We start from the raw sequence: 56,304 nt of genomic DNA, 5'->3' as shown, positions 1-56,304 counted from the left end.
GTGATCCACTCCTCCTTGCCGAGCGCCTTGCAGATCGGCGCCCAGGCATGACCCTGGATGGTGAAGTAGATGTAGGCGTTCGGGTCGGTCTCCCAGCCCTTGCACTTGAGCACCCAGCCCGGCTGGCCGCCGCCGCCCGCGTTGCCGCCGCGCGGCACCACGTCCGAGAACTCGCCGTGCGGGTACTGCGGGTACTCCTCGAGGTAGCCCAGCGCATCGAGGCGCTGCTGGTCGCGCAGCTTCACCCGGCACAGGTTGATCACCGAGTCCTGCATCGACACGGCGACCTTCTGGCCCTTGCCGGTCTTGTTCTTCTGGTGGAGCGCCGTGAGGATGCCGATGGCAAGGTGCATGCCGGTGTTGGAATCGCCGAGCGCGGCGGCGCTGACGGTGGGCGGCCCGTCCCAGAAACCCGTGGTCGAGGCGGCGCCGCCGGCGCACTGCGCGACGTTCTCGTAGACCTTCAGGTCCTCGTAATGGTGACCGTCGGAGAACCCCTTCACCGAGGCGAGGATCATGCCCGGGTTCAGCTCCTGAATGCGCGCCCAGGAGAAGCCCATCCGGTCGAGCGCGCCGGGGCCGAAATTCTCGACCATGACGTCGGAGTTGCGGATCAGCTTCTCCAGAACCTCCTTGCCGGCCTGGGTCTTGGTGTCGAGGGTGAGGGAGCGCTTGTTGGAGTTCAGCATCGTGAAGTAGAGCGCGTCCGCGTCCTCGACGTGACGCAGCTGGGTGCGGGTCACGTCACCGGCGCCGGGGCGCTCGACCTTGATCACGTCGGCGCCGAACCACGCCAGCAGCTGCGTGCAGGCGGGCCCAGCCTGAACGTGCGTGAAGTCGATGATCTTGATCCCTTCCAGCGGCTTACTCATTGGGGCTTCCTCTGTTCGCTAACGGTGGCGAAAGTTTTCAATGCGGCATCGGAACCTACCGAATAGCCGGTCGACCGTCTCTTGGTATCTGGTATACCACATACACAATCTCGTCAATCCCGCACCGCGGATGCAGGCCCGGGGCCTGATCGATATGATGGGCTGGCGTCAGGTCGGACTGATCGAGAGCATCAGCCTAGCATTACAGTTGCGTTTTTGTGCGTGTTGGCTGACGGTTGGCCCGGCTTGGCTTCCGGCGCTGCCGCCGCCGTTTGGCGTCTGACGCGCGTTGTTTGAGATGGGCCTGGCGGGCGGCCGCCTGATGGGCCCGTCGCCAGAGCGACCATGCGATGACGTGAGCGGGCTGAATGCGCCGCTGCGCCAGCCGCACCGCGATGCGACGGATCTCCTGCACCGACCAGCGGATCAGTGGGCGCGCCGTCTCGGCCGGGCTCGGCTTTTTGGGGGCGGCGCGTTGGCGTGATGGCGGATCACCGCCAGCAGGGCGAAGGCCATCATGACCAAGCTGACGTGCCGGTGCCAACCGTGCCAGGAACGGGTCTCATTGTGAGCGAGCCCGAGTTCGGTCTTGGCCGTCTCGAACGCGTCCTCGATGCTCCAACGCCGTCCCTCGACGCTGACCAGGGTCTGGATCGGCGTGCCGGCCGGGCACCAGGTCGTGAAGTAGGCCCGCTCGCCATCGCTCAGGCTGCGGCGGATCAGGAGCCCCCGCGTCCACAGGCCGGTCTGGTCGTAGGCGGCCCCATCGAGGTTGGCCAGTTCACAATAGGCCCAGTCGTACAGCCGCGCGCCCTTCGTCCCGTCGCCCGCCGACAGGCGCGTCCAGGCCGAGGAAGCCAGGCCATCCGCGATCGTCTCGGCGGTGCCGGCCACCAGCGGCTTGCCGGCCCAGGAGTGGAACGGGTGATCGCTCTTAACCCCGAGCACGTAACCCTTGCCCGCCCGCCGCAGTGCCATCTCGATGTCGCCGACCCCGTAGACGGTGTCGGCCGCCACCCAGGAAAACGGCACGCCGGCGGCCATCGCCCGCTCGATCATCGCCAGAGCCAATCCCGGCTTGGTTGCGAAGGTCGTCCCCTTCGGCACGTGGGCGGCGGCCAGCCGGGCTGGATCCGAGGTCCAGGTCTGGGGCAGGTACAAGGCCCGATCGATGAAGGCATGACCGTGCCGTGAGACATAGGCCGCGAATACGCCGATCTGACAGTTCGTGATCTTGCCGGCCAAGCCGGTGTACTGGCGATGCACGCCGCACGAGGCCTTGCCCTGCTTCAGAAAGCCGGTCTCGTCGAGAACCAGAACCGCATCCGGGTCGGCCAGCGTCTCCAGAGCATAGTCACGCACCACGTCGCGCAGAGCGTCGGCGTCCCAGCGTCCGCGCCCAAGCACCGCCTGCTGGCGCCAGGGCCCCGGATCGCCCGCGGCTTCCGCCCGCATCCAACCCGTCTTGCGCCGCTCTGCACCGAGCAGTCCATCCAGGAACGCTCCGGCCGAGGCGGCGACCCGGTCCTGGGTGAACAGAGGCCGCATGCGCCCCTTCACCTCCCGGAGCGACGAGGCCCACAACTCCAGCGTCGCCTCGACCGAACTCTCCGACGTCCATGATGCGCGAATCATGGCCACGCAAAGAGTCAGAACCTCGCCCAAAACGCAACTGTAATGCTAGGTAGGGAACTCATACAACCATTTGCCACCGCTCGCGTTTTCTTCCTGAGTTTGGGGTTTCCGGCGCAGGAGGATGGCGATGGCACGACTGTTCTGGCTCTCAGGCCTGGGCGCGGATTGAGCCGCACTTGCCTCACGGTCGACCGGGCAAGCCTCGGGTCGATGACAGACGGGTGATCAGCGGCATCCTGCATGTGCTGAAGATCGGCTGCCGCTGGCAGGATACGCCCTGCGCCTACGGCCCGCACACGACGATCTACAACCGCTACAACAGGTGGTCGCAGCGTGGGGTCTGGCAGCGTCCGTTTGCCAAGATCGCAGCCGCAGGCCCTATCCCCGACGAGCTGATGCTCGACGCCTCGCACGTGAAGGCCCATCGTTCGGCCGCAGGCGGAAAGGGGGGGCCTGGAGCCAGGCCCTCGGGCGCTCGCGCGGCGGCTTCACGAGCAAAATCCATTGCTTGGCCGATGGTCGTGGCCGACCGGTTGCGTTCGCCCTGACACCGGGCAACGTGGCTGATATCAGCATGGCACTGCCTTCTGCTGCGGGCGGTCGTTCCCCCCAAGCGCCTGATCGCCGACAAGGCCTACGATGCGCAGAGCCTGAGGGATTGGCTGAAGAGCCATCGGGTGATCGCCACCCTCCCGTCCACGGCCACCCGGACGGTGCCCTACAAGCACAGCCGGATCGCATACCGTCGGCGTAATCGGATCGAGCGTCTGTTCGGCCATCTCAAAAACTGGCGGCGCGTCGCGACCCGCTATGATCGTCTGGCCTGCAACTATCTGGCCGCCGTCGCGCTCGCCGCCTGCGTTCTCGCATGGACCTGAATGAGTCCCCTACCTGCCGAGGTGCAGGCGCGCGGTGGCGACGCCGATCCGTTGCGCGTGATGCAGGAGCTCGGCCAAGCCATAGGCTTCGTCGCCGCCGGTATGATCTTCGTCGCCAGGGACAATCCGGAGCGTACGGTCAGAAATCTCCCCCCCACCATGAGCGTCTGACTGGCGGCCTCGGCCGGCATCGTGGCCGGGGCGGCCCAGTTCACGCTGCTCGCGGCGGCAATGGGGTTCGGGCTCGCCATCCTCATCCTGATCACCGCCCTGAAGCGTCCCGGGCTTGCCCGAACAGAGCAGGACGACCGAAGGGCGCGGTGGCGCTCACTGAGACGATCAACGCTCGCCCAACATGAGATCGTCCCACCGGCGTGGCCGACGTCGGTGCAATCGCATTCGCCGGGGGCGAATGGGCTGTCGGGAAAGTCCTGACAAAGAATAGGATCGATCAGTGATTCTCCCGACAAAAACTTGAGCTCTCCGGCAGATGCAAGCCGTCAAAAAGTAAATTCGCTGTCATGCTGGAACGGCGATTTCGGCGGCGCCTTTGATCGCTGTAGGCGCCGCCTCACCTTGCTCGGAACGGCGCAGCTCCGGATGAGATCGAGAGTTCTGGATGACGAAGCATATCGGCACGCTCACGGCCTCAGTTCTGCTTGCCTCAGCCGCGTTCACCCCGGCCTTTGCCCGTGCCGCCGATGCATCAGGCCAGGCCGATCCCTCGGCGGCCCCGGTGCCGGTCGCTCCCTCGGCCATGCAGGTGTTCTCGCACATGCAATTCGCTCAGGCGGATCGCCCTGCGCCGACAAAAGACCAGCAGGTGCCCGGTGGACAGACCACCACCATGCGCCAGTCCTCACAAACCCAGGTGACGAGCCAGCAGCCGCTCGGGCCTTTCCCGACGAACGAGGCAACCCGCCAGCCCGTGATCGACCTCGGGATCGGCGAGGACGGGATAAAGAAGGACGTCGCCGCGCTTCAGCAGACCCTCACCGAGCTGCAGCAGCTTCAACTCCAGACCAAGCAGGCGCACTGGAACGCGTCCGGCACCCTGTACTATCCGCTGCATCTGCTGCTGCAGGAACACTACGAAGGCCTGTCGAAATACGCCGACACCATTGCGGAGCGGTTGCTCGCCGTCGGTGCCTCGGCAGATGGCCGGGCCAACACCATCGTGAAGACATCCGGGGTGCCGGAAATTCCGGGCGGCTTCCTCGACGACGCCCAGATCCTGGCGTGGTTCACCAACGCCTACAAGCGCGTGGGCGAGGAGGTGAACGCCGCGATCAAGGCCACCGAGGCGGTCGACCCGACGACCTCGAACCTGCTCCAGGAGGTGGAGCATGGGATCGCCAAGTATCAGTGGCAGATGCGGGCCCAGCTTCAGCGCACCGGCACCGATCCGAACACCGGCTGGGACCTCAACGATAACAAGCCGATCGATCTGCAGGGCCAGCAGACACCAGGCAAAAGCCAGTCAAAGCCCTGAATCCAGCGCGGGCCTCAAGCCGCCGTCCGGTGCGGGGCCAGCAATGCGGCGGACAGGGATCGAGATCGAGGTGCCCTGGCCAGGCGCGAAAGATCCACATGATCAGCGGCTGCTCCATTCTTCAGGATCTCCGGAGGGACCCCGTGTGCCGACCTGCTGTTGCACTTCGCATGTAAGGCGTGTTCTGTGTTTCCCGACTGGCTGCATCTTCTCTCGATTACCAGCTTACTTCTTGGTGGGACCTGCGCCCTCATCGTCTCAGTCGACGTGATCCGCCGCCCGCAGCACATGACGGTGATGAACATCGTCTGGCCCGTCGCGGCCCTGTTCGGCACGCTTGCCGTCGTCTGGGCCTACTTCCGATACGGACGGCTCGCTACGATGGAAGCGCACCACCACGCTAAGGAACGGGGCGAGAAGCCGCCCAACATGACGCAGACGCCCTTCCCGGTGATGGTTGGCAAGGGGGCGCTCCATTGCGGCAGCGGTTGCATGCTGGGCGATGTCGCTGCCGAGTGGCTCGCTTTCCTCGCACCCGCCGTCGCGGTCTGGCTCGGCTGGCAGTCGCTGTTTGGCGAGAAGATGTACGCGGTCTGGCTGCTCGACTTCCTGTTCGCGTTCGGCCTGGGCATCGTCTTCCAGTACTTCGCCATCGTACCTATGCGTGGGCTCTCACCCGGTGAGGGGATAGTCGCAGCGCTTAAAGCTGACACGGCCTCGCTGATCTCATGGCAGGTCGGCATGTACGGCTTCATGGCCTTTGCGCAGTTCTACCTCTTTCAGCACCTGCTTGGGCATCGAGCCGAGGTGAATTCGACGGAATTCTGGTTTGCCATGCAGATCGCCATGGTGACTGGTTTCCTCACCGCCTATCCCGTGAACTGGTGGCTCGTGAGTTCCGGCATTAAGGAAAAGATGTAACCTCCAAAGCATAAATGTTCAATGCGCAATACAGGTGCAGCAAGTCTTGACTCCCCTTCGCAACCTGATTCTGGCTGCACTCCCGCCTGCTGACTGGGCGCAGATCGAGCCACTTCTGGAATTTGTGCCGTTGCGACGGCGGCAAGTGCTGGAGGAGCCCCGTGCGGACATCCCGTACATCTACTTCGTCGAGCACGGGCTTGCTGCCGTGCAGGCGCGGACGCACGCTGATGGCGCCCACGGCATAGGGCTTCTCAGTCGCTTCGGGATGACCGGCCTGCCGCTCGTGCTCGGAACCAGGCGCTCGCCCTTGCGCGTCATCGTCCAGACCGCGGGCGAGGCTTATCGGCTGAAGGCCGCGGATGCCGAGGTGCTCTTCAGCGCAGATACCGCGCTCCGTCGATTGGCGCTGGGCTATGTGCAGGTGCGCATGGTCCACGTCGCTCAGGTGGCGTTGTGCAACGCGCATCATGATGTTGAGCACCGGGTCCAGCGCTGGTTGCTGCTGGCTCAGGACCTGCTGGGTGAGGACGAGATTTGCGTCGGCCATGCCACCATCGCCGCTCACCTTGGGATGCGACGGCCGAGCGTGAGCGAGCACGTCAAGCGGCTGGAGCAGGCTGGCCTCGTGAGCCAGAAGTTTGCCTGCATTACGGTACGGGATCGTGCGGGGCTGGAGCGGGGCGCGTGCGAGTGCCATCGGCTGATCTGGGCCGAGTACCGGAGGCTGCAACAGACCTCAGACTGGCAGCCCGCGGGGTACCCCGATGCGGCATAGGTCGGGTCCGCAACGGGCCGTACGAGGAGCCGCTTTCCCCCCTACCGATGCCCAGAAGCGGTCAGGCCGTTTTCGGCGACCATCAGTCACTCAGGTCCATCCGATCTGATTGGACGGCTTGGAAGCGGACGCTCCCGAGGCCTGCTTTGGGTCAGGGATTCACCGTGGCTGTGTTCGGCCGCGCGCCATCAGAAAGCCCCGCACCGTTTCCGCACGGGATGCTTTTCGGCAAAAAAGGGAGGCCGCCTTTCGGCGGCCTCCTTCCTCGGCTGGACGGATGGCCTGGACTTAGAAGTCCATGCCGCCCATGCCGCCGCCCGGCATCGCCGGAGCAGGGCTGTCCTTCTTCGGCGCGTCGGCGATCATCGCCTCGGTGGTCACCAGCAGGCCGGCCACGGAAGCCGCACCCTGCAGGGCGGTGCGCACCACCTTGGCCGGGTCGACGATGCCGGCCTGGACCATGTCGACGTACTCCTCGGTCTGGGCGTTGAAGCCGAAGGTCTCCGAGGAGGTGTTGTCGGTGATCTTGCCGACCACGATCGAGCCCTCCACGCCCGCGTTTTGGGCGATCTGGCGGATCGGCGCCTCAAGCGCCTTCAGCACGATCTTGATGCCGGCCTGCACGTCCGGAACGTCGGACTTCAGCTCGGAAACCGCCTTCTTGGCCCGCAGCAGCGCGGTGCCGCCGCCCGGGACGATGCCTTCCTCGACCGCCGCGCGGGTGGCATGCAGGGCATCCTCCACCCGGTCCTTCTTCTCCTTCACCTCGACCTCGGTCGAGCCGCCAACACGAATGATCGCAACGCCGCCCGCGAGCTTGGCCAAGCGCTCCTGCAGCTTCTCCCGGTCGTAGTCCGAGGTGGTCTCCTCGATCTGCGCCTTGATCTGCGCGATGCGGCCCTCGATGTCGGACTTCTCGCCGGCGCCGTCGATGATCGTGGTGTTCTCCTTCTCGATGCGCACGCGCTTGGCGCGACCGAGCATGGGGAGCGTCACGTTCTCGAGCTTGATGCCGAGATCCTCGGCGATCATCTGGCCCTTGGTCAGGATCGCGATGTCCTCGAGCATCGCCTTGCGGCGGTCACCGAAGCCCGGCGCCTTGACGGCCGCGACCTTCAGGCCGCCGCGCAGCTTGTTGACCACCAGGGTGGCGAGCGCCTCGCCCTCGATGTCCTCGGCGATGATCAGCAGCGGCTTGCCGGTCTGAACAACGGCCTCGAGCACCGGCAGCATGGCCTGGAGCGAGGAGAGCTTCTTCTCGTGGATGAGGATGTAGGGATCCTCGAGCTCGGCGACCATCTTCTCCGCGTTCGTGATGAAGTACGGGGAGAGGTAGCCGCGGTCGAACTGCATGCCCTCGACGACGTCGAGCTCGGTCAAAGCTGTTTTGGCTTCTTCAGCCGTGATGACGCCCTCGTTGCCCACCTTCTGCATGGCGTGGGCGATCATCTCGCCGATCTCCTTGTCGCCGTTGGCGGAGATCGTGCCGACCTGGGCGATCTCCTCCGACGAAACGACCTTCCTGGCGCGCGAGGTGATGTCCTTCACGGCGGCCTGCGTGGCGAGGTCGATGCCGCGCTTCAGGTCCATCGGGTTGATGCCGGCGGCGACGTACTTGGCGCCCTCGCGGACGATGGCGGCGGCCAGCACGGTCGCGGTGGTGGTGCCGTCACCCGCGAGATCGCTCGATTTCGAGGCCACTTCGCGCACCATCTGGGCGCCCATGTTCTCGAACTTGTCGGCGAGCTCGATCTCCTTGGCGACCGTCACACCGTCCTTGGTGATGCGCGGGGCGCCGAAGCTCTTCTCGATCACGACGTTGCGGCCCTTCGGGCCCAGCGTCACCTTCACCGCGTTGGCGAGAAGCTCGACGCCGTGCAGCATCTTCTCGCGGGCATCTGACGAGAAACGTACGTCTTTCGCTGCCATTGTGTGTCACTCCTTAACTTGGACATGACTGCGGGAATGGGCCCCTGATCTCAGGCGGCCTGCTTGAGCGCCTCGGAGGCGTCGATGACGCCCATGATGTCGGATTCCTTCATGATCAGGAGATCCTGACCGTCGATCTTGACCTCGGTGCCGGACCACTTGCCGAACAGCACGCGGTCGCCGGCCTTCACGTCGAGCGCGTTGACGCGGCCCTGCTCGTCGCGGGCGCCGGGACCGACGGCGACGACCTCGCCCTCCTGCGGCTTCTCCTTGGCGGTGTCCGGGATGATGATGCCGCCCCTGGTCTTCTCCTCGCTCTCGATGCGACGGACGACCACGCGGTCGTGCAGCGGACGGAACTTCATAGCTGCCTCCAGTCTGAGTGCTACAGATCGAGAAGTTCGCCAGACCCCAGATGGGCGGCCTGGCCACGGTCAGGCCGCGCCACCACAGAGCCACGCGCCGGATCCGCGTCCAAAACTTAGCACTCGCCAGGCGAGAGTGCCAGCGGCGGCGCGCGAGTTTGGCAGCCGCCGTTGTCGGCGAGTGCTAAAAGCCTGAAGCCGTTCGCGATTTTCCTGTTGTTAACAGCCGAGCCGGCAACCTTCTTGCTTCGTCGCGAGTCACTATCGGGATGAATGCAGGAGGTGCCGCCATGAGCGTTTCGACAGCCTTCCGTCGTCAGCTGGAAGGCTACAGCCTGACGACAGCCGAGATCCTGTACCACCTGCCCGACCATCCGCATCTGCTGCAGACCTTCATCTGGCAACAGCACGATCTGTTCCCGGAATTTCCCGAGCTGAGGCGCTTCCTGGCGTTCTGGCAGGAAGCCCTCGATGGGCCGCTGCACTCGGTGAAGGTGGCCCACAGCCGCCTGATCAGGCCCGCAGAACTGAGAGCCATCGGCAGCGAGTTCAACCTGCACTGACGCAGACGGGAGGCCCGCGGCAGCGATGGGCGTGTCGTTCAGTGCAGGCGCATGGTCCACTGCATGGCGCCCGGCGTGAACGGAGGAACAGCGCCGCCCGAGGCCACGAGGCGATCGTTCTCCTCGCCGGTCTCGGCGTCGATCGTGCGCTCCAGGATCGCGACGCCGGTCGTACGCTGACCGAGAGCCTCAGCGTAGAACCGTGCCGCACCGGGGTCATCAAACACGAGCGCCTGCCGCGCGCCGACCACCGTGCCGGCACGCTCAAACGGAAGGACGATGTAGGTTCTGGTGAACTCCGCTCTCATCACACTGCACCCATCGACGCGACTGATTGCGTGCTGAGGTGGGGAGCCCATCGGTCACGCTTCAAGTCCCTGCAGACCGGCCGGGCCGCGGGAGGGCTTGAATTCGGCTGTCTACCCCACCCTGTACCCCGGACTGCGGGCGACAAAGGGTTTGGCGGCTCCTGGGCCGTCCGGGCCAGCTTGTTGGTCCACGGGCTGCCTCTTCGCGTCCGAGGGGCGCGCCGGCCGGAACCAGGTACCTCCTAGAACCCCTCGCCTGGGCGTGCCCCATCGGATGATAAGAGGAGGCGGCCGTGACCCGGCTCCGATCGGGCTGTTCATCGATCCGAAAAGGCAGTGGAGAGCCCGCCATCCCGGGCGCGCAACGGGGCTTGTCGACAGGGGTGATGGCGCGGGGGCGGGACCTTGGTTCGCGATCCGACGGTCTCGGTCCGACGCGCGGCCGAAAGGGTTATGCAGGCGGGGTCATCATCGGGGCCGAAGAGAGGGAGACGCGAATGACGGATGCGCTGCGCGACAACGTCGACCAGGGCCGCTTCGAGTTGGCGGTCGGCGGCGACGTCGCATTCGCAACCTATCGCCGGGAGGCGGGCCGTCTGATCATCAGCTACGTCTACGCGCCGCCCGTCCTGCGCGGCACCGGGGCGGCCGACCGGCTCATGGAAGGGGTGGCGGCGCGGGCCCGGGCAGGCGGCGAACGGATTGTGCCCCTGTGCGGCTACGCCAGGGCTTGGCTGCACAGGCACCGCGCGCATCATGATCTGCTCGCGTGAGGAGCGGCCAGGACCGGCCATTCGAGTCGATCCGAAGCGGGATCATCGGCAGAGCGACGCGGGCGGCCGGCCCTTCAGGTCCAGGAGGCCCTCAGCGGCGGCAGCCCGCTAAGCCGCCGCACGACCGGCCATGTAGCTGCGCCAGCCGCCGAACCGCGTGATGTCCGTCGCACCCGCGACGCCGGCCGCCTCGACCAGAAAGCCCTTCGGTGCGGTCCCGTCGGCGAGCCGCAGGGTGCCGATGCCGAGCGGCGCCGGGATGCCGGCCACGAAGGTCCCGAAGGCGGCGGGCGGCAGCGCCCACACCTCCGTCTCGATAGCGCCGCCTTCGCCCGGGGCCACCCGGAGCAGGCCGGGGCGCTGCGGGGGTCCGCCCGGCAGGGCGTAGAGGCGGTAGTCCGGCTCGGTCTTGATCGAACGCAGGTACCGGGCGCCGCGCCCGGCCAGTTCGCGGTTCAGGGGCAGCCCCGACAGATGCGCGCCGACGACCGCCAGCTCGATCTCGCCGGGCCTCGCCCAGGCCGGCCCCGGCTTCGCCGCCGGGACCGGCGCCGTGCCCGCGCCGATCCGGCCGGCGGAGGCCGCATGCAGGCGCGCGCCCAGAGCGGCGAGCAGCCCGTCGGACCCGCGCGGTGCGAGCAGGGTGATCCCGGCGGGGAAGCCGTCGGCGCGGGGCCGCCCCGGGACCGCGAGGGCGCACCAGTCGAGCAGATTGACGAAGTTGGTGTAGGTGCCGAGCTCGCTGTTCGGTCCGACCGGGTCGGCCTCCACGGCGGCGCGGGTCTGCGGGCGCGGGTAGGTCGGTACGGCGAGCACGTCGATGCGGTCCCAGACCGCGTCGGCTTCCTGGCGCAGCTCCGCCAAGCGGTAGAGGCCCGCAAAGGCATCCGCGGCGCTGTAGCGTTCGGCGGCTCCGATCACCGCCCGCGTCGTCGGGTGCAGGATCCCGGGGCGCGTCTCCATCACCAGGCGGATCGCCGCGTAGCGCTCGGCGACCCACGGCCCGTCGTAGAGCAGGCCCGCGACGGCGAACATCGGGCTCAGGTCGACCGAAACCGCCGCGCCGGTGAGCGCTTCGAGATCGACGGCCGTCGCCGCAAAGGCCACCTCCGAGAGCCCGTCACCGCCGAACCGGAGGCTCGCCGCGTCCGGGAGCCCCAAGCGCAGGCCCGGCGGAAGGCCGGCGGGCGCGGGCGGCACGGGCAGCGCCCGCGCCCAGGGATCGGTCTTGTCAGGACCCAGCATGACCCGGAAGGCCGCGTCGGCGTCGGCGACGGTGCCGGCGAAGACCGAGAGTGTATCGAGGGTGCGGCAGGCCGGCAGCATGCCGCGACTGGAGACAGCGCCGAGGGACGGCTTCAGCCCGACGACGTTGTTGAGCGCCGCCGGCACCCGCCCGGAGCCCGCCGTATCGGTCCCGAGGGCGAACGACACGATCCCGTGGGCCACCGCCACGGCCGAGCCGCTGCTGGAGCCCCCGGGCACGTAGGCCGGATCAATGGCGTTGCGCGGGACCGGGTAGGGGGTGCGCAGGCCCACGAGCCCGGTGGCGAACTGGTCGAGATTGGTCTTGCCGATCAGGACCGCCCCGGCTGCGAGCAGGCGTGTCACCGCGGGCGCGGTCTCGGCCGGCGTGTAGGCGAAGTCCCGACAGGCGGCGGTGGTCGGCAGGCCGGCCACGTCGATGTTGTCCTTGACGGCGAAGGGCACACCCCAGAGCGGCTGCGACGCGGGATCGAAGGGCGGGAGCGCCGCCGCTTCCGCCAGTGCTTCGCCCTCCGGCACGAGCGCGAGGAAGATGCCGGGATCGCCGACCGCGGCGAGCCGCCGGTAGGATTCGGCCACGACGGTGCGCGGGTCGAGACCCGCGGCGTAGGCCGCGTGCAGGAGCGGGATCGTCGGAAAGGGAGGCACGGCGGCTCCTCGTCTCAGGCCAGCTCGGGGGTCAGGACGCATCGCCGGTGGCGCGGTACCAGTCGAGGATCTCGGTCCCCTGCATAAGGACCGTGTCGCGGCGCGCCAGGATGGCGTCGAGCAGCCGCTCCAGCAGGCCGATCCGGTGCGGCACGCCGGTGATGTAGGGGTGGATCGCGAAGCTCATCACCTTGGCCCCGCCGAGGGGGCCGGAGCCGGCGGCCTCGGCGGCGAGCCGGTCGAGATGGGCGAGCGCCCGCTCCACGAACTCGTCGGCCCGGTGGTGCTGGATGGCCAGCAGCGGGATGTCGTTGAGCTCGACCGAGTAGGGGAGGGCGACGAGGTCGCCCGTGCGCGTCGCCACCCGGCAAGGGCGGTCGTCGAGCACGAAGTCGCCGACGTACTCGAGGCCGGCCGCGTGAAGGTGGTCGGGCGTGTCGAGAGTCTCGGTGAGGCCCGGCCCGAGCCAGCCGCGGGGCGGCCGCCCGGTCGCCTCGGTGATCGCCGCGACCGTGCGGGCGATCATCTCCGGCTGGTCCGCGACCCTGTGGGTCGGGACCTGGTGGAAGCCGTGGGCCATGAACTCCCAGCCGGCCGCGTGGGCCGCCTCGGCGATGCGGGGATAGGCCGTGCAGACCGAGCCGTTGATCGACAGGGTCGGGCGGATGCCCCGGCTGGCGAACGCCTCGAGGAAGCGCCAGAACCCGACCCGCATGCCGTATTCGTGCCACGCCCAGTTCGGGATGTCCGGCAGCAGGCTCGCGGCGGCCGGCGGCACCAGGATCTGGCGCGGCATCGGGTGGTCGATCAGCCAGTGCTCGACGTTGACCACCGGCCAGACGGCGACGTGCCGGCCCCCGGGCAGGGTCAGGCGCGGCCGGTCCACGGCGGCGCGGTAGGCGAGGCGGTTCTCGGGCCGGCGGGGATCGTCGGGGGTGGTGTCCATCAGGCAGCGGCCCGCAGGGCGTGGTGGCTGTGGAGCTGCGCCGCGAGCATCCGGCGCAGGTCGTTGAAGGCCGGGCTCGACACGTCGCGCCGCCGCGGCAGCTCGACCGGGTAGATCGCCTCGATCCGGCCGGGGCCGGGCGACATCATCACGATGCGGTCGGCCAGGAAGATCGCCTCCTCGATGGCGTGGGTGACGAACAGGATCGTCAGCCCCGTCCGCGACCAGAGGTTGAGCAGCTCGTCCTGCAGCCGCTCGCGGGTCATGGCGTCGAGCGCCCCGAAGGGCTCGTCCATCAGCACGACCTCGGCCTCGTTGGCGAGCACCCGCGCGATGGCGACGCGCTGCTTCATCCCGCCCGAGAGCTGGTGCGGGTAGGCGTCGGCGAAGGCCTGGAGGCCGACGAGGGCGATGTAGCGCCCGGCGATGTCGCGCACCTCGGCGGCAGGCCGCCCGCAGGCCTTCGGGCCGAAGCCGATATTGTCGCGCACGGTGAGCCACGGGAACAGGCCGTAATCCTGGAAGACCATGCCGCGACTCGGTCGCGGCCCGACGATGGGCTTGCCCCACATGAGGGCCTCCCCGGCGGTCGGGGCCTCGAAGCCGGCGGCGACCCGCAGCAGCGTCGACTTCCCGCAGCCCGAGGCGCCGAGCAGGCAGACGAACTCGCCCCGGGCGACGGTGAGGTTGGCCTCGCGCAGAGCCTCGGTCCGGCGCCCGCCGGCCGCGTAGGTCTTCGAGACCGCGCGCATGTCGAGGATCGGGATCGTGGGGTCAGCCATGATTCGGACTCCAGGCGAGCAGCCGGCGGCCGAGCTGCATGACCAGCCAGTCGGAGACGAAGCCCGCGACCCCGATCACCGCCATGCCGCAGATCACGATCTCGGTGCGCGAGAGCTGGCGCGCCTCCATGATGATCGCCCCGAGGCCGGTCTGGACGCCGGTCATCTCGCCGACCACGATCACCACCCAGGCGAAGCCGAGGCCCAGACGCAGGCCGGTGAAGATCGACGGCAGGGCCGCCGGCAGCACCACGCGGACGAACTGCGCCGGACCGGTGCAGCCCAGCATCGCGGCCGCCTCGAACAGGCGGGGCTCCACCGAGCGGACCCCGAACACGGTGTTGACCAGGATCGGGTAGAACGCCCCGAGGAACACGAGGAAGAAGGCCGAGCGCGGCCCGAGGCCGAACAGGATCATCGCCAGCGGCAGCCACGCGGTGACCGGAACGGGGCGCAGGACCTGAAGCACGGGGTCGAGGAGCGCCCGGATCAGCGGGACGCGGCCGATCAGCAGCCCGAGGGGCAGGGCGGCGGCCGCCGCCAGCGCGAAGCCGCCGTAGACCCGGCTCAGCGACGCCGCAAGATGGGTCCAGAGCGTGCCGCTGAACGCGTCGTCGTTGACGCCGCCGACGGCGAGATCCCGCAGCTCGGCCCAGACCTCCGCGGGGGGCGGGATCAGGCTGTAGGGCCGGCCCGCGGTGGTGACCTGCCAGACCGCGACGAGCGCGGCCGGCACCACGCAGGCGAGCGCCAGCCGGCGCAGGTGGGCGAGCCCGGGTCCGGCCCGGCCGGCCCCGCGGGCCGGGGTCGGCGTCGCCGGCGCCGCCACCGGCAGGGCGCCGGCCTCGATCCCGGTGCTCACGCCCGCCCCAGCGCGTCGACGAAGCGGGTGTCGATGAAGCCGGGCTCCGGCAGCCGCTTGATCTGCTTGAGCGTCAGCATGTGCTGCGCGTAGGCGTCGGCCTGCCGGACCTCGTTCGGACCGAGGCGCCAGGTCAGCTCGACGTTCGGGGCCGAGAGCTCGAGCGCTTCGCGCTTCTGCCCGAGCTTCGCCACCGCCATGGCGATCATCGCGTCACGGTCGCCGGCCGCGAAGTCCGTCGCCTTGCGGTGGATCTCCAGCATGGTCCGGACGAGGTCCGGCCGCTCGGCCAGCGTGTCGCGGTGGGCGCCGAACACCATGTTCAGCGCGCCCATCTCGGTGCCGTAGGGGTACTCGACGAGCTGGCCGACGCCCGAGGCAAGGCTGACGCCGGGGCCCGGCTCGGCGCCGACATAGGCGTCGACGTCGCCGCGGGCGAGCGCGATGTGCATCTCCGAGAAGGAGACCCGCACGGGGGTGATGTCCTTCACCGAGAGGCCCTCCATGCGCATCCGCTCCAGGACGAAGACCTCCTGGGTGCTGCCGGGCCAGATCGCGACGCGCTTGCCGCGCAGGTCCTTGATGGCGCGGATATCCGAGCCCTTCTTGGCGATCACCGCCATCCCGCGGTTGCAGGTAGAGGCGATGACCACGAGCGGCTCGCCGGCGGCCGCGCCCAGCGTCGCGGCGGCGATGCCGAACGTGCCGAAATCCACCGACTTGGTGACCACCGCATTCTTGCATTCGGTGGGACTCTCGAAGGGCACGACCTCTACCTTCACGCCCGCGGGGGTGAAGCGCTCATAGAAGCTCGGCGCGATCGAGTGGATCAGCTTGAGCGAGCCCATCCGGATCGTGACGGGGGCGCCCTGGGCGCGGGCTCGGGCCAGGGGGCCGAGGGCAAGGCCGGCCCCGAGACCGGCCAGGAGGGTGCGGCGGCGGATCATCGAACGGCTCCTGCAGGGTCCCGATATCCGGACGCTAGGGGCGACGCCTGTTGCGAGGAAGTGCTATTTTCTGAGCGATCCGTTGCCTCGCGGGCAACGGCTGGGTAGGATGCGGGCGTGAAGCACCTGCGGACCGTCACCTACGTCGCCGAGGTCGCCCGCGCCGGCTCGATCCGGCGCGCCGCGGAGCGCTTGAACCTGACGCCCTCGGCCCTGACCCGGCAGATCCAGGATCTCGAATACGAGCTCGGTACGCCGATCTTCGAGCGCCTGCCGCAGGGGATGCGGCTCAACGCGGCCGGCGAGCTCTTCGCCCGGCACATCCGCGACCAGGCGGCCGATCTCGATCGGGTCCGCTCGCAGATCGCCGACCTGTCGGGGGTGCGGCGGGGGCACGTGGCGCTCGCCTGCAGCCAGGCCTTCGTGACGCAGGTGGTGCCCGAGGAGGTCGAGGCCTACCGCGCCCGGTTTCCCCAGGTCGGCTTCACCGTACAGGTCCGCGACCACGCCCAGGCGGTGACCGCCCTGGCGGCCTTCGAGGCGGATCTCGCCCTGATCCTGCAGCCGCCGCCCTCGGCGGAGTTGCACCCGCTCTATTCCGGCCACCAGACCCTGTGCGCGCTGATGCGCCGGGGCCACGAACTGGCGGCGGAGACCGGGCCGGTGCGGCTGCGCGACTGCCTCGCCCATGCCCTGGCGCTGCCCGACCACTCGCTCGCCATCCGCCACCATATTGAGCACGCGCTGGCCCGCCGCGGCGTCGAGTTGCGGCCGGTCGTCGAATCGGGCTCGCTGGAATTCCTGCGCAACCTCACGCTGCGGGAGGATGTGGTCAGCCTGCAGATCCCCAGCGGCATCCCGGAGGATCCGCGCCTGCACAGCCGCCCGATCGACACCCGCGACCTCACCCCGATGACGCTGGTCCTTGCGCAGCTGCGTGGGCGATCGCTGTCCGTGGCGGCGGCCAAGTTCGCCGATCAGCTTGTCGTACGACTTAATCGGGACGCAGCTTGACGACGTGTTGAGTCTGGCAGGCGATCGGCTGGACGAGGAAGGCGGTCGCGCTCGGCGAGAATGAGAGCCGCCACTGAGACCACCTTGGTCATGGAACAGATGCGCCAGATCGCATCGGCCTTGTGGATCACCCGCGACGCTGCGGCGGAAGCCGGCGTTCTCCGGCAGGTGGCGCTGCCGGCACCGCCGATGAGCGGGTCGGCGTCTGCGATCGCGCCGGCGGTGACGTCAGCATCAAGGCGATCGCCAGGCGGCCGAGGCGGGCAGGGCAGTAGGCCGGCGTGCTCTGCATCGTGCCGATGGAGAGCACGCGCCAAAGACAGCACCGCCGAAGAGGCGGGCAGACGCGACGACCTCGACGCCGGTCCGCGCACCCGGACGGAGCATTGCCGGCGCGGACCCTCCGCTTTGTGCCTATGCCGGTCATTCAAGGGGCCTCTGACGCTTCCCCGCGGCGGACATTCGGCGTGACGGCCACGACATCGAGCCATTCGCAGTAGGGCTCATTTCTGGAACACGCTCGGGTAGTACCAAGGCCGCCAAAATTAACCTAGAGCTTAAGAACCGTAGGCCTTTGGCCTTGAAACGCACAGCCTCCGTCTGATCGCCAAGATCCTGCTTTTAGTATTTCTAATGAACGGTTGCATTTCAGCAACAATGTGAAGACTCTTTGCTCGCCATGGATGATGCTCGAATAAGTTCATGAGGCGAAAAATTTCGCACTCGCAGCGATTAAGCTCAAAAGATTGGATTTTTAGTTATATGAATTCCAAACTAAATGCCTGGGCGGACTCGCCGGCTCGCTTGCATCATCGATGAAGCTCGATAGACGCCTGACGCGATATCGCTCGCCGTGTTCGCCGGCATCTTTCACGCGTTTCGGCTGTGATGAGCGAGCACGAGGTCATTTATGCTTGCTCCCTCCTTGTCTTCGCGTGCCCTACTGTCGACTGCCTGCCTAACTGCCATCTTGCAGATGCAAGCTCGGGCGCACGAGGCAGTCGCGGGTGGCGCATCTGAGGCCGTGACGCTGGAGGAGCTCAGCGTGGCGGCGACCCCTATCGGAGAGCCGCAGGGGGGTGTCACGGTCGGCTACCTGACCAAGCAGACCCGCAGCGCGACCAAGACCAACACGCCGCTCCTCGACACGCCGCAATCCATCACCATCGTCACGCAGGAGCAGATCCGGGACCAGAACTTCCAAAATCTGACGGACCAGCTCCGCTACGTGCCGGGCGTCGTCCCGGCCCAGGGTGAGAGTAACCGCGACCAAGCGATCATCCGCGGCCAGAACACGAGCGCGGACTTCTTCGTCAACGGCATGCGTGACGATGTTCAATACTACCGCGACCTCTACAACGTCCAGCGCGTGGAGGTGCTCAAGGGCCCGGATTCCCTGATCTTCGGGCGCGGCGGCGGCGGAGGCATCATCAACCGGGTGCTCAAGGTGGCGGACGGCCTTCCGGTCCGCGAGATCGTGGCGGGCGGCGGCCAGTTCGGCGACAAGCGCGTGGCTGTCGACGTTGGCGACCGCTTCAGCGACAGCGCCTTCTTCCGCCTCAACGGCGTCTTCGAGGATTCGGGCACCTTCCGGCAGTTCGGCGACCTCACCCGCTACGGCATCAACCCGACGGCGACCTTCCTCATCGATCCGCAGACGACGCTGCAGCTCTCCTACGAGTACTTCCACGATAACCGCTTCCCCGATCGCGGCATTCCCTCGCAGTTCGGACGGGCGTACAATTACCGCAACAATATCAGGACTTTCTTCGGCAACCCGGACGTCAACTTCACCAAGGTGGACGCCAACATCGCCACCGCGACCCTCGACCATCTTTTCGATAACGGCGTGCAGATGCACAGCCAGCTCCGGTTCGCCGACTATGACCGCTACTACCAGAACACGCTTCCGGGCAGCGCGGTGAACAGTGCCGGCACAGCGGTCAGCATCACAGGCTACAGGAACGACACACCGCGGACGAACTACTTCAGTCAGAACGATTTCACCTACAGCTTCCTCACCGGCGACGTGAAGCACACCCTGCTCGGCGGCTTTGAGCTCGGCCTTCAGGAGGGGGCCACCTTCCGGCGAACGGCGTTCTTCGCCCCGAATTTCGCAACGAGCGTCGTGGCCAACCCGCTCTCGCCGATCACACGCGCGCCCGTGACCTTCCGCAACAACGGCACGACCGATGCCAACAGTCGTTACAACCTCAACACGGCAGCGGTCTATGCACAGGACCAGATCGATCTGAACCCTTACGTGCAGATCATCGGAGGTCTGCGTTATGACTACTTCAACTTCGCCTCGACGGATCAGCGGACCCTCGTCACGAACGATCGGATCGACAACCTCATGTCGCCGCGCGCCGGTCTCGTGATCAAGCCGCTGGCGAACCTCGCCTTCTACGGCAGCTACAGCGTCTCCTATCTACCGAGTTCGGGCGACCAGATCGGCGCCTTCACGCCGGGCCTCGTCATCTCGAAACCCGAGGAGTTCCAGAACCTTGAGGTCGGGGTGAAGTACGACGTCAACCCGGCCTTCCAGCTCACTTTCGCTGCCTACAACCTCGATCGCCGCAACCAGCGTCTGCCAGATCCGAACAATCCCGGCTTCTTCATCCTGTCAGGCCAGACAAATACGCAGGGCATCGAGATCGGCGCCAACGGCTACGTCACCGATTGGTGGCAGATCGCGGGCGGCTACGCGCTCACCGACGCTCGCATCGAGAGCGCGACGTCAGCCACGATCATTAAGGGCAACACGGTTGGCCTTGTGCCGTTCAACTCGATCTCGCTCTGGAACAAGTTCGCGGTCACAAAGGAGTTCTCGATCGGCCTCGGCTACATCTATCAGACGCATACATTCGCATCGTCGGACAACACCGTCCGGCTGCCGGGCTACAATCGCTTCGATCTGGGTCTGTTCTACCAGATCAACGAGTTCACCCGAGCACAGGTGAACATCGAGAACATCTTCGACCGGCGCTACATTTACACGGCCGACAACAACAACAACATCTCGCCGGGCGCACCCCGAACCATCCGTGCCCAGGTCATCGTCAAGTTCTGACCGTTCTCATCTGTGATAAAGCGCACATCGAAGCGCGCTTTATCACAGCAAAACCTCCGGGATGGGCGGATCTAATCTCGAGAATGCCACATAATTTTAGCCCAACAGATCGTATGGATCGAGCCAATTGCGAGGCCACTCTATTCCATAACCCGACCGGTATGTTGGACCGGGCTCATTGCGAGGCTCCTGCATGGCGGCGGGCATGGGTCGCTGGAAGGCCGGATCCGGGAACGTGACGGGCGCGGGCGGCCGATAATCCGCGGACGAGTGCGGCCCCACGCGGTTGTAGGTGGTTTGCCAGAGGCCGATCACGGCGTGCGCTTCTTTTGCTTCGCCGTGCTGACGCGCAGGTAACTCACGAAGCGGCCACTCGGCATGTCGCGCACTCCCTCTGCGGTTTCCCATCCGTTCGTTGGCTAAAACGTTACGGGAGGGAAGGGGGCAGCGGCCGGAGCGTTCGTCCATGCCCCGCGTTGCTATCGCAGACAGCTTCTACGCGGGTTCCGGCGATGATCTGGATGCGACTGCTCTATGCGAGCCCGAACGGCGGCCGATGGCTCTTGGTACACGACGAGGCGAAGGGACATCCCTTCATCCTGCACGAGCCGAACCCCGCATCCGGCGGGCCGTCGGTTGAGATCGAACTCGGATCCTTCCTGGTTGCCGGCGGAGGCGAACCAGAGCACCTGGAGCTTCTCCGGCTGATCGGAACGCTCGCCAGAGATGCTCCCGCCGCAGAGGATGTCTCCCGCTTGGCGAAGCCTGAGGAGCCCTTCCATTCGAAATGGGTTCCATCCGGCCGTGTGAACTGAGAAGCGTTACCCAGCGTCGCCGCGTAGCCCGCCTCGACCTCAGCGAGCAGGTACTTCGTCTTCGTGTTACCGCGTCGACCACTTTCCGCAGACGGCGGATACCAGCTTGGCGCCGGGGCCGTGCGGCCGCTCGATCGGCTATCCGCCAATCGCCAGGGCGTCGGTCGCTAGCCGGTTGACCAAGGCATCCCGCCTTGCCTGACGCAGCACAATACGGGCCGCTGCCCGGGCATTGGCCGCGCGTAGCACACCTTGTGGGCCGCCATCGCGCAGGGCGCGCCACGCCATCGCGCGGAACCACCGTATGTTGGCGATTGCCACAACATGGCGATGGGTCGCAGGGCCGCGCTGCCGCGAGCCGTCCAAGCTTATCGTCTTCATAAGAGCAATCCTGGACGGCAAAATACGCCCGCCCGCGAACTGCCTTCGTGTTCGCATGTCTTGAAAAGTTTAGCAATACTTAATTTAGGGGAGGCGATGGAAGGCTTAACGAAAGTTAATCGGTTTTGCCTCTGGCCGCTCACGTGATCCTCCAGGGCCGCGTATGGCCGGGAGACGGGAGCCGCCCGAGCCGAGGACCGTCACCACGCTCCAGCGAGTGGGTCGGCGGCCCCGTAGGCAATGACGGTGAGCCCGGCCGGCACCTGCCCGCAATCCTGACAGCGTACGCGGCGCGCCGCCTCGATCACGTCCTCGCACGGGGAGGCGCGCAGTTCCTCCCAGGTGCGCTCAGTGCCGCAACCGCATCCCGGGCAGCGCGGGATGCGCAGCCCCCGATAGCCCTGCAAACGCCAGTCCTGAACTGTCTGCGCCACGACACAGCTCATGAGCGACCTCCTTCATTCAGCGCGGCGGCTCGTATCCAGATTCGATGACAATCTGAATTGCCCCGTCTGACCGTGGATACAGGCCGCCCCGAACCCCGAGCATTCGCATTCGTTAGAGTCGCCCGCTGCCCGTCCGCGGCCTCGAGCGCTCGCCTACGCGGCGCGTCGGGGTGCTGGATCGTTTGCAGCGCGGGGCAGGACAGCGGCCTCTGACATCCCGAGGTGAACAGGCGTGCTGACGGGCCGATCTCTCCTGAGAAGAGCGAGGAGCAGGCCGGTCAGCATGCCTGCCGCACTCGCGACGGCAGGGACAAGGAGAAGAGCGCCAAGTCCGAGGGATGACCACGTCAACACCAGCACAGCGAGATCGCCGCTCAGGGTAGCCGCCACCACAACGAGCATTTCTCGCCCCTGATGTAGTTCTGATGTGCGCTCTACATGCTGGTGGCTAAATCCATCATTGGGCAATGCATATAATCCGTTTGGGGGAACCTCGGCCGAATCCAGATAGATCGCAACGTCGGGGCCGCCCCGCGGCAGCCCTTTGACGGTTCCGCATCCGCAACCTGCGGATCGCAAGACTGAGCGCGCCGCCTGGGCAAGGCTCAGGACGACGAGCGCCGTTTTACCGGTCGAGGCGCTGCTGCCAGGCTTCAGGTGCCGGTCGGGCTATGTGAGGCGGCTGGGATAGACCAAATTATTGCAGCTGCTTCCCAATCAAGCCCGGCATTCTCAGGCTGTTGAGGTAGGCCCGCTGGAGGGGGCACCAGAACGCGGCGCCGCTGTCGCGGATCTGCGCCGTGTCCTCGGTCTCGGCGTTGTTCATCGCTTGCAGCAGCCGATCCTTCCCGAAGCGGGCGAGCGACTGCGAGAAGAGCGTGCTCCCGACCTCCTGCAACTGAGCTTGGTCGACGGCGTAGAAAGGCGCGCAGTTCCGACTGATGAGGGTCACGCGGACGATCATTTGGGCCGCTTGGGCGAGGCGAGCGGCATCCTGCGGCGGCAACGCGCTGCGCGTGTCGGTTGGCCCGGCGACAGCACTGCCGCTCGCGAGCGCAAAAACGAGCAGCACCCAGCGCGCCAGTGAGAGGCGACGGAGGGCGGGAGATCGAGCGCACTCAGCTGCGCTATCTCGCCGGGCCGCCTCCTGCGGATCGTAGGTCTGGTCGTGCTGCGCGGGCATGGGCTCAACATGACGGACGGTGGGACGGGTGTCGAGGCGCTGGTCAGCCCTGCTGCCGGCCTTCGGCCTCGGCTTCGTGCAGCACGATGAACTCGGAGCACAGCCGCTCCAGGGTATCGCGGGGCTCCAGGCCCGGCTGGTTGTGCTTGGCCTCAGCCCATGCCTCAACGGCGGCCTCAGCGCTCAGGTACACCGCCATGTCTTGCGTGAGCGAACGCGCCGGGCCGAAGCCGAGCCGGTCCGCAACCTCGCGCTCCACGGCCGTCATCGCGTCAAGAACGCGGGAATGGGTGTTGTGCATCTCGATCATGCTGACACTCCGGTCGACACGGGTGTCTCGGACGCTCGCGGTTCGGTGCCCACGACTTTGAACCGGCCGCGGACGCGCTGCCGGACGCCCGAAAGCTCGCGCACGATGAGCATAGCATGAAAGTCGCCGCCAAGCGCCTGCGACGCGATTGACAGCGTGGCCGCCCGCCGCAAGCGGTTTCATCGGGCGAGACCGAGGACACCTCGATCCCAGTGTTGCTCAGAGATCTCGACAATGTCCGGGCCACCACAGATTCCGCACTCAGGCTGAGGGAGGCCATGATGCTGACAGCCAGGATGATGATTGCTCTGTTTCGGAGGGAGAATGCTGATCTGTCTCACCTCCAGCAGGCCGCGGCGACCGTCTATGCCCCGGGCAGGCGAGCTGGCCGACGCCTACCGTGGGACGGTCCTGACCAAGGTGCCCGACAAGCGCGCCACCACGGTGCGCACGCTCGCTGCCCAGGTCCGAGCCCAGCGCTCCAGGCAGCAGCCGCGGCTCCGGGTATTGGCCGAGCCCTCATATTGCGGCTACAGGTCCGGCCATGTCCGATAAGCTCAACGCCCTCCTCGAACGCCTCAAGGCGCACCAGCGCGATCTCATCTTGGCGATGGCCGAGCATGATGGGATGCCGGCCGGGAGCGCTCTTCGCCAGGTCGCCGAGCTGGAGAACGTCATCGCTGCGGTTGAGGCAATCGCAGCCGAGGAAGCAGACCGAGCCCGGCGGCCCTGAACATCGCCTTCATCTTCATGATGGCGCAGTACGGGCTGCGGGCGGTGACTTCCATGGCCACTGGGGTCAGACAGCCGAATTCGATGGCCGCCGAAACGCATCCACATTTATAGTCCTTGATTATGAATCAATTCAAGAAAGGCAGGCAATATCTGTCGTATAATGGTATCGGTTTGTTTTATTCGGCCGGCGGCCTCGTGTCTGGATTGACCGCGGCTGCAGGAGGCCCTGACGGGAGCCGCAGCCTGACATGGGCATTTGCGGAGGGGCTGTTGATCGATGCCATCCAGCCTTGTGCACGTGGTGGATGATGACCCGGCCATGCGGGACTCGCTCGCCTTCCTGCTCGAGGCCGCCGGCTTCGACGTGGCGCTCTACGACAGCGGGTCGAGCCTCCTGGACCGGCTCCCGAAGTCCGCACGCGGATGCGTCCTGACCGATATCCGCATGCCCGGCATCGACGGGCTGGAACTGCTCCGCCGCCTGCAGTCGGCGGGCCACCACCTGCCCTTCGTCATGATGACGGGGCATGGGGATGTCCCGCTGGCGGTCGCCGCGATGAAGCTCGGGGCCTGCGACTTCATCGAGAAGCCGTTCGACGACGACGCCCTCGTCCAGGCCCTGCACGCCGCCCTGGAGCGCAGCGGCGCGACCGACACCCCCGATCCGATGCTGCAGGACTTCGTCCGCCGGGTCGACACCTTGAGCGAACGCGAGCGGCAGGTGCTGGAGCACTTGGTCACCGGCAGCACCAGCAAGGAGATCGGCCGCGCCCTCGCGATCAGCCCGCGGACCGTCGAGATCTATCGCGCCAAGCTCATAGCCAAGACGCAGGTCGGTAGCTTGCCAAAACTGGTGCGCTGGATGCTTCTGACTGGGATCAGCAAAGATTGATCCGCCTCAAGAGCGGGGAACCTGTAGACCATTCAGGTGTTTCTCCGACTCGATGGCGTTATCCGGTCCGGCATATGCGCCGCACGGCGCTTAAGAGCAGCTTCATGCCGATTTTTATGGTCGATGATGATGCGGAAGTTCTGAATTCGGCGCGTTTCGTGCTGGAAAACGAGGGCTACCCTGTCGTTACCTTCGAGAACGGCAGCATGCTTCTGGCGGTATTCCCCGGCGCGAAGCCGTGCTGCATCATCATCGACTACATGCTGCCGGACATGACCGGCTTGGATGTCTCGGAGCGTCTGTCCGCCCAAGGCGTGACTGCCCCTACAATCATCATCACGGGCCATCCGAGCGCCGCGATTCGCGAGAAGGTCGCGCAGGCAGGCTTGCCGCTGGTCGAGAAGCCTCTGGTCGAGGATCTCCTCAGTGCGATTGAGGCGATCGGGCCGCTGCAGTGAGTCTGCGGTCGTACAAGGAGCGCATCAGCGACCGACCTTGCCGCTACGCTTTCTTCGCGCTGGGTGGCACAGTGTCCCACCATGCCGATCCGCTGTTCCGGCGCAAGGCGCTGGGACCTGTTCGGCGGCCGCTGCCCCTGACGACCAACCATGTTGCAGGCCAGCGAGTGCCCACAGCTTCATCGACAGGAGGATCGCCGGCGTATCGATGATCGGGCGCCCGCCTGCCGACCGCGTGATAGTCGGCGCGATATCACCTTCAACCAGGACGCGGGCGGGATGGCCCGACAGCAGGCCTCAGACGTGCTGGCAACTCACCGCCAGAAGAAGCTCAGGCCCGGGTTGCCGTTGAGGTTGCCGTTACCGGCTCCGATATTGCCGTTGCCGTTGCTGCTACCGCCGTTGAGGTTGCCGTTGCCAGCGCCGATGTTCCAGTTCCCGTTCCCCGCGCCGGAATTGTAGTTTCCGTTGTAGGCGCCGACGTTGTGCGAGCCATTGTTGGCTCCGCTGTTTCCCATCCCGTTGAACGCGCCCACGTTTCCGGTCCCGCCATTGAAGGCGCCGATGTTGTTCGAGCCGCTGTTGAAGGCGCCCATGTTGCCGTTCACGATGGGCGTTCCGGTGCCGTTGCCATTGCCGGTACCGTTACCCGAGCCCGAGTTCCAATTCCCGTTCCGGCTTCCGTTCAGGGAGCCGAAGTTCCCGTTGCCATTGCCGACGCCATTCCCGATGGCGAAGATTTGGGCCTCGGCCAGCGAAGGGGCCGTGAGCAGAGGGCCGAGGAAGGTCAGGGCGAGAAGGAGAGGTTTCACACGATGCTCCCTGGTTCGGGCTGACTCGCGAGGGGACGATCCTCACCGCGTTGGCGACGGCCGTCCACGGACGACCGTCGCACGCGTCTCGGGTTCACGAAGCTCAAGGGCTGTTGCGGTTGCCGTTGCGGTTGCCGTTGAAGCTGCCGAAGTTGTTGATGCCGTTGAAATTGCCGTTGCCGATGGCGAACACGTTCCGGTTGCCGTTGAGGTTGCCGTTGGCGTTGCCGGTGTTGATGTTGCCGTTACTGTTACCGTTGCCGAAGCCAACGAAATTGAAATTCCCGTTCAGGTTGCCGTTGCCTGAGCCGACATTGCCGTTGCCGTTGAGGTTGCCGTTCAGGCTGCCGAAGTTGAAGTTGCCGTTGCCGTTGCCGTTCAGCGAGCCGGCATTGGCGTTGCCGTTCCCGTTGCCGTTACCCGAGCCGACGTTGCCGTTGCCGTTGCCGTTGCCGTTGCCGAAGGCCAACTGAGCCGACGCCATCGAGGGCATGCCGGCAAGGGCGACGACGGCAACAGCCGAGAGCAGAAACGTTCTCATCGCAATCTTCCTGTCCGATGCTTACCCGAGCCCCTCTGTCGGGGCGGGCGATGTGGTCCGTCACTCAGGGCGAGCAACGCGGGCAGGCTGCGAAGTTGCGCAGGAATGGCCTAGGTATGAGTTCGGAGTAAGCTGTATGGGCTAGCTTATTTGGGCTAAGTAAATCTACGTATCAGGCGCCCCATCCAACGCCGGTCGGCGCATTGACGTACGAATAGAAGCTCCGAGCGCGGAGGGTTATGTGTTGGTGTTTGGAGCGTAGACGAAGGCCGACTCGCGGATGCGTACGGTGCGGCACGTCGACCAGACGAGCATTGTTCCCGACGGGAACAATGCGCTGGCCGTCACGGCCTCGGCTTGACCCGAAGGCGATCCACGAGGCCGGGTACTACGACCACAGCGACATCCCAGAGCACCCGCGGGCCGGCGGCATCTGCATCGAGGAGATCCGGGTCTCGCCGACCACGTTACTTAGATGCCCGGGCAACGCCCGCCGCAAGCTGCTGGCGCTGGACCACCTGCCCAGTGGCCCGACCGGTATGTTGGACCGGGCTCGTTGCGAGGCTCCTGCAGGGTGGCGGGCATGGTCTGCTCCACGCTCGGCCTCTGTCCTCGTCGCATCGCCAACTCCCCTGGACCGGGCTGATCCTCTGAAGCAGCCCGGTCCAAAGCCAGCCGGCCAGGACAAGTTGGTAGTCCTCTATGATGCCGCGAGTTTGGGCTGCGCGATCGGTTAGACCCGCGGCGACGGCTCCGCGGCTGCCGCGCCTGGCTCCGGCTTGGGCCCGCCCAGCGGCGTAACCCCGTGCACGAGCGCCTGTGCCACTAACCACTCGCCGAGCTTGTGGGCAGCGTTCCAGTCGAAATCGGCGTAAGCGTGCTCCTGGTCGCCGTGCATCGTCAGGGTGACGCCGTCCCGACCTGCTTCAGCATGGATGTCACCCGAGTGGAAGCGGGCCTCTACGTGGATGCCGTCGCCCATCGCATCGCTCCCTTGTCGGCCACCCCTCCGAGTTACTGCAGCCCGTCTTAATCGTCCATTGGAGGCCGCGAAACTGATCGCCGTCTAGCCGCGGAACGGCACGCTGCGCGTCGATGGCTGCGGCGCGCTCATGATCGGCACAGTCTCGGCGCGCTGTCGACGTGAACCGGGTGCTGTTCGAGAGAACCGCCACCGATCGGAATAGGCCGGGCCGAAAGTGGGGCTTCCCGACCTGGGAGGACGAAGGCGGGTGCAGACCGCATGACGAAGCGACCGAGACAGCCGAGGAAGCCGTTGGCATTGAAGGCGCGGTGCCTGACGATAGCTGATGCGGCGGTCTATTGCGGACTGACGCCGGGCAGCTTCCGGGACGGGGTCGCGCAGGCTCCAACCGCACTCCCGGGCACCCATCGGTGGGATCGAAAGACAATCGATTTCCCTCTCGACCGCCTCAGCGGGATCTGGCGCTCGTGCGCGAGTGGCTCGACGCGGCCGGCATCACGGAGGGACCGGTATTCCGGCCGGTGTCGCGATCAGGGCGGGTTCGACACGCTGGCGAAGGCTCGACTGAGCCACGCCTGACAGCACAGGACGTGGTCGACATCATCAAACGGTACTGCGCCGCTGCCGGGCTCGATGCCCCGGCCTTCGGGACTCAAAGCTTGAGGGCTGGCTACATCACCAGGGCGGCTGGGCGCGGCGCCGACCGCGCGCGGATCATGGACCAGAGCGGCCACCGGAATCCGAGAGCCGTGGTCGGCTACATCCGGCGCGCAAACGCCTTCAAGGGGGCACTCAGGGAGCGGATTTCTCTAAGGGTTCTGGAGGCCAGCCACGGCCGCAGCATGGAAGCCGAGCCTCACATGGCAAACGCCCCAGGAGCGGGGCTCCTGAGGCGCTGCCGACCTCGCGGCCAGTCTGATCGGGCTGGGGATCCGGAGGCCAACCGAGTTCCAGTGTCATCTGCGGCAGGAGGGGGATGAGGGAGACCAGACCCTCGTGCCCACCCGCCGCGCTCGTCCCGGTGCACAGGCCGAGAGCGTTCCGGATCGGTTTTAGTACGAGCCGAACTTGTAGTTTACGCCAGCACGGATGACGGCGAAGGCGTTCTCGTTGCGCAGCGGGATGTTGTTGAACACCGGCACCAGCCCGGCGCCGGTCACAAGACCACCCACCAGCGGCAGACCCGTGCTCCGACCCCGATCCAAGTTCACGTACAGGCCTTCGACCTTCACCGTCACGGCCGACGAGCGGAAGAAGTTCAGGAAGCTGTCGGTGGGCAGGGCGTGCTCGATGCCGCCGCCGACCGTCCAGCCGGTGACGAAGTCGCTGCGGCTGCCGGCGAAGTTCTGGAAGGCGACGCGCGCGCCCTGATCGCCCGTGGCATAGGCGAAGCCGCCCGTGGCATAGAATAGGGTGCGGTCGAAGGCGTAACCGAGGCGGCCGCGCACCGTGCCGAAGAAGTCGAGCGTGCTCAGCAGGCCGTCAGCCGGCACGAAGGCGCCGAAGGCCGGGCCGGGCGCGCCGGTCAGCAGAAAGCTCTGACGACGGCGGCCGAAATCGAGGTACTGGGCGTCGGCCTCGAAGCCGATCACCGCGCCCGAGCCCGAGCCCGGGGTCAGCTGCCAGTTGTAGCCGATCTGGCCGCCGCCAGAGAACCCTTCGTTGTTGTTGCTGGCGTAGGTGAGCGCAGAGCCCGGCGCCAGGATGGCCGGGACGAAGGCACCGGCGGGGGTGATGGCGATGGGGCTGCCGGCCGTCTGCACGAAGCCATTGGCCCGGTTGGAGCTGGCGTCGAAGCCGTAGCCCGCGTTGAAACCGGCGTAGAAGCCGGTCCAGGTGAAGACCGGGACGGGGGTGAACACCGGCGGCGGGGCGCGACGCGGCAGGTCCGCCGCAGAGGCGGCGGCGGTGAGGGCGGTGAACGTGGCCAAAGAGGCCAGAAGCTTCTTCATAACTACGCTATCCCCAGAACGGTTGCCCGATCAACAGACAAGGTAGCGGAGATAGTTCAGCATCGATGTATCGGACCGGTCACACTCGCCGCGAAAATGGGGCATGTAGAGGTTTCGCCCGCCACGGGATTCAGCAGTACTGTCCTGCAGTCCGAGGTCGCCTTACCTCGCCCGCTCAAGGGCAGTTGAGCGCGTACACCCGGCGCTCTAGCGCAGTCAGCTCATCTTGGTTGTGTGATCCAGGGTACGGTTTCGGCGTCGCCGAGGCTGACTTCAGCCGCACCCTGTTGGAGGCTGTGGCGGGGCAGGCGCTTTCGCTTGGCCCGACACTCGTTCGTCACCGCCTTGGTGCCGGTCGCATCGAGCGCCCGAGGCCTCTATCCCTCGCGGCTCAGGCCAGTTCGATCATGTCCCGAATGCGCGTCGCCAGCGTCTCCATCACGAACGGTTTCGTCAGAACTTGCATGCCGGCATCGAGGTAGCCGTTGCCGACCGCCGCGTTCTCCGCGTAACCGGTGATGAATAGGACCTTCAGACCGGGCCGGGTGACGCGCGCCGCGTCCGCCACCTGCCGCCCATTCATGCCGCCTGGCAGGCCGACGTCGGTGATCAACAAGTCGACGCGCACGTCGGATTGCAACACCTTCAGTCCGGATGGACCGTCGGCGGCCTCGATGGCGGTATAGCCCAGGTCCTCCAGCACCTCCGTCACCAGCATGCGGATCGAGGGCTCGTCGTCGATGACGAGCACCGTCTCGCCCTGTTCCGCACGAGGGGCGTCGGCGAAGTCCGGTATTGCTTCGGTCTCAGGGGCAACGCCGTGATGGCGCGGCAGGTAGAGGCACACGGTCGTGCCCTGGTCGACCTCCGAGTAAATGCGCACCTGCCCGCCGGATTGTTTGGCGAAGCCGTAGATCATGGATAGGCCCAGGCCTGTGCCTTGGCCGATGGGCTTGGTGGTAAAAAACGGGTCGAAGGCCCTGGCGATCACCTCCGGGGGCATGCCGGTGCCGGTGTCCGTCACACACAGCGACAGATACTGGCCGTGCGGCAGGTCCCGCTCGCGCGCGGCGCGGTCGTCGAGCCAGCGATTGGCCGTCTCGATTGTGATGCGCCCGCCGTCCGGCATGGCGTCGCGCGCGTTGATGCACAGATTCAGCAGCGCGTTCTCAAGCTGGCCCGGGTCGACCAAGGCAGGCCAGAGGCCGGCGGCGCCGACCACCTCGATCTGGATGGATGGGCCGACCGTGCGCCGGATCAGCTCCTCCATGCCGTGGATGAGGGCGTTCACGTCGGTGGGCTTGGGGGCGAGCGTTTGCCGACGTGAGAAGGCGAGCAGCCGATGCGTCAAGGCGGCCGCCCGCTTTGCCGCGCCCTGGGCCGCCGTCATGTAGCGGTCGAGGTCGGTCATCCGCCCCTGGCTCATACGCGTCTGCAGGAGCTCAAGCGAGCCCGAGATGCCGGTCAGCAGGTTGTTGAAATCGTGCGCGATGCCGCCCGTGAGCTGGCCCACGGCCTCCATCTTCTGCGACTGGCGCAACGCCTCCTCGGCCTCGACAAGGGCTTGCGCCGCCTCCTTCTCGGCCGTGACGTCGCGTCCCACGGCGTGGATGAGATCCTCGGCAGGCACCGCCGTCCACGACAGCCAGCGATAGGCCCCATCCTTCTGGCGATAGCGGTTCTCGAACCTGAGCGTGGTCAGGCCGTTCGACAGCTTGCCGACTTCGGCCAGCGTGGCGGCGACGTCATCCGGGTGGACGAGGTCCATGAACGCGCTGCCGATGAGTTCGCGCTCGCCCCAGCCCAGGAGCGTCGTCCAGGCCGGGTTCACCGCCTCGATGGTGGCGTCGTAGCGCGCGACCAGCATGATGTCGGTGGAGAGCCGCCACATGCGGTCGCGGTCGGCCGTGCGCTCCGCAACCAGCCGTTCGAGCTCCTCGCGCGAGCGCGCCAACACGTCCTGTGCCTCGATGATGTCCTGGATGTCCGTGCAGGTGCCGAACCAGCGCGTGATCCGTCCGGCCCCGTCGCGCATCGGCAGGGCGCGCCCGAGCGTCCAGCGGTACTGTCCGGAGTGGTGCCTCAGACGGTACTCGATGCGGTAAGGCTCGCCCGTCGCGAGCGATTCGCGCCAGAGCGACCAAGTCCGCTCCCGGTCGTCGGGGTGGACGATGCCCTCCCACTCCTCGCCATCCGTCAAGCCTGCCGGTACGCCGGTGAAGTCGTACCAGCGCTGATTGTAGTAGTCGTGGTAGCCGTCGGCCCTGGTCGACCAAACCATCTGGTCGATGGAGTTGGCGATGGTCTGAAACCGCGCCTCCGCCTCGCGCAGCGCGTCCTCGCGCTCCCGTCGTTCGGTCACGTCGCGATAGAACAGGGCCAAGCCTTCCGGATGCGGGTAGGCACGCACCTCCAGCCAGGCGGAGTGCCCGTCGGGCCAGACGTAGCGGTGCTCCAGCGTGAGGGAGATGCGCTCGCGCATCGCGCGCAGATACATCTGGCCGACGGGCATCAGCTCGGAGCCCGGATAGACCTCCCAGTGCGAACGGCCGATGACCTCGCCGGGCCGCCTGTCGTCCAGCCGAAAGCCCTCGGCGTTCATCTGCAGGATGCGGAAGTCGCGGTCGAGCAGCATGAAGCCCTCGCCCATGCCCTCCAGCACGCCCGAGGCGCGCGCCTCGCTGGCGCGCAGCGCCTGCTCGGCCTTCACCTGGGCGGTCGTCTCGGTGCATGCGCAGAACATGCCGCCGACCCCGCCCGCGTCGTCTCGCACAGGTGAGTAGGAGAAGGTGAAGTAGGTCTGCTCGTCCCGTCCGTGCCGGCTCATGACGAGCGGCAGGTTCTCGGCCCAGGTCGCCTCGCCCGCCATGGCCCTGTCGACGAGGGGCGAGATATCGGTCCAGATCTCCGACCAGACGTCACGGAAGCGTCGACCGAGGGCGGTCGGGTGCTTGCCGCCGAGGATCTCCGCGTAGGCGTCGTTGTAGAGGAAGCCGAGCTCCGCTCCCCAGGCCACGAACATCGGGAACTTGGAGCCGAGCATCAGGCTCACGGCCGAACGCAACGCTTGCGGCCAGGAGCCCGGCCAGCCGAGTGGCGAGGCCGACCAGTCATGATCGCGCATGCGCGCGCCCATCCGCTCGCCGCCCGAGAGGAAAGGCAGAGTGGAGGACGAGGTACTCTTGGACATGCGCGGCGGGGAGGGTTGTACGCTGGCTGATGATGGCCCGGAAGATCCGATGCCGGGGGGAAACACCGGAGTGGCACTTGCTCCCGAGTAATGGCGAGTTTGCGGCCGGAACACCGGGACAGCCGTTCAGGGCGGTCCGCTCGGTGAGACGGGCGCGGCTTCCGCACCCACCCTGATGTTCAGCGACCGGAGGTTGCAAGCGGTCCAAGACAGGCCCCCGTCGCGCGGCATGCGCGAGGAGGACGTGCCCGACCCCGGTCGCCGCCCACCCGAGCGGTACCGACGGACCCAGCGACCGTGAACCATTCCGGCAGCCCTTGGTCGGCTCCGCCTGCGTTCATCGCGGCAGCCCGGCAGCCGCCTGGGACGAGGCGGCGCAGCCCCGGCCGCCGCTAGCAACCTGTGACTGCATCAAAGGTTGGATATCGCGTGCAGAGGCCCCATGGCGTACGGCAGGGAACCGGGCCGACGAAGGACGGACTGTTCACGGAGGGTAGCGTTGGCCGAACGGGTCGAGACGGGAAGGTCAGCTGTCGACCTCAGGCTGCTGCGTGCCGCGGTCGAAGCGTCCGGCGAGGCCATCCTGATCACCACGGCCGACCTCGACGAGCCTGGTCCCCTCATCGAGTACGCCAACCCCGCCTTCACCCGCATGACCGGCTACGAGGCGCACGAGGTTGTGGGCCTCTCGCCCCGCATCCTGCAAGGTCCGCGAACGGACCGCGCCGTCCTCGGCCGGCTGCGTTCCGCGCTCGAAGCCGGCGAGGCGATGCAGGCCGAGGCGGTCAACTACCGCAAGGACGGCTCCACCTACGTGGTCGAGTGGCTGATCACGCCGGTGCACGAGAGCGACGGGCGCCTCACGCACTGGGTCGCGACGCAGCGTGACGTGACGGAGCGGCGCGCCTACGAGGACCGCCAGGCGTTCATGGTGCGCGAGCTGCATCACCGGGTGAAGAACACGCTCGCCACCGTCCAGGCCGTGCTCAACGCCACCGTGCGCTCCTCGCTCACCATCCCGGAATTTACCCGCGCCTTGTCGGGCCGGATCACCTCCCTCGCGCGGACGCACGCGCTGATCACCGATGATCAGGCCCAGGCCGTCTCGTTCGAGGGGCTGCTGCGGGCGGAGCTCGACCCCTACAACGAGCGCGGGCGACTGCGTTTGGAGGGACCCGCCGTCGTGCTGCCGTCCGAGCTCGCCGTACCGGTCGGCATGGCCCTGCACGAATTGACCACCAACGCCTTGCGGCACGGCTCCCTGGCGGATCCGAACGGGCGACTTCACGTCCGCTGGCGGCTGGAGGACGGCACGGCCGGCCGAGTCCTGCGCTGGGACTGGAGCGAGCATGACGGGCCGCCCGCCACACATCCTACGCGAGAGGGCTTCGGCTCGCGGCTCCTGAACAAGGTTTTGGCCACACAGACCGGGGCGCAGGTGGTTGTTGATTTCGCGTCGGACGGGCTGCGGGTCTCCGTCCGGATGCCGCTGCCGGCCGGACCGGCCTGAGGACCACCAGCCTCGCCCGGGCCGCAAGCGCCGCCGCATCGACGGTGACGGTTGAGGTCGGGGCACGAGCATCGGCATGGACCGGCTCGACGAACGGTGCGAGCGGGCGTCGGCTGGAGACCCGGCATCATCGGCCAAGCCGCCGAGGTCACGGCCAAGTTCCGGCGGCTGCCTTGTGCGTGACACCCGGTCACGCTCTGCGCTCAGACTGGCGGGATCAAGTCGCCATCAGAAGCATGATGGCGAGCAATCCGCTGAGACCTGCGATGGCGGCGCTCGCTCGGCCGATGCCGACGACAAGCCGGCCTACGCGATCCGAGGCCGCGTTATCGTTGGCCGCCCAGCATAAGCGCCGGTCCGGAACGACGATCAGGTGCAGGCTGGTCTCGCGCCAGGCCGATGATTCCTTCGCTGCGCGCGCCGTACACATCGTCGAACCTCGACCGTATGGGATCTAACCCAACGACCTGTGTTGGGATTCGATCCGTCGACGTGGTGCGACTTGATCGACGCGTTTCAGTCGATCCGGGTGGATCACGTCTTCAGCAGCGTCGGCTGCTCACTCCACAAAGGCACAGCCTCTTTCGATCGCGCAGACCGATCAAGGTGTATGTCAGTCCGGCTTGCCCTTCCTCGGCTTCGTGGCGTCGAGGAGCTTGCGCGCTTCCTCTATCAGTCGATGGCTTCGGGTCACCTCCTGCCTGAGCGCGTCAGCTTGCTGACGCGTTTCTCCGATCAGAGCCCTGCTGCGCACGATGTTCAGATCTTCGGGCGGCTTTTTATTCACGCGCTGAGCCGTGGCGATCATTGCCCCCATCTCAGGGCAACCGCCGTGGCACGATGCGGTTCGGCCCGCCTTGGGCGAAGGCCATTCGAGACGCATGTCCAAGCCGTGTGATCGCCAGAAGAAAGGGGGCTCACGTCCCCTCCATCGTTCTCGGCTGATTGATCCAACGCAAAGATCCGTTCGTCCCTTCGGCTCAGCCTCGCTGCGCTGTCCTTCGGGGTGACAGCCGCTACCGCTGGCGTCTTGGTCGACTTTTCCTCTCCCCAGGGTGCCGGCGGTGGCGTCATCTGCCGAGGCCAGCGCCATGTCAGACGACACGGGTGACCCATCTGGGTCGCCGCCATCGTTCGCCCGCATGCGGTACGCGCTCGTCCTGCTCAACATGCACGGCGAGTGGCGCGATCTCAGATCAATCTACGCCGTCGACGACGCCGAAGCCCTGGCGCTCTCCAAGATCCTGACAGAGGGTCAGCCCTTTGAAGTCTGGCAGGGCTTCCGGTGCGTCGGCGTCTTCTCCGGCACGGAGCACTAGGGTTTGCGCCCGATTGCCTTGACCGTTCGGCCGGCAGCTTGCGCCCTCCGCGGAGGATCGCGGAGGGCGCAAGCTGCCGGTCTGATGGGCGGCTGAGCGGCTCCCGGCCTGAACCATCCTGGCAGATCGGTCCGCGTCCGCCTTGACGATTCACCACGCTGCCCGGCTTCGATAGAGGGAGGCAGGCTCCCGCACCGTCGCAGGTGGACTGACCAACATGCCGGCCCGCTCCCTCGTCCTGTTCCCAGATCCTCGCCTGTCCCTCCCGGCCGCCCCGGTCGATGCGTTCGGACCGAGCCTGAACATGCTGGCCGACGATGTGCGGGACACCCTCTTGGCCGCTGACGCCATCGGTCTGACGGCCCCGCATATCGGCGTGCCCGCACGCGTCGTGGTGACCAGGCTGCCGCAGGAGGATGGCCTGCGCGTCTACGTGAACCCCGTCATCCTCTGGGCGTCCTCCGACACGGCGACCCACGACGAGGGCAGCGTCAGCATGCCGGGTGTGCGCGAACGGATTACCCGGCCCGCCGGCGTTCGGTTCGGCTACCGCGATCTCGACGGGTTAGCCCACGAAGAGGAGGCGGAAGGCTTCTCGGCCGCGGTCATCCAGCACGAGATCGACCAGCTCGACGGCGTCTTCTGGATCGCCCGCTTGTCGCGACTCAAGCGAGAGCGGCTCTTGAAGCGCTTCGGGAGGCTGACGTCGGCGTAGTCGCTGCAAGCGGCCGCGCAAGATCCATCGCTTGAATGCAGCGCATCTCGCAGGCTCGCATACGACGTGGCGCGATCACCGGCACGAATGTGCAAGCGGCGTCTGTGCCCGCCACCGAACAGTGGGTCGCCCCGATGGCGGCCTCGCACGTCCGCTTGCGCTACACTGCCGGTCGCGCCCGAACGGCGGCATCCCGGAAGCGGACGCTTCGGGATGGAAGGCTTAAGGATCTGGATTGCGCCGCTCACGGATCTTCAGCTGCGGACGGCGGATGGTCTGTCTCCGCCCATAGGGCACTGCTTTGCCGAACTGAGTCCGTCGTCGCCGAGTCTCAACGGCGCTCACGAAGGCCAGCCGCCTCGAAGGTGCCATGGGCCTGTGGCAGTCGTGCCGCGACCCGAGGAGGAGCCCTTGATCACGAGTCGATCTACGCTGTCCGTCAGCGCCGGTCTGGCGGTGCTGGCAGTCGTTCTAGCCGCATTGTGGATCTCGTTTGGTCCACGCGCTGAGGGAGGCCGGGATAAGCAGGCGTCCACCGCTGCGCTGTTATCGCGCCAGCAGAGATCCGCCACCGATGCAAAGGGGCAGCCTATCCGTACCATTGCCGCCGGATCGCTCTCCGGCTCGGAGACTCACGCCAGTCCTCCGCCACAAGAACGAGGGGCGGTGAACCCTGGTGCGCCCGTCGAGGCAAGGTCTCCTGGGCGGCAGGCTGACGAGACGCCCGTCCCGGGGGTGCGGACAGACACGGCCACGAACAGTGCCGATGATCCATCAGCGCCCCCCGGTGGCAGCGTCGACCTCAACACGGCATCCGTGGAGCAATTGAACGCGCTCGGGGCGGGCATGATCGGGCGCAGGATCATCGAATTCCGCCCCTACGCCTCGCCGGAAGACCTCGTCACGAGACGGGTCCTGAAGCGGGCGGATTACGAGACCATCAAAGCCGCGGTCACCGCCCGATAACGCTCCCCCGGGGGATGGCGTCCTTGCCTCGGCAGCTGGCTGTTCCAACTGCCGGCTCTCAGCCGAAAGGCATTCGAGCCGGCGACAGAGGCTGACGTCAGCGGCGGTCTTCCCGCTCAGTCCGCTTGGAGGCCCGGCTTGCTCGAGCCAGCCCTCCGGCCCGATCCTCTCGCCCTCGATGACGCTGGTCTGTCGCGGCACGCGTTCGTGACCCGGTTTGCGTCACCCTGGAAGGGATGCGCCATCGGAAGAGCGCTTGAGCCCTGCCGCGGAAAGCCGGAGCGCTCTCGATCCATTCTCCGCGGAGCGTTCGCCTGCCTTCTCCGTTCTTTAGCCACGGGACCCTGTGGAGGAACATTCGGGGATGAGCACGGAGTGGGCGAGCCCCCGTTTCAGCGATCTCGACGCTTGGGACAGCGCCGACATCCTGCAGGCGCTCTGGGAGGGACAACTCGCGGCAGTCGCCGCGATCGGCCCTGCGCTGCCGGCCATCGCCGCGGCCGCGGAGGCCGCCGAAGCCGGTCTGCGCCGGGACGGGCGCCTCCTCTATGTGGGGGCGGGCACCTCGGCCCGGATCGGCGTCCAGGACGGGGCAGAGCTCCCGCCGACCTTCGATTGGCCCGAGGAGCGCCTAGGCTTCGCCGTCGCGGGCGGGGAGGGTGCGTTGGTTCAAGCCGTCGAAGGGGCTGAGGACTCGACGCAGGACGGGGCGCTCTGGGCCGAGCGCGCCGAGATCCGCCCGGACGATGTCGTCATCGGCTTGTCGGCGAGCGGGATCACGCCCTTCACGCTCGCGGCGCTGCGCGGCGCGCGCCATCGCGGCGCCGTCACCATCGGGGTCGCCAACAACCCCGACACGCCGATCCTGCGCGACTGCGCCCACCCGATCCTCGTGGCGACCGGGGCGGAAGCGGTCGCCGGCTCCACGCGGATGAAGGCGGGGACCGCGCAGAAGATCGTGCTCAACCTGCTCTCGACGCTGGTCATGATCCGGCTCGGGCGCGTGTATCGCGGCCGCATGGTCGCGATGCGGGCCACGAACACCAAGCTGCGCCGCCGCGGCGTCACGATGGTGGCGCAGATTGCAGGCTGCGATGCCGGGGCGGCGGCCAGCGCCCTGGCAGCGGCGGAGGGCGACATCCCGCGCGCGGTGCTCGTCGCCCTGGGGATCGACCGGGAGGAGGCGGCCAGCCTCCTCAGGCGCAACGGCGGCAACTTGCGCGCGGCCCTGGCGGAAGCGGGGCCGGCATGACCGACCCCGCGCCGATGCCGAGCGCATCCGAGACCTTCATGGCCCGGGAGGTCGCCGAAGTGCCCGAGGTCGCCCGTCCCCTCTGCACCGGCTGGGCCGAGGCGGAGCGCGTCGCCTCCGTCCTCAAGGCGCGCAGCTTCCCCTTCGCGGTCGTGTGCGGCCGGGGCAGCTCGGGCCATGCGGGCGTCTATCTCCGTTACTTGATCGAGACCCGCTGCGGGCTCGCCGTCTCGGCCTCGGCCCCGTCCGTCGTCACGGGCTACGGGCGCCCGCCGCGCATGGACGGTGCGCTCTTCATCACCATCTCGCAATCCGGCCGCTCGCCGGACCTCATCGCGGCGACGCGCACCGCGCGCCAGGGCGGGGCCCTCACGCTCGCGCTCGTGAACGATGCGGCCTCACCCGCCGCGGCGGCAGCCGATCTGGTCCTGCCGATCGAAGCCGGGCCGGAACGGGCGGTCGCGGCGACGAAGACCGTGGTGAACTCCCTCGTCGCGAGCGCCGCCCTGGTCGCGCGCTGGTCCGGCGACGCGGGGCTGACCCGTGGCCTCGCCGCCCTGCCGCGCCGCCTCGCCGCGGCCTACGAGCTCGACTGGAGCGCCTGGGCCGCGGACCTCGCGGGCGCGCCCGCCGCCTTCGTCACCGGCCGCGGGCACGGTCTGGGGCCGGTGCGCGAGATCGCGCTGAAGCTCGCCGAGACCTTGCGCCTACCAGCCCTCGGCTACAGCGCCGCGGAACTGCGGCACGGGCCGCGCGCCGCGATCCAGCCCAAAACGCCGGTGCTGGCGCTGCGCCAGGACGATCAGGTCGCCGAGGGGATCGACGCGCTCGTGCAGGAACTCCGGCGCGCGGATTTGCGCGTGCATGCCTGTGGGGGTCCGGACGGGAACCTGCCCTGGCTTGCGCCCGATCACGCCGCCTGCGACCCGATTGCCATGCTGGTGCCCGCCTACCGCGCGATCGAGCGCGAGTCCCGCCGCCGAGGCTTCGATCCGGACGCGCCGGTCGGTCTCACGAAGGTCACGGAGACCCTGTGAGCGCACCCGATCTCGTCATCTCTGCCGGGCGCCTGTTCGACGGGGAGCGTTTCCGAGACCGTCAGGCCGTCGTGATGCGCGAGGGCCGGATCGCGGACGTGACGGCGAGCCCGCCCCCCGGCGTGCCCGCGATGCATCTGCCGGCCGACGCGATCCTGGCCCCAGGCTTCGTGGACGTGCAGGTCAATGGCGGCGGCGGCGTCCTCTTCAACGACGACCCGAGCCCGTCCACGATCGCCCGGATCGGGACGGCCCACCGCCTCGGCGGGACCACGGCTTTCCTGCCCACGCTGATCAGCGACACGAGACCCGTGGTCCGAGCCGCGGTCGCGGCGGTGGCGGCGGCGATCGCCGCGGGCGTGCCGGGCGTCCTCGGTATCCATCTGGAAGGGCCGTTTCTCAGCCCGAAGCGGCCGGGCATACACGATCCCGGGCGGCTCGCCCGGTTCGAGCCGGGCGACGTCGCTCTCCTCACCGGCCTCGGTGAAGCGGGTCGCACGCTCGTAACCCTCGCGCCCGAGGAGGTGCCGCCGGGAACCGTCGCGGCCCTCGTCGCGCGCGGTGCCCGCGTCAGCGCCGGCCACACGGCCGATGCAGGCGCCGCGATCCGTGCCGCGCTCGGCGAGGGGCTGACCGGGTTCACGCACCTGTTCAATGCCATGTCGCAGCTGACCGCGCGGGAGACGGGCGCGGTCGGCCTCGCGCTGACCGATGCGCGCGCCTTCGCCGGCATCATCGCGGATGGTCACCATGTCGGCGACGAAGCCCTTTCGGTGGCTCTGCGCATGAAAGGTCCGGAGCGATTGATGCTGGTCACCGATGCGATGCCGCCCGTGGGCGACTCCGAGAACAGCGGCGGCTTCACCCTTTTCGGGCGCCCCATCCGTCGTGCGGGAGATCGGCTGACGGGAGTGGACGGAACGCTCGCAGGTTCCGCTCTCACCATGGCGGGCGCGGTCCGCCACATGACAACGCGGGTCGGTGCGAAACCGGAAGAAGCCTTGGCCATGGCCGCCCTGACCCCAGCCCGGTTCCTCGGCCTCGAAGGGCAGATCGGGCGGGTGCTGCCGGGATATGCCGCCGATCTCGTTGCGCTCGATCGCGACCTGAACGTCCTCGGCACATGCATGTGCGGCAACTGGAAACCCGTGCCGGATAGGCGGCTCCGGGCGAGCTGACGCCGGTCTGTTCCGGCGATGACGTGCGGGCGACGCTGGGTTCGATGACGGTCGGCGTGGCCAGCGGCTGCTGCCCCAATTCCGGGCCGCCGCTTCGCGCCCATCCCGGCCATTCAGCCACGTGTGGTGAAGTCACGGAAGCGGACCTTCCAACCCGGACGTCGAGCCGGCCGCCGATGCGTCCTCAAGGGACACCCTCGTCTCGACTGAGGCGAGAAGGAACAAACGCCTGTGCCGCACTCGGATATACCGACAGTCCATCGCTCAAGACGACACCTGCTGATCGTCGATGGCGCGACGCAGCCGTCGCCCCACTGCCGCGCCCTTGGGGCGACGTCCCGGACTCTGGAAGGCCGGGATGACATGGGTTCGCGCGCGAGATGATCCGCGGGGGTCGTCGGCTCACGGACCTGCGCTCCAACGTTCACGGGCAGCCGCCGATCGACGCCGTCAATCCTACTCTGGCCTACTCTGGACCTGCCCGAGGCTACGCTCGGCCTACCCGTACGAAACCGAGCGCGTCCTGACGCGGCACCTCAAGCGCTTCGGCCGTCGGATCGAGCGTGGCTGCCCCCCTGACCGCGCTGGACGAGGACGGTGACGGTATTTGCGTGCGTCTGGAGGTGAGCCCTTGATCGATCGCGGCGAGGCCATTCGCTGTCTAGGCGCCATGGAACGCGCAACCGCATTGGCGAACATCCGGTAGTGCTTAGAAATCCCGGGCGTGATAGAGTATTCGACCGCAGGCCTAGCCGAAGGGGGCAGTATTGGACCGGGCCGTCGAGCGCCGCCTTGCCGCGATCCTGCTGACCGACGTGGTCGGTTACAGCCGGATGATCTGCAAGGACGAGGCCGGCACGCTGCGCCGGCTCAAGGCGCTTCGCCGGGACGTGATCGAGCCGCAGGTCGCCGCCGCGCATGGCCGCGTCGTCAAGTCGACGGGCGACGGCGTGCTGGTCGAGTTTCATAGCTCCGTCAGAGCGGTCGCCTGCGCCGTCGCGATGCAGCGTGCCGCCGCCGCGCACAACGCCAACATCCCCGAAGATCAGGCGATGCGCATGCGCATCGGCATCAATCTCGGCGACGTGGTGGCCGAGCCGGACGGCGATCTCTATGGGGACGGCGTGAACGTGGCGGCGCGCCTGGAGCCGCTGGCCGAGCCAGGGGGGCTGTGCATCTCCCGCTCGGTCCACGATCAAGTGCGCGACAAGCTGCCCTACTGCTTCGAGGACCGCGGCAAGCTCGAACTCAAGAACATCGCCCGGCCGATCGGCGTGTTCACCCTCTCTGCCGAAGCCGTTGCGGCCAGTTCCGGGCCGTCCGAGGACGACGAGCTGGAGCAAGCGTCCCGGGCTGTCGCCACAAAGGACCGTTGGCGTCGGATCTGGCCCGCCTTGGCGGCCGGCCTCCTCTGTCTCGCGGCCGCCGCCGGCGCGGGCTGGTGGTTCTGGCGCGCCAAGCCTCCCACGGCCGACCACACGCTCGCGACGCAGGCGGGCCTGCCGCCGAAACCGTTGCCGCCGCTCTCGCTGGTCGTCCTGCCGTTCGCGAACCTGAGCAGCGATCCCGAGCAGGCGTTCTTCGCGGACGGCCTGACCGAGGACCTGACCACCGACCTGTCACACCTTGCCGGCAGCTTCGTGATCGCCCGCAACACGGCCTTCACCTACAAGGGCAAGGCAGTCGACGTCCGCCAACTCGGACGCGATCTCGGGGTGCGCTACGTCCTCGAAGGAAGTGTGCGCCGAGCTGGCGAGGGCGTGGTGCTGAACGCACAGCTGATCTCGACGGAGACCGGCGCGCACCTGTGGGCCGACCGGTTCGAGGGCGAGCGCAGCCGACTCGGCGATCTGCAGGTCGAATTCGTCGCGCGCCTCGCCCGCTCCCTCGACGTACAACTAACCCGAGCAGAAAGCCTGCGCGCGCTGCGTGAGCGGCCGGACAATCCGGACTCCGCTGATCTCGCCATGCGCGGATGGGCAGCTCTGAATCGGCGTCCGAGCCCCGAGCACTTGCAGGAAGCCCTTAAGCTCTTCGAGCAGGCCCTTCGGCTAGATCCACGTCTTACTTCTGCACTGGTCGGTAAAGCGCGCTCCCTATCGTACTTGGTTTGGCTTCGCTGGAGCCCGTCTCCTGCTAGAGATTTGGATGCGGCGAACGAGGCAATCACGCCGGTCCTGTCTGACGCGCCTGAGCACGCAATGGCCCATTTTGTGAAGGGCGAGATACTAAAAGCACAAAAGAAGCACGACCTAGCGGTTCCCGAATTTGAGACTGCAATCAGGAATGATAGAAATCTGGCCGTTGCCTATGAGGAGCTTGGTCACACGAAGATCCTGCTCGGCAGGTCGAAGGAAGCTCTGCCGCTTATCGAGAAAGCTTTACGACTAAGCCCGCATGACCCGGCGCTGAATTTCTGGCTTTTCCATATGTGCCATGCCTTCACACATTTAGCCCAGGATCTAGAGGCCATCGAGTGGTGCCGCAAATCAGCCGCAGCGGGACCGCTTTGGCTGACTTACATTGACTTGGCTTCCGGCTACGCTTGGACTGGCCAGACGGCCGAGGCGCAGGACGCAGTCACGGAACTGCTCAAACTGATGCCCGGATACACCGTTCAGAAATGGGCAACAGCTGGATTTTCCGACAACCCGCAATTTCTGATCGAGTATGGGAGGATCGTTGAAGGGCTGCGAAAGGCTGGTCTGCCGGAAAGATAGTTTCGGACATTCCTGTTCGAAATTCGCCCGACACGCGAAATGGACATCATGCGGCCGTGCACCCATCGGCCCCTTCCTCCGGCATCGTCCTGTAGTCTGCGGCTGGCAGGCTCTTCACGTGAGGCGACCGAAGATCCGCAGTCTCAGCGGTCCGAATGGCACCGTACCCACCCGCCATCCAGGTCCCGCACTTGATAGACAGGCGTCCGATGCTTCGAACTGTTGTCGCCCTCTCACTTCTGCTGCTCTGCGCCGCCGCGTGGGCCGGGCCGCGCTGGCAGGACCTGCCGCCAACCCCCGCGCCCATACCCGGCGAGACCACGGGCTACGCTGCGGTCAATGGCATCCGGCTGTACTACGCGACAATCGGCCGTGGCCCGCCGGTCGTGATGCTACACGGTGGTCTGTCCAACTCCGATTATTGGGGCCATCAGGTCGAGGCGCTCGCCTCCCGCCACAAGGTCATCCTCGTCGACAGCCGCGGGCACGGCCGCAGCACCCGGAACGATCAGCCGTTCGGCTACGACCTGATGACCGACGACGTGGTTGGCCTGCTCGACGCGTTGGCGATCCCGCGCGCCGACATCGTCGGGTGGAGCGACGGCGCGATCCTCGGCCTCGACATGGCGATGCGCCATCCCGACCGCGTCGGCAAGGTGTTCGCGTTCGGAGCGAATGCCGATCCTTCGGGCCTGATCGAGAACTTGGAGAAGAACCCGACCTTCGCCGCCTTCATAGATCGGGCCGGCAAGGAGTACGAGAATCTCTCGCCGGCCCCGAAGGACTATGCCGCCTTCCTCGACGCGATCGGCAAGATGTGGAGCGGGCAACCCCGTTGGACCGATGTCGATCTGAAGCGGATCCGCACACCGGTCATCATCGCGGACGGCGACCACGACGAGGGGATCAAGCGCGCGCACACCGAGTACCTCGCCGCCACGATCCCCGGGGCGGGGCTGCTGATCCTGCCGAACGCCAGCCATTTCGCCTTCCTCCAAGACCCGGCGTTGTTCAACGCAGCGCTTCTCGCATTCTTGGATGGACAGTGATTGCGCCTTCGCACCGGCCTCAGGTTACGTCCGCTACAACACACGCCTTTCCATCAGCGTGCCCGAGGTGATCAGGCCGCCGGCCGAAAGCCAACCCTCGATGCGCCCCTATGACGGTCGACGGAGATAGCTGCACGAAAACCGCTGAATCCAAGACTGTCTCAAGCAATCAAGCAGGCGGGGTGCCCGCCGCGACAGCAGGCTGGACGCGTCGGTGCCATCCATCCGCCAATCATGACCCTTCAAGGGAGGTTTTCATGCGCACGATCACGACCGGCCTGGCCGCCGCTCTGGTCCTTGATGGATCTCCAATGGCATCGGCAGCGGATACTTCCACGACCGGTGCAATCAGCGACAACGGAACGCTGAACCAGACCGATTCGAGATCTTAACCGATGCGCGGATCGGGGTGGTGAGAGCAGTACTTCGGCTGACGCCCGAGCAGCAGCAGTACGGGCCGGCCATCGAGGACGCAATCCGTGCACGCGCTGAGGCGCGCTACCGCCGCCTGACCACCCTGGCCGGACTGGTCCAGCAGCGTGGTGACCACGATCCGCTCGCGCTGATCCGCGCACGCGCCGACTCGCTGGAACAGCGCGCGGCTGGGCTGAAGAGGCTGGCGGACGCATGGCAGCCGCTTTACCAGACCCTCAGTGCGGATCAGAAGATGCGGATGCGCCTAGTCACCGCGCGTGTGATCGGAGGCTTGCGGCAGGCGATCGAGGACCGCCGGCGGGATCTCTTCGACGACGACTACGATGATGAAGGTTGATCGACCGTGTGCCGCGCGTTCTCGCCCCCGCGGTCGAGGAGACGAGGCGTGACGACAATGTGCAGTCTGACGGCCCTTCAACAGGAGCGATCGAGCCGACCGTGACAAGAACGGGCGCTTCCGGAGTCGCGACGCGCGGGCGGACGCGGGCCACGCCGTGGACCTCTACAGAGGTTGAGGGCCGCCGCCGGCGTGCCCCCAGCCCGACTTGCAACAAGGGGTTCGACACCGATGAGGGGCTTGGGTAGGGAAGATCCCGGCTCGGAACCCGTCTCTTGCGCCCATTTCAGGCCGCCCCGCACGGCCAAGCCGCAATCGGCTGGATCGCAATCTGGCGCCGATACGATCAGGGCAACGATGAAGGGCGGCGGTGGCGCGCCCGCGCGCTGTCGCCCTCACAAGATCAGCGCAATCGCTCCGTGCGGCGATGATAGGCTTTGAACAGCGCGAGGACACACAACGCCGCGGCGTTGATGAACAGCGTCCAACCGTAGCTGCTGATATGGTGCGCCGAAGGATATTGGATTGCACCGAGGCCCAGCAGCGCGCCGAAGCAGGCCGCCGCAAGAAGACAAGCGAATACCAACATATCCGCCTCCAATTGAGCTTGCCCCCGCGATTTGCTGATTTAATGCGAGGTCTAAGCAGTATAATCAGTAGAAACGACCGAGTTCAAGAGCCGATCGCTGGCCCTCATGCCTGGCCAGCCTGTGCCTTGCAGGGCCCCATCGATGCCGCACCGCTGGGCCTGCATCGGGAGCGATCGGCAGCTGCGTCGTGCCCCTCACATCGGCCCAGGACGGGCCGCGCTCTGCCGTTGCCGTTCCTGGCGCGGGTCGAGCGAGTTCTGCGCGCAAGCCGGTCGTGACACGAGTCCCGGCCGGCAGGGGAGGAAGGCACTCAGCTGCGAGCGCCGAACAGCAGCGCGATGATCTGGCCTGCCTGCGGGCGGATCGATCCAGCGTCCAGCACGCATAGGAGGCGCCCTGGAAGTCGCGCCCGGGGCATCGGTCGATGATTTAGCCAAGGCAGCCGCGGTCGGCGCCGCGCCAACCGAGTTGCAATTTGACACTGCAGGATCCATCAGTCGCTGTTATTTGCTTTAGAACCATTATAGAGCAATATTATCCGGATACATGGGCAAACGTTACGTGAAATTATAGATGTAAACTTTGAAAAGATGGTTCATAGTCTCGGATCTCTCAATAACGTCGTTCCGTGCCCTCTGGCCGGACTTTCGCTCAAAACCTGTTCCGACATTGATCCGCTCAAGTGAGTTATGCTATATTTACACAACATGGACTTGTCCAACGGAGACTGGAGATGACATCCAATCTCAAGAGAATTGCTGCTTGGGGCACCATCGCGGCAGGAATCACGACGGGCGCAGCGATACCCGCGCATGCGGCTCCGCTGCCCGCTTCCTCGGCCGAGCAAGTGGCCGGCGGGAAGCTCACGGAACAGGTGTACTGGTATGGGTGGGGACCGGGCTGGGGTGCGGCCCTGGCCACGGGAGCGATCGTGGGTGGCGCCCTGGGTCTCGCCGCGGCCGCAACGGCACCAATCAATCCTTACTGGTACGGATACCCCGCCTACTATCCGGCCTACTACCCGTATCCGGTCTACTACCCTCGCTACAGGCGAGCCTACTGGGCACCCTATGGCTACCCCGTCGTCTACAGGCGAGCTTACTGGCGCCCATACAGGTGGGGCCATCGCCGGGCCGTCTATTACCGCCGGGTCCGCTGGTATTGATGCCGGTATGAGGAAGTGCAGGACGCTGCAGTTGGCCGCGACAGAGGGGCCGGGGGAATTTTCTCCCGGCCCTCGTTGCATGGTGGCACGCGTCGACGATCAGGCCGCCTTGCGCTGCTCGTTCAGGAGGTGGGCCAGTAGCAGCCGCCGGATCCGCCGACGGCGTAGGATGTGGCTGCCGATCAGAAGACGCAGGATCCGACGCTCCCTGTCGCTGCCATTGCCGGCTTCGCCAAAATCCTCATCTTCGCCGAACTCGTCCTCGTCCTCGCCGGTTTCTGCGCCGGCGCGGCGTTCACGCAGGAGATGGGCGAGCAACATCTGACGGGCCCGCCGCCGGCGCAGAATTTGGCTGCCGATCAGCAGACGCAAGAGGCGGCGCTCATGGTCTCCGCCCTCCTCATGTTCGCCGGCCTCGTCCTCGCCGAACTCGTCCTCTTCCTCACCGCCGCGCCTCTCGCGCAGCAGGCGGGTGAGCAGCACACGGCGGACGCGGCGACGCTGCAGGATACGGCTCGCAATCAGCAGGCGCAGGATGCGGCGCTCAACGTCCTCATCCTCCTCGTCCTCCTCACCGGACGATCCCGTCTCGTCCTCCTCGCCCTCGTCCTCCCTCTCGTGGAGCAGGTGGGAGAGCAGTTGCCGGCGCATGCGCCGCCGACGCGCGACGCGGCTCGCCAAAGGCATACGCAGGATGCGGCGCTCCTCGTCTCCCTCGTCTTCGTCCTCTCCCTCGTCCGCCATGCTGTCCTCCGCCTCGCCCGCACGCTTCTCGCGCAGCAGGTGAGCGAGAAGCAGGCGGCGCATGCGGTGCCGACGCAGGAGCCGGCTCCCGATGAGAACCTGGGCGAGGTCGTCGTCACGAAGTGCTAAGGCCATGGCAGTCTCCTTCCAGTGTGGCGCGCCCTAATGCGGTGCGGTGGCGCGGTCGGAATCGGGGTCTTGCGGTCCGCCTTTCGGTGAAGCGCGGCGCGCCGTGAGCGCGTGCTCGATCAGCGTCTCGACGATGGCCTGGTTGAGAACCTCGCTCTTCAGCAGGCGTGCCGCCGCGCTGTCGTGCATCAGGGGCTTGAGGATGATCTGCCGGAGATCGGCATCGTCGGCCGTTTCCGGCGGCTCGTCGGGGTCGCCACCGCCCAGGACACAGGTGATGCCGGCCTCGAAGGCTTCTTCCAGCAATGTTTCGATGCGCGTCTGTCGCAGGCCGCTTCTCAGATCGGCCATCTCCGTCTCGGAGAGTTCGCGGCGTTCGTCATCGGCGTCCACGCCCTCGACGCGGATGATCTGGCCCGTCTTCAGATCCAGAGTGAAGGCCAGACGATCTGGACGCGCCGCAGGTTGGCGAGTCACGCGTTCCGCGCTCTGGCTGCGGCCCTTCCTCGGAGTTCCGGCCGTTCCGCGTGTCTCGGCCATTTCGTCGCTCCTGATGTTTGTGCTGCGTGTATGGCCCGATGCCGCTCTGCTGGCAGATCACGACGGCTGAGGCTGACCGGGTGAGGAGACGCGGCGGGCGGTGGCGCGCTACGCCCCCGCCTCAGGCCGACCCGGCACCAGGACAGGCCGGCGGCAGTCAGGTGAGGGCTCCCACCGCGGCAAGCCACCGCCGCGCCAGCCACGCGTCCACCAAGAATGCCTGCGGAGTCGCCGCACCACTCATGGACTCCTTCCGGAAGCTTTCGGGTGGAGACTACCTTCGCGGATCATCTCTAGCTTGATCAGACGAGACAGCTGCCCCTGTCCGGCGGGGGAGCGATGAAGGGGAAGCGTGTCCGGCCAGGACCCGATTTGGACGGTCGGGCCGCGTTCTCACTGGCGGTGCTGCCCGCCGGATCACCATCCGGGACCTCACCGCCGCAATCGTAGACCCGGGCGGCGTGGTCCGGGATGACATTTGAACGATCGAGCACTCGGGATCGGGCGGCTCTCCACCCCTACGGAGCCGCTCACCATCATCCTCGTAGCGATACCGTCGAGGCCAAGCACCATTCCGCCAGCGCTCGTGAGTACGCCGAACACGCGTCGCGCACGGCCGACGCACACAAGCATCCCACCAAGCAGCCTTACAGGCAGGCGGCGGCTCTCCGGTCGGACCGCCTGCTCAAGGGGCGCACGGGATATTCGGGTTATCCCCTCTGCCACCGACGGCGCGGCTTTGAGGTAGCTCAAGGTTGGGCCACGCGGACAGGCGGTAGGTTGCCGGAGGAAGAGCCTCCGGCTGGGACTTCGTGTTGGCTCGATTGCGCCGCACGGTGCGGCCGATGGCCAATCAATGATCCGAGCGATGCTCAGAACTGCCCACCCCTAAGACGAGCGATTGCCTCGATCTCATGCGGAGGATTGGTCCAATCGGAGAGGAACAGAGCGGAATTTTCATCGCCTCACTTGCGGCTCGCAAGGGACGTCGCTTTTGACATGCATGGATCCGACCGGAGGTAGGCCATGGGCAAAGACGTAATCGGCTCGCGCATTACGCAGGCACAGGGCAGTCCGGACGCGCCTGAAGCGGAGGAGGACAGAGGCAGCGCGCGGATTCACAAAGTGCTCGAGAAGCTGGTCGCGCAGATACGCGAGCGGCTCAAGCAAGCGAAATCGGATTTCGCCGTTTTTGACGATCAAAACGGTTTCCGAGCTCACCCTTGCCATCAAGATCTAATATCTAATGTCGGAATTATATCATTACGACTGGTGAATTACGGCCAAGTTCCGAAAATTTAGACGAAATTAGGTCTTATCCATGCCAGCCATTGCGGAGAGAAGGCGCGATACGATTTGAGTGCGCGGCGTCATCACGAGCCTATCAGCTGTTGACGAAATCCAAGATCTAGAACTCGCTCTCCATTAAACATTCCGAATTACAAAATATCTCCACTATCGGCACAATAAGAAGACAAGATCGTTTGCAGGAGGTCCCGGCACTGATCGCAAATCTGGTCGATCGAATGGCGATCCCAGACACATGATGTCGTTTGACGTCCCGGAAGACATTCATGGAGAACACAGGATGAGGTTTCTCGCAATCCATCCCAGCGGCCTGATGTTCACCAAAGTCTTTCTCAGGCTTGAGCCTCTAGGCCTCGAAATCATCGCCGGTGCGGCGCGGAAGGCCGGACACGATGTCCGGCTCATCGATCTGCAGGTCGAGAGCCACGCTGACTTCGATTGTCTCGTGCGTTCCTATCAGCCCGACGTGCTCGCCTTCTCCTGCAACTATCTGGCCAACGTCCCTGAGGTGATCGACCTCGCCAAGGCCGCCAAACGTGAGCTACCGCGGTCCTTCATCTTCATCGGCGGCCACAGTGCTTCCTTCATTGCGCAGGAGATCCTGGAGCACGGCGCGGGAGCGATCGACTGCGTGCTCAGGGGCGAGGGCGAGGCCGCCTTGGCGGCCTTCCTGGAGGCCGTAGAGCACGATCGCGACGCGGTCACCCACATACCCGGCGCCGTGACCTGCGACGGCACGGGGCCCGCGCCCCGCTTCGTCGCATCACTGGATGAGTCTCGCCCGGCTCGCGACCTGCTCCGGCATCGCAGAAAGTACTTCATCGGGGTCCTCGACCCGTGCGCATCCGTGGAGTTCGCGCGCGGCTGCCCCTGGGACTGCACCTTCTGCTCGGCTTGGACCTTCTATGGCCGCTCCTATCGCGCGATGAGCCCGGAGCGGGCTGTCGAGGAGGTCGCCGCCATCCCCGAGCCGAACGTCTTCCTCGTCGATGACGTCGCCTTCGTGCACGAGGCCCACGGGCTGGCTATCGGTGAAGGTTTGGCCCGACGCGGGATCCGCAAGCAGTACTACCTGGAAACCCGCTGCGACGTGCTCCTGCGCAACAAGGATGTCTTCAAATTCTGGAGCCGCAACGGTCTCAAGTACATGTTTATCGGACTGGAGGCCGTCGACCAGGAGGGCTTGAAGAAGTTTCGCAAGCGCATCGCCATGGACAGGAACTTCGAGGCGCTGGAATTTGCCCGATCGCTCGGCATCATGGTGGCGATCAACCTGATCGCCGACCCGGACTGGGATCATGCCCGTTTCGAGACGATCCGGCAGTGGTGTCTGGAGATACCCGAAATCGTGAACATCAGCGTCAACACGCCGTACCCGGGAACAGAGATCTGGCGCACGGAGAACCGGCCGCTCCGAAGCCTCGATTACCGGCTCTACGACATCCAGCATGCCGTCCTGCCGACGCGGCTGCCACTCCCGGAGTTCTATGCTGAACTCGTGAAGACGCAGAGAGCTCTCTATCGCAGACATGTCGGCTGGCGGGCGCTCGCGAGGCACGCAGGCATCGGCCTCAAAAACCTGATGCATGGCCAGACGAACTACTTGCGGATGCTATGGAACTTCAACAGCGTGTATGACCCGCGCCTGCAGCTTGCCGATCATGCCCGGGAGGTCCGCTACCGCATGGCGCAGCCCCCGTCGGAGCGGCTGGCGAAGGTGGAGCCGAGGGCCCTCTACGTCCACCAGCCGCAGGGTAGAAAGGGACGCGCTTCGCTCGACGATGCCGGCGAGCGCTTCGTCGACGGAACTCGGATGGGGGCGGCGGGGACCTGACCTTTCTGCGGCTGGGCGAAACGCTTCGCGCACGGCTTCCATGCTTGAGCAACCTGTCCGTCCGGTCCAGCCGGATCGGAAGCACGATGCCTGACCGTGACGTCAACCGTGAGGGTGCCTCCCCCCCCTGACGGAAGAACCGGGATCTGAGCAGCTGGCTGCGCGGGAGAACACCAAAGCCTCCCACCAGGCGGGCCGACCTGCGCCCATCCCGTACGTTCCGGGTCTCGTCGCCCTGCCTCCGGGACAGCCATCATCAATCGTCGCTGTACTCCTCGGGCAGCGGCAGGCCTATGACGATCAGGCGGCCAGAATGGCCCACCCATGAGCGCGAAGGTTCACCCGGGCGCCTCGCCCGCCTGCATCCATCAGGTCCGCCTCTCCGACCTCGATGGAACGGGCATCCGGGGCCGGCAGCAGCGCGGCCGCGTCGGCCAGGTTCAGGGCAAGCAACAGGCGCGCCGCCCCGTCACGCATCGTGAGCACAAGCTGTTCGTTGGTCAGGTGGATCGTCCGCGCCCGTGCACGGCAAAGCCAGGAATGGCGCCGGCGCAGAGCGATGAGGCTTTGGTGCAGCCGGTAGATTGGCCAGCCGTAGGGCGCAAGGTCTGCAGGCGTCGGCGGGAAAGCCGGCCGGATCGCGTCGTCGCCGCCGACACGCTCCTCCTTCACGCCGCGGAAGGCCTGTTCATCGCCCGCGTAGATCGAGGGCGTGCCGCCGCAGGCGAACAGAATCGCGAGGGTGTGGGGCAGATGCCGCTCATCCGTGAGCCGGCTCGCGATACGCGTCACGTCGTGGTTGCCCACGAAGGTCAGCGGCACGAACGTGTCGAGATAGCCGTTGTGCCGTTCCAGCGCGTGGGCGAGCTCGAACAGGTTGCGATCGTTGAGCGCGCTCCAGATCGCCTTCCAGAGCTCGTACTGGGTCACCGCATCCAGGCCGGTGTCCTGCACGAAGCCCGCGTAGTCGCCATGGATCACCTCGCCGACCATGTAGGCGTCCGGGTGAGAGAGGCGCACGCGAGGCAGCACGGTCGCCCAGAAGCGCCGCGGGACGGCATAGGCCGCGTCCAACCGCCAGCCGTCGGCGCCGCGGGCGAGCCAATGGTTCATGACGGCCGCGACATGATCCGCCACCGAAGGCTCGTCGTGATTGAGCGTGACGAGCTGGCGATGCCCCTCGAAGCAGGCGTAGTCTGGATCCGCGCCCGGGCCGGTGCCCCGCGGCCAGGACAGCTTGAACCAGCTGGCCCGCGTCGCCTGTGGCCCGCGCCGGAGGACCTCCTGAAAGGCGGGATGAGCGCGCCCGACATGGTTGAACACCCCGTCGAGCAGGATGCGTAAGCCGCGGGCATGGGCTGCCTGGATCAGCGCGTCGAAGTCAGCATCATCACCCAAGCGCGGGTCGATCCGGAAGTGATCGGTCGTGTCGTAGCCGTGCGTCGACGCCGCGAAGACCGGCCCGAGCGCCACGCCTGAAACGCCGAGATCGGCCGCGTAGTCGAGCCAAGCCTGCAGGTGGGAGAATCGATGGGTGACGGGCGCAGCCGGATCGACCGTGCGCTCGGCGCCGACGAAGCCGAGGGGGAAGACCTGCCACCAGATTGCCTGCTCGATCCCGGACGACATCAGACCTCCGCTTGCCGTGGACTGAAAGCGAACCCGGGTTCCGTCGCAATCGTTGCAGCGAACCACCGCTTCGCGCAGGAGATCATGGGCCCCGCGAACAGCGCGGGTGACGCCCCATCTTCGCTCGCGCAACTCCGCTGCCCCGGGCGGGAACCCGTCTTGTCCGCACCCCGCGCACGAGAACCGATCCGGCTCGGCGAGCACCGGCACCATGATCGGCAGCCGCGGAGATTCTCCGCGAGCCTTGTTGAAACCTTGGCACTTGCCTCGCCGAGGCCATGGCGACGCTCATGGTCGGTGCCTCACCCGAGGCCGTCATTGCGCGCTACCGCGGACACGCTGCCGCGAACGCGAAGCGATCGAGGTCGGAGGACCCCGCACTGCCGAATGCCGATGCCCACCCACCCGATGCGGCAATGACCGAGCCCAATCGGACGGCCCCTATCCTCAAGGTCACGCGGCCGACGAAGCGGAGTTGTCCGGGCGCCCGGTCCTGTCCTACGCTGCCGCCACGACCTCAGAGGGACGCCCTCTCCGAGCCGTCACAAGGCTGGTTCACCGGGCTGATACCGAAGCCGACCAGCGTCCGGTGCACGCCGAGGAGTTGATTCGGGTCGGATCCGACTGAGGTCGAGTTGCGTTCCTTGCTGCCTATAGGCCACCAAGGAGGAACCCCTATGCGCATACGCTTCTTGCTGCCGCTCATCGGCTTGCTCGCGCTCACGGCATGCAAAGACGAAAAGAAGGCCGAGAACCCCGCACCTCCCCCCGCCACCACCAGCACCGCACCTGCTACCCCTGCACCCCCGCCCGCGAACACCAATCCCGCACCAGCCAACAAGCCTGCCGACCACTGAAGCAAGTGCCTCGCGGAAGGCGCGACGGCGACCACGCATCTTCTGAGCGGTCGTCCTCGTCGCCCTCTTGCGGGGCATACGTAAGCCGCATCGGCCGGATCGGCGGCTTCAAGCGGAAAATGAAGGAAGCAGCGGTCGCGTTCGGTCATGGGCCTGCTCCGGAGCGAGGGCGTCGCCCCGCGTGGCGAGACGTGTTCGGAAATCGCCGCTGAGGGCGGCGAAGGTGAGGTGGCCGAACCGCTCCAGCAGCAGCGCCTCGGCATGGCGGAGGCCCTCTTCAAAGAGCGGCGTTCACGGCCTGCTCGACAGGGTAGCCCGGCGCTTCGACGCGATTACCCATGGCGCGCAGTTCGGACGCGCCGAGTGCAGTGAAATGTCGCGAAGCGTGCTCTCGTGGAACTCGCGCGCGATCATCCAACTGTCGCTGTAGCCAGGCTCGGGTCGAACAAAGCCTGCCTCGTGCAGCCCGGCCATGGTCCAATGCCGGAGTTAGGCTGCGACGCCTTTCCCTCGATCACGCTACGTCCGGCAGACCCAGGTACGCGTCCGGGTTGAAGCACGGCGACCTGCCGCCCGGCTCGAATCGAAGGGGGCCGAGCTATGGAAGCCCGGCAAGCGTACTTCGCCCACCTCCATGCGGTGGTGGGCGGCTCTGGCTGCGGACAGAAGGCCTGGTTGCTTATCCGGCCAACCCACCCCTACGCCGACCGGAAACCATCCGACCTGCTGACTGCTGCCAGATGCGAGCCTCAGCAAGTCGGTCGCCTCCTTCGTGTGCAAGGCCAAGGAGCCACGCCAGATCGCGGATGAACCCGTGGTTCGGCATGCGCGCGAGTTTCTTCTGGGCAATCTCGCGCAACGTTGCCCAGGCGCGGTCAGCCTCGCCTGGACGCCGGTAATGCCCGTAGATGAAGTCGCGGTAACGCTGCGGCAGTCTGGAGAGATCATCGCTCGGCTTGATGCCAAGATAGGCATTATCTCCGAGGTATAGCTCGGCCATGTTGTTGAAGAAGATGACTGTGTAGACCGAGAATCTGAACTCCATCGCACCCTCGCCGCCGGCCGCACGTTACAACGCCCGGAATGCTGCCGCACATTCCGCGGATCTGAACGACCCAGCGCCAAGGATGGTTCACTGACCCGTCCTGCCCTGAGGGCGATCCGGCTATGCGCCCACGCCGCCGGAGGTAGTTCGTGGGCAAGCCGCGTCGGACCGTCTTGGTTGCGCGCCGAACCTTGTCGCTGAGGCGTGATCGACTCCGGTTCCCCGTCCATGGTGCGCGGACCTGGACAGAAATCTCCCTCGCTCACCCTTGTACCGCTCCGGGCCTATCCCATCTCATAGCCATCCAAGCGGATGTCCAATGGATGGAATCATCATGGCCGACAAAGTTCACGAGCTACGGCCCAAGCTGCCTGACAGCGAGAAGATCACCATCAATCTCGGGTTCGTGGACCTCGGTCATATCGACCTGATGGTGCGCGACGGCTTCTACGCCAACCGCGCCGACTTCATCCGGACCGCCGTGCGCAACCAGATCGAACGGCAGGGCGAGGCCGTGAAGCAATCCGTGACGCGCAAGCAGCTTAGCCTCGGCCTCTCGCATTACACGAGACAGGCCCTTGAGGCGGCCCGTGACGCCGGGACGCCGCTGCACATCCAGGTTCTCGGGCTGGCCAGCATCGCTCTGGATGTCACACCCGAACTCGCCCGAGCCGCGATCGCATCGGTCGAGGTGCTCGGCGCCTTTCAGGCCAGTCCCGAGGTCAAGGCGGCGCTCGCCGACCGCATCTCCTGACGATCTTCTCGACCTCCTCGCGGAAAGCGGCCGATAGCCCGCGCCGCCCAGTTCTCGCCTCGCAGGTATCGGTCCCATGACCCTCTTCTCGAAATCCGCCTTCCCGAACTTCGAACTCCCGAAGGCCGATCCGGCGCGCACTGCCCGTATGATGAGGATGATGTCCGAGCTCCAGACGCGGCAGGCCGCAGCCTACGCTCGTTGGACCGAGGCGCGCCGGAACGCGGCGGAGACGGGGCAGCCGACCGCAACCGATGCCGAAATCCTTGACTTGGTCGCACCCTCCGCTCCCGGCGGCGCCTGGACAGCGCCGGAGCCCGCCCGAGGCGAGGGTCCGGAGGCTCATCCATTCTCCGGGTTGGGGGGCAACATCGCGAGCGAGGTGACGCGCACGATCCAGGAGGCGCTGGCGAGGGCTGGTGTCGGCACGGAGCTGGGC

At 66.6% G+C, this 56,304-nt stretch carries 53 protein-coding genes and 2 pseudogenes (2 of these 55 cut by a window edge); 28 read left to right on the top strand and 27 right to left on the bottom strand.

Annotation, left to right across the window (positions count from 1 at the left end):
* Both frc and ACYCO6_RS16695 read right to left on the bottom strand, forming a co-directional pair.
* Positions 1–872, bottom strand: the 5' portion of a protein-coding gene (frc, locus tag ACYCO6_RS16700) for a formyl-CoA transferase (protein ID WP_459768638.1). 379 nt of this gene lie to the left of the window's left edge; the window shows 872 of its 1,251 coding nt (coding positions 1–872); the start codon lies at positions 870–872; its stop codon lies off the left edge, out of view.
* A gap of 426 nt (positions 873–1,298) precedes the next feature.
* A complete protein-coding gene (locus ACYCO6_RS16695; protein ID WP_459773483.1) occupies positions 1,299–2,507 on the bottom strand; it encodes an IS701 family transposase in 1,209 nt (402 codons plus the stop codon).
* A gap of 164 nt (positions 2,508–2,671) precedes the next feature.
* Between ACYCO6_RS16695 and ACYCO6_RS16690 the strand changes: the two are divergent.
* The 5 genes and pseudogenes from ACYCO6_RS16690 (at position 2,672) to ACYCO6_RS16670 (ending at position 6,576) form a co-directional block, all read left to right on the top strand.
* Positions 2,672–3,385 (top strand): annotated as a pseudogene (locus ACYCO6_RS16690) (IS5 family transposase).
* Positions 3,386–3,556, top strand: a complete 171-nt coding sequence (locus tag ACYCO6_RS16685; protein ID WP_459773043.1) for a hypothetical protein — start codon at positions 3,386–3,388, stop codon at positions 3,554–3,556.
* Positions 3,557–4,004: 448 nt separating this feature from the next.
* The gene (locus ACYCO6_RS16680) at positions 4,005–4,877 is read left to right on the top strand and encodes a Dps family protein (protein WP_459773042.1); all 873 of its coding nucleotides are present in this window, start codon (positions 4,005–4,007) and stop codon (positions 4,875–4,877) included.
* 186 nt (positions 4,878–5,063) lie between these two features.
* Positions 5,064–5,798, top strand: coding sequence for a DUF4396 domain-containing protein (locus ACYCO6_RS16675; protein WP_459773041.1), 735 nt, complete (start codon positions 5,064–5,066; stop codon positions 5,796–5,798).
* A 46-nt stretch (positions 5,799–5,844) separates the two neighbouring features.
* The gene (locus ACYCO6_RS16670; protein ID WP_459773039.1) at positions 5,845–6,576 is read left to right on the top strand and encodes a Crp/Fnr family transcriptional regulator; all 732 of its coding nucleotides are present in this window, start codon (positions 5,845–5,847) and stop codon (positions 6,574–6,576) included.
* 288 nt (positions 6,577–6,864) lie between these two features.
* Here ACYCO6_RS16670 and groL read toward each other — a convergent pair whose 3' ends face one another.
* Both groL and groES read right to left on the bottom strand, forming a co-directional pair.
* Entirely contained in the window at positions 6,865–8,505 is a 1,641-nt protein-coding gene (gene groL, locus ACYCO6_RS16665) for a chaperonin GroEL (RefSeq protein ID WP_459773037.1), read from the bottom strand.
* A gap of 50 nt (positions 8,506–8,555) precedes the next feature.
* Positions 8,556–8,870 carry a co-chaperone GroES gene (groES, locus tag ACYCO6_RS16660; RefSeq protein WP_459773035.1) on the bottom strand — a complete coding sequence of 105 codons (315 nt, stop codon included), beginning with the start codon at positions 8,868–8,870 and terminating at the stop codon, positions 8,556–8,558.
* Positions 8,871–9,160: 290 nt separating this feature from the next.
* Between groES and ACYCO6_RS16655 the strand changes: the two genes are divergently transcribed.
* Complete coding sequence (locus tag ACYCO6_RS16655; RefSeq protein ID WP_459773033.1) at positions 9,161–9,433, top strand: usg protein; 273 nt, start codon at positions 9,161–9,163, stop codon at positions 9,431–9,433.
* Between the two features lie 38 nt (positions 9,434–9,471).
* On the opposite strand, the gene ACYCO6_RS16650 is transcribed toward ACYCO6_RS16655, so the two are convergent.
* Positions 9,472–9,741 carry a hypothetical protein gene (locus ACYCO6_RS16650; protein ID WP_459773031.1) on the bottom strand — a complete coding sequence of 90 codons (270 nt, stop codon included), beginning with the start codon at positions 9,739–9,741 and terminating at the stop codon, positions 9,472–9,474.
* A 497-nt stretch (positions 9,742–10,238) separates the two neighbouring features.
* Here ACYCO6_RS16650 and ACYCO6_RS16645 point away from each other — a divergent pair, with 497 nt between their 5' ends.
* Positions 10,239–10,514, top strand: a complete 276-nt coding sequence (locus ACYCO6_RS16645; RefSeq protein WP_459773029.1) for a GNAT family N-acetyltransferase — start codon at positions 10,239–10,241, stop codon at positions 10,512–10,514.
* Between the two features lie 108 nt (positions 10,515–10,622).
* On the opposite strand, the gene atzF is transcribed toward ACYCO6_RS16645, so the two are convergent.
* Genes atzF through ACYCO6_RS16620 form a run of 5 tightly spaced genes read right to left on the bottom strand, consistent with a single transcriptional unit; the run spans position 10,623 to position 15,965 of the window.
* Positions 10,623–12,470 carry an allophanate hydrolase gene (atzF, locus tag ACYCO6_RS16640; protein WP_459773028.1) on the bottom strand — a complete coding sequence of 616 codons (1,848 nt, stop codon included), beginning with the start codon at positions 12,468–12,470 and terminating at the stop codon, positions 10,623–10,625.
* Positions 12,460–13,374: a polysaccharide deacetylase family protein gene (locus ACYCO6_RS16635; RefSeq protein ID WP_459773026.1), complete on the bottom strand. Its 915-nt coding sequence runs from the start codon at positions 13,372–13,374 to the stop codon at positions 12,460–12,462. The genes atzF and ACYCO6_RS16635 overlap by 11 nt, the downstream gene beginning before the upstream one ends.
* Positions 13,374–14,156 (bottom strand): ABC transporter ATP-binding protein, encoded by a 783-nt coding sequence (locus ACYCO6_RS16630; RefSeq protein WP_459773024.1) that lies wholly within the window; start codon positions 14,154–14,156, stop codon positions 13,374–13,376. The genes ACYCO6_RS16635 and ACYCO6_RS16630 overlap by 1 nt, the downstream gene beginning before the upstream one ends.
* On the bottom strand, positions 14,149–15,018 hold the full coding sequence (locus ACYCO6_RS16625) for an ABC transporter permease (protein ID WP_459773022.1): 870 nt from the start codon (positions 15,016–15,018) through the stop codon (positions 14,149–14,151). The genes ACYCO6_RS16630 and ACYCO6_RS16625 overlap by 8 nt, the downstream gene beginning before the upstream one ends.
* Positions 15,015–15,965 carry an ABC transporter substrate-binding protein gene (locus tag ACYCO6_RS16620; protein WP_459773020.1) on the bottom strand — a complete coding sequence of 317 codons (951 nt, stop codon included), beginning with the start codon at positions 15,963–15,965 and terminating at the stop codon, positions 15,015–15,017. The genes ACYCO6_RS16625 and ACYCO6_RS16620 overlap by 4 nt, the downstream gene beginning before the upstream one ends.
* 117 nt (positions 15,966–16,082) lie before the next feature.
* Between ACYCO6_RS16620 and ACYCO6_RS16615 the strand changes: the two genes are divergently transcribed.
* Both ACYCO6_RS16615 and ACYCO6_RS16610 read left to right on the top strand, forming a co-directional pair.
* Positions 16,083–16,979: a LysR family transcriptional regulator gene (locus tag ACYCO6_RS16615; RefSeq protein ID WP_459773019.1), complete on the top strand. Its 897-nt coding sequence runs from the start codon at positions 16,083–16,085 to the stop codon at positions 16,977–16,979.
* Positions 16,980–17,955: 976 nt separating this feature from the next.
* Entirely contained in the window at positions 17,956–20,052 is a 2,097-nt protein-coding gene (locus tag ACYCO6_RS16610) for a TonB-dependent receptor (protein ID WP_459773596.1), read from the top strand.
* Positions 20,053–20,241: 189 nt separating this feature from the next.
* Here ACYCO6_RS16610 and ACYCO6_RS16605 read toward each other — a convergent pair.
* The 4 genes and pseudogenes from ACYCO6_RS16605 to ACYCO6_RS16590 all read right to left on the bottom strand — a co-directional run.
* Positions 20,242–20,382 (bottom strand): annotated as a pseudogene (locus ACYCO6_RS16605) (IS3 family transposase); the annotation flags it as partial.
* A 1,066-nt stretch (positions 20,383–21,448) separates the two neighbouring features.
* Positions 21,449–21,694: a hypothetical protein gene (locus ACYCO6_RS16600; protein ID WP_459773017.1), complete on the bottom strand. Its 246-nt coding sequence runs from the start codon at positions 21,692–21,694 to the stop codon at positions 21,449–21,451.
* A gap of 697 nt (positions 21,695–22,391) precedes the next feature.
* A complete protein-coding gene (locus ACYCO6_RS16595; RefSeq protein WP_459773015.1) occupies positions 22,392–22,877 on the bottom strand; it encodes a hypothetical protein in 486 nt (161 codons plus the stop codon).
* A 43-nt stretch (positions 22,878–22,920) separates the two neighbouring features.
* The gene (locus ACYCO6_RS16590; protein WP_459773013.1) at positions 22,921–23,187 is read right to left on the bottom strand and encodes a hypothetical protein; all 267 of its coding nucleotides are present in this window, start codon (positions 23,185–23,187) and stop codon (positions 22,921–22,923) included.
* A gap of 366 nt (positions 23,188–23,553) precedes the next feature.
* On the opposite strand from ACYCO6_RS16590, the gene ACYCO6_RS16585 reads away from it, so the two are divergent.
* From ACYCO6_RS16585 to ACYCO6_RS16570, 4 genes are all read left to right on the top strand, one after another.
* Entirely contained in the window at positions 23,554–23,742 is a 189-nt protein-coding gene (locus ACYCO6_RS16585; protein WP_459773012.1) for a hypothetical protein, read from the top strand.
* On the top strand, positions 23,732–23,920 hold the full coding sequence (locus tag ACYCO6_RS16580) for a hypothetical protein (RefSeq protein ID WP_459773011.1): 189 nt from the start codon (positions 23,732–23,734) through the stop codon (positions 23,918–23,920). Before ACYCO6_RS16585 ends, ACYCO6_RS16580 begins: the two co-directional genes overlap by 11 nt.
* A 279-nt stretch (positions 23,921–24,199) precedes the next feature.
* The gene (gene fixJ / locus ACYCO6_RS16575) at positions 24,200–24,814 is read left to right on the top strand and encodes a response regulator FixJ (RefSeq protein ID WP_459773009.1); all 615 of its coding nucleotides are present in this window, start codon (positions 24,200–24,202) and stop codon (positions 24,812–24,814) included.
* Entirely contained in the window at positions 24,811–25,272 is a 462-nt protein-coding gene (locus tag ACYCO6_RS16570; RefSeq protein ID WP_459773008.1) for a response regulator transcription factor, read from the top strand. The genes fixJ and ACYCO6_RS16570 overlap by 4 nt, the downstream gene beginning before the upstream one ends.
* Positions 25,273–25,586: 314 nt before the next feature.
* On the opposite strand, the gene ACYCO6_RS16565 is transcribed toward ACYCO6_RS16570, so the two are convergent.
* The 5 genes from ACYCO6_RS16565 to ACYCO6_RS16545 form a co-directional block, all read right to left on the bottom strand.
* Positions 25,587–26,084 carry a hypothetical protein gene (locus ACYCO6_RS16565; protein ID WP_459773007.1) on the bottom strand — a complete coding sequence of 166 codons (498 nt, stop codon included), beginning with the start codon at positions 26,082–26,084 and terminating at the stop codon, positions 25,587–25,589.
* A gap of 103 nt (positions 26,085–26,187) precedes the next feature.
* Positions 26,188–26,553: a hypothetical protein gene (locus tag ACYCO6_RS16560; RefSeq protein WP_459773006.1), complete on the bottom strand. Its 366-nt coding sequence runs from the start codon at positions 26,551–26,553 to the stop codon at positions 26,188–26,190.
* Positions 26,554–27,358: 805 nt separating this feature from the next.
* Positions 27,359–27,607, bottom strand: a complete 249-nt coding sequence (locus ACYCO6_RS16555) for a hypothetical protein (RefSeq protein WP_459773005.1) — start codon at positions 27,605–27,607, stop codon at positions 27,359–27,361.
* Positions 27,608–28,662: 1,055 nt separating this feature from the next.
* Positions 28,663–29,562 (bottom strand): outer membrane protein, encoded by a 900-nt coding sequence (locus tag ACYCO6_RS16550; RefSeq protein ID WP_459773004.1) that lies wholly within the window; start codon positions 29,560–29,562, stop codon positions 28,663–28,665.
* Between the two features lie 391 nt (positions 29,563–29,953).
* Positions 29,954–32,752 (bottom strand): hybrid sensor histidine kinase/response regulator, encoded by a 2,799-nt coding sequence (locus ACYCO6_RS16545; protein WP_459773002.1) that lies wholly within the window; start codon positions 32,750–32,752, stop codon positions 29,954–29,956.
* A gap of 499 nt (positions 32,753–33,251) precedes the next feature.
* Here ACYCO6_RS16545 and ACYCO6_RS16540 point away from each other — a divergent pair, with 499 nt between their 5' ends.
* Complete coding sequence (locus tag ACYCO6_RS16540; RefSeq protein ID WP_459773000.1) at positions 33,252–34,262, top strand: HWE histidine kinase domain-containing protein; 1,011 nt, start codon at positions 33,252–33,254, stop codon at positions 34,260–34,262.
* A 217-nt stretch (positions 34,263–34,479) separates the two neighbouring features.
* On the opposite strand, the gene ACYCO6_RS16535 is transcribed toward ACYCO6_RS16540, so the two are convergent.
* Positions 34,480–34,692 carry a hypothetical protein gene (locus ACYCO6_RS16535; protein ID WP_459772999.1) on the bottom strand — a complete coding sequence of 71 codons (213 nt, stop codon included), beginning with the start codon at positions 34,690–34,692 and terminating at the stop codon, positions 34,480–34,482.
* Positions 34,693–34,875: 183 nt separating this feature from the next.
* Positions 34,876–35,070: a hypothetical protein gene (locus ACYCO6_RS16530; protein WP_459772997.1), complete on the bottom strand. Its 195-nt coding sequence runs from the start codon at positions 35,068–35,070 to the stop codon at positions 34,876–34,878.
* A 283-nt stretch (positions 35,071–35,353) separates the two neighbouring features.
* On the opposite strand from ACYCO6_RS16530, the gene ACYCO6_RS16525 reads away from it, so the two are divergent.
* The 9 genes from ACYCO6_RS16525 (at position 35,354) to ACYCO6_RS16485 (ending at position 45,270) form a co-directional block, all read left to right on the top strand.
* Positions 35,354–35,581 carry a hypothetical protein gene (locus ACYCO6_RS16525; protein WP_459772996.1) on the top strand — a complete coding sequence of 76 codons (228 nt, stop codon included), beginning with the start codon at positions 35,354–35,356 and terminating at the stop codon, positions 35,579–35,581.
* A 217-nt stretch (positions 35,582–35,798) separates the two neighbouring features.
* Positions 35,799–36,296, top strand: a complete 498-nt coding sequence (locus tag ACYCO6_RS16520) for a peptide deformylase (protein WP_459772994.1) — start codon at positions 35,799–35,801, stop codon at positions 36,294–36,296.
* Positions 36,297–37,031: 735 nt separating this feature from the next.
* Entirely contained in the window at positions 37,032–37,262 is a 231-nt protein-coding gene (locus tag ACYCO6_RS16515) for a ComEA family DNA-binding protein (protein WP_459772992.1), read from the top strand.
* A gap of 364 nt (positions 37,263–37,626) precedes the next feature.
* Positions 37,627–38,514, top strand: a complete 888-nt coding sequence (locus tag ACYCO6_RS16510) for an N-acetylmuramic acid 6-phosphate etherase (RefSeq protein ID WP_459772990.1) — start codon at positions 37,627–37,629, stop codon at positions 38,512–38,514.
* Positions 38,511–39,551, top strand: a complete 1,041-nt coding sequence (locus tag ACYCO6_RS16505; RefSeq protein WP_459772989.1) for an SIS domain-containing protein — start codon at positions 38,511–38,513, stop codon at positions 39,549–39,551. The genes ACYCO6_RS16510 and ACYCO6_RS16505 overlap by 4 nt, the downstream gene beginning before the upstream one ends.
* Positions 39,548–40,729 carry an N-acetylglucosamine-6-phosphate deacetylase gene (gene nagA, locus ACYCO6_RS16500; RefSeq protein WP_459772988.1) on the top strand — a complete coding sequence of 394 codons (1,182 nt, stop codon included), beginning with the start codon at positions 39,548–39,550 and terminating at the stop codon, positions 40,727–40,729. The genes ACYCO6_RS16505 and nagA overlap by 4 nt, the downstream gene beginning before the upstream one ends.
* A 767-nt stretch (positions 40,730–41,496) precedes the next feature.
* The gene (locus ACYCO6_RS16495) at positions 41,497–43,449 is read left to right on the top strand and encodes an adenylate/guanylate cyclase domain-containing protein (RefSeq protein ID WP_459772987.1); all 1,953 of its coding nucleotides are present in this window, start codon (positions 41,497–41,499) and stop codon (positions 43,447–43,449) included.
* A gap of 209 nt (positions 43,450–43,658) precedes the next feature.
* Positions 43,659–44,498, top strand: a complete 840-nt coding sequence (locus ACYCO6_RS16490) for an alpha/beta fold hydrolase (protein ID WP_459772985.1) — start codon at positions 43,659–43,661, stop codon at positions 44,496–44,498.
* Between the two features lie 409 nt (positions 44,499–44,907).
* On the top strand, positions 44,908–45,270 hold the full coding sequence (locus tag ACYCO6_RS16485; RefSeq protein ID WP_459772984.1) for a Spy/CpxP family protein refolding chaperone: 363 nt from the start codon (positions 44,908–44,910) through the stop codon (positions 45,268–45,270).
* 403 nt (positions 45,271–45,673) lie between these two features.
* On the opposite strand, the gene ACYCO6_RS16480 is transcribed toward ACYCO6_RS16485, so the two are convergent.
* Positions 45,674–45,859, bottom strand: a complete 186-nt coding sequence (locus tag ACYCO6_RS16480) for a hypothetical protein (protein WP_459772982.1) — start codon at positions 45,857–45,859, stop codon at positions 45,674–45,676.
* Between the two features lie 734 nt (positions 45,860–46,593).
* Here ACYCO6_RS16480 and ACYCO6_RS16475 point away from each other — a divergent pair.
* Entirely contained in the window at positions 46,594–47,025 is a 432-nt protein-coding gene (locus tag ACYCO6_RS16475) for a hypothetical protein (RefSeq protein WP_459772980.1), read from the top strand.
* 99 nt (positions 47,026–47,124) lie between these two features.
* On the opposite strand, the gene ACYCO6_RS16470 is transcribed toward ACYCO6_RS16475, so the two are convergent.
* Positions 47,125–47,832, bottom strand: a complete 708-nt coding sequence (locus ACYCO6_RS16470) for a hypothetical protein (RefSeq protein ID WP_459772979.1) — start codon at positions 47,830–47,832, stop codon at positions 47,125–47,127.
* A 99-nt stretch (positions 47,833–47,931) separates the two neighbouring features.
* A complete protein-coding gene (locus tag ACYCO6_RS16465; protein ID WP_459772978.1) occupies positions 47,932–48,438 on the bottom strand; it encodes a hypothetical protein in 507 nt (168 codons plus the stop codon).
* A gap of 1,026 nt (positions 48,439–49,464) precedes the next feature.
* Between ACYCO6_RS16465 and ACYCO6_RS16460 the strand changes: the two genes are divergently transcribed.
* Together ACYCO6_RS16460 and hpnR are read left to right on the top strand one after the other, a co-directional pair.
* Positions 49,465–49,740, top strand: a complete 276-nt coding sequence (locus ACYCO6_RS16460) for a hypothetical protein (protein ID WP_459772977.1) — start codon at positions 49,465–49,467, stop codon at positions 49,738–49,740.
* 286 nt (positions 49,741–50,026) lie between these two features.
* Positions 50,027–51,580 carry a hopanoid C-3 methylase HpnR gene (gene hpnR, locus ACYCO6_RS16455; RefSeq protein WP_459772975.1) on the top strand — a complete coding sequence of 518 codons (1,554 nt, stop codon included), beginning with the start codon at positions 50,027–50,029 and terminating at the stop codon, positions 51,578–51,580.
* Between the two features lie 300 nt (positions 51,581–51,880).
* On the opposite strand, the gene ACYCO6_RS16450 is transcribed toward hpnR, so the two are convergent.
* The 3 genes from ACYCO6_RS16450 to ACYCO6_RS16440 all read right to left on the bottom strand — a co-directional run bounded on the left by ACYCO6_RS16450 (position 51,881) and on the right by ACYCO6_RS16440 (position 55,111).
* Positions 51,881–53,209 carry an alpha-amylase family protein gene (locus tag ACYCO6_RS16450; RefSeq protein ID WP_459772974.1) on the bottom strand — a complete coding sequence of 443 codons (1,329 nt, stop codon included), beginning with the start codon at positions 53,207–53,209 and terminating at the stop codon, positions 51,881–51,883.
* 517 nt (positions 53,210–53,726) lie between these two features.
* Complete coding sequence (locus ACYCO6_RS16445; RefSeq protein WP_459772973.1) at positions 53,727–54,215, bottom strand: hypothetical protein; 489 nt, start codon at positions 54,213–54,215, stop codon at positions 53,727–53,729.
* A 530-nt stretch (positions 54,216–54,745) separates the two neighbouring features.
* A complete protein-coding gene (locus tag ACYCO6_RS16440) occupies positions 54,746–55,111 on the bottom strand; it encodes a hypothetical protein (RefSeq protein WP_459772971.1) in 366 nt (121 codons plus the stop codon).
* A gap of 334 nt (positions 55,112–55,445) precedes the next feature.
* On the opposite strand from ACYCO6_RS16440, the gene ACYCO6_RS16435 reads away from it, so the two are divergent.
* Complete coding sequence (locus ACYCO6_RS16435; RefSeq protein WP_459772969.1) at positions 55,446–55,865, top strand: CopG family transcriptional regulator; 420 nt, start codon at positions 55,446–55,448, stop codon at positions 55,863–55,865.
* A gap of 76 nt (positions 55,866–55,941) precedes the next feature.
* A protein-coding gene (locus tag ACYCO6_RS16430) for an extracellular catalytic domain type 1 short-chain-length polyhydroxyalkanoate depolymerase (RefSeq protein ID WP_459772968.1) crosses the window boundary here: on the top strand, positions 55,942–56,304 show its start. Its footprint extends 903 nt past the window's final position; the window shows 363 of its 1,266 coding nt (coding positions 1–363); its start codon is at positions 55,942–55,944; its stop codon lies beyond the right edge, outside the window.

Source organism: Methylobacterium sp. CM6257 (genome assembly GCF_054611515.1).
This window is presented reverse-complemented; position numbering and strand designations above follow the sequence as displayed.

Bases quoted from the DNA above. Each gene is read 5' to 3' on its own strand.
- ACYCO6_RS16580 (WP_459773011.1), top strand. From the start codon at position 23,732: ATGTCCGATAAGCTCAACGCCCTCCTCGAACGCCTCAAGGCGCACCAG.
- ACYCO6_RS16440 (WP_459772971.1), bottom strand. From the start codon at position 55,111: ATGGAGTTCAGATTCTCGGTCTACACAGTCATCTTCTTCAACAACATG.
- ACYCO6_RS16635 (WP_459773026.1), bottom strand. From the start codon at position 13,374: ATGGACACCACCCCCGACGATCCCCGCCGGCCCGAGAACCGCCTCGCC.
- ACYCO6_RS16555 (WP_459773005.1), bottom strand. From the start codon at position 27,607: ATGGGCGACGGCATCCACGTAGAGGCCCGCTTCCACTCGGGTGACATC.
- ACYCO6_RS16620 (WP_459773020.1), bottom strand. From the start codon at position 15,965: ATGATCCGCCGCCGCACCCTCCTGGCCGGTCTCGGGGCCGGCCTTGCC.
- ACYCO6_RS16450 (WP_459772974.1), bottom strand. From the start codon at position 53,209: ATGTCGTCCGGGATCGAGCAGGCAATCTGGTGGCAGGTCTTCCCCCTC.
- ACYCO6_RS16445 (WP_459772973.1), bottom strand. From the start codon at position 54,215: ATGACCGAACGCGACCGCTGCTTCCTTCATTTTCCGCTTGAAGCCGCC.
- ACYCO6_RS16465 (WP_459772978.1), bottom strand. From the start codon at position 48,438: ATGGCCGAGACACGCGGAACGGCCGGAACTCCGAGGAAGGGCCGCAGC.
- ACYCO6_RS16520 (WP_459772994.1), top strand. From the start codon at position 35,799: ATGCCGGCCCGCTCCCTCGTCCTGTTCCCAGATCCTCGCCTGTCCCTC.
- fixJ (WP_459773009.1), top strand. From the start codon at position 24,200: ATGCCATCCAGCCTTGTGCACGTGGTGGATGATGACCCGGCCATGCGG.
- ACYCO6_RS16460 (WP_459772977.1), top strand. From the start codon at position 49,465: ATGGGCAAAGACGTAATCGGCTCGCGCATTACGCAGGCACAGGGCAGT.
- ACYCO6_RS16545 (WP_459773002.1), bottom strand. From the start codon at position 32,752: ATGTCCAAGAGTACCTCGTCCTCCACTCTGCCTTTCCTCTCGGGCGGC.
- ACYCO6_RS16525 (WP_459772996.1), top strand. From the start codon at position 35,354: ATGTCAGACGACACGGGTGACCCATCTGGGTCGCCGCCATCGTTCGCC.
- ACYCO6_RS16550 (WP_459773004.1), bottom strand. From the start codon at position 29,562: ATGAAGAAGCTTCTGGCCTCTTTGGCCACGTTCACCGCCCTCACCGCC.
- ACYCO6_RS16510 (WP_459772990.1), top strand. From the start codon at position 37,627: ATGAGCACGGAGTGGGCGAGCCCCCGTTTCAGCGATCTCGACGCTTGG.
- ACYCO6_RS16655 (WP_459773033.1), top strand. From the start codon at position 9,161: ATGAGCGTTTCGACAGCCTTCCGTCGTCAGCTGGAAGGCTACAGCCTG.
- ACYCO6_RS16590 (WP_459773013.1), bottom strand. From the start codon at position 23,187: ATGATCGAGATGCACAACACCCATTCCCGCGTTCTTGACGCGATGACG.
- hpnR (WP_459772975.1), top strand. From the start codon at position 50,027: ATGAGGTTTCTCGCAATCCATCCCAGCGGCCTGATGTTCACCAAAGTC.
- ACYCO6_RS16650 (WP_459773031.1), bottom strand. From the start codon at position 9,741: ATGAGAGCGGAGTTCACCAGAACCTACATCGTCCTTCCGTTTGAGCGT.
- ACYCO6_RS16480 (WP_459772982.1), bottom strand. From the start codon at position 45,859: ATGTTGGTATTCGCTTGTCTTCTTGCGGCGGCCTGCTTCGGCGCGCTG.
- ACYCO6_RS16630 (WP_459773024.1), bottom strand. From the start codon at position 14,156: ATGGCTGACCCCACGATCCCGATCCTCGACATGCGCGCGGTCTCGAAG.
- ACYCO6_RS16535 (WP_459772999.1), bottom strand. From the start codon at position 34,692: ATGTGTACGGCGCGCGCAGCGAAGGAATCATCGGCCTGGCGCGAGACC.
- ACYCO6_RS16695 (WP_459773483.1), bottom strand. From the start codon at position 2,507: ATGATTCGCGCATCATGGACGTCGGAGAGTTCGGTCGAGGCGACGCTG.
- ACYCO6_RS16610 (WP_459773596.1), top strand. From the start codon at position 17,956: ATGCAAGCTCGGGCGCACGAGGCAGTCGCGGGTGGCGCATCTGAGGCC.
- ACYCO6_RS16490 (WP_459772985.1), top strand. From the start codon at position 43,659: ATGCTTCGAACTGTTGTCGCCCTCTCACTTCTGCTGCTCTGCGCCGCC.
- ACYCO6_RS16475 (WP_459772980.1), top strand. From the start codon at position 46,594: ATGACATCCAATCTCAAGAGAATTGCTGCTTGGGGCACCATCGCGGCA.
- ACYCO6_RS16470 (WP_459772979.1), bottom strand. From the start codon at position 47,832: ATGCGCCGCCTGCTTCTCGCTCACCTGCTGCGCGAGAAGCGTGCGGGC.
- ACYCO6_RS16435 (WP_459772969.1), top strand. From the start codon at position 55,446: ATGGCCGACAAAGTTCACGAGCTACGGCCCAAGCTGCCTGACAGCGAG.
- groL (WP_459773037.1), bottom strand. From the start codon at position 8,505: ATGGCAGCGAAAGACGTACGTTTCTCGTCAGATGCCCGCGAGAAGATG.
- ACYCO6_RS16645 (WP_459773029.1), top strand. From the start codon at position 10,239: ATGACGGATGCGCTGCGCGACAACGTCGACCAGGGCCGCTTCGAGTTG.
- ACYCO6_RS16595 (WP_459773015.1), bottom strand. From the start codon at position 22,877: ATGCCCGCGCAGCACGACCAGACCTACGATCCGCAGGAGGCGGCCCGG.
- ACYCO6_RS16600 (WP_459773017.1), bottom strand. From the start codon at position 21,694: ATGAGCTGTGTCGTGGCGCAGACAGTTCAGGACTGGCGTTTGCAGGGC.
- ACYCO6_RS16685 (WP_459773043.1), top strand. From the start codon at position 3,386: ATGAGTCCCCTACCTGCCGAGGTGCAGGCGCGCGGTGGCGACGCCGAT.
- ACYCO6_RS16585 (WP_459773012.1), top strand. From the start codon at position 23,554: ATGCCCCGGGCAGGCGAGCTGGCCGACGCCTACCGTGGGACGGTCCTG.
- ACYCO6_RS16505 (WP_459772989.1), top strand. From the start codon at position 38,511: ATGACCGACCCCGCGCCGATGCCGAGCGCATCCGAGACCTTCATGGCC.
- ACYCO6_RS16680 (WP_459773042.1), top strand. From the start codon at position 4,005: ATGACGAAGCATATCGGCACGCTCACGGCCTCAGTTCTGCTTGCCTCA.
- atzF (WP_459773028.1), bottom strand. From the start codon at position 12,470: ATGCGTCCTGACCCCCGAGCTGGCCTGAGACGAGGAGCCGCCGTGCCT.
- ACYCO6_RS16530 (WP_459772997.1), bottom strand. From the start codon at position 35,070: ATGATCGCCACGGCTCAGCGCGTGAATAAAAAGCCGCCCGAAGATCTG.
- groES (WP_459773035.1), bottom strand. From the start codon at position 8,870: ATGAAGTTCCGTCCGCTGCACGACCGCGTGGTCGTCCGTCGCATCGAG.